We start from the raw sequence: 56,024 nt of genomic DNA, 5'->3' as shown, positions 1-56,024 counted from the left end.
GCGATCAGTGAACCGAGCAGGGGCAGACGGCAGGCGAAGACCACCCGATCCTCCACGAGCGTCCCGCCCGGGACCGCTCGCAGCAGCCGCTTGTGCCGCCAGTTGCGCATGATCAGGGAGCTTGAGCGTTCGTAGAAGCCCGCCTCCCCCGTGGCTTCCAGGCGAAAGTGGTGGAGGTCAAGCGGCAGCACACCGAGAAACAGGATGACACTCCGGAACAGCGGCCGGCCTACCGGCCAGGCGGGCAGGGGCCGCCCGGCCCAGGCTCCCGGCATCGTCATGCGCAGCCACGGCCCCAGTTCGGCGTTCACCGCCGGAGGGCGGAGCAGCCTCGACGACGCTTCCGCGGCCGGCAGCGCCAGGGTCGACGACAACACGAAACCGGGCACGGCGTCAGCGCGGCGTGCGCAGCACGGCGGGCAACAGCCGGCGCAGGAAGGCGAGCTGGCTGCGCAGGTAGCCATCGTAGCGCGGCAACCCGTCCTCAACGGCCTCGTCGGCGGCGCAGAACAGGTGCAAGGCGGGACTCGGCAACACCATCGACCGCTCCAGCAGTGCCGCCGGCACGAAGGCGAGCCGCGGTGCGAGCGGCAGGTCGAAAAACTCGACCACCGGCTCGCGACAGCGCGCGCAGCGCCCGCGGTCGACCGCCGGCGGCGGTCGAAGCCGCTCGAAGGTCAGGTCACTGCCGGGCAGCACGGACACCTCCCGGCGGCGGTACACGACCACATCCGCGCGGGGGGCTCCGTTGAACTGCCGGCAGAGGGAGCAATGACAGTAGAAGCGCAGCAGGGGTGCCGCACCCAGCTCGAGGCCCGACACCCCGCAGCCGCAGTGAAAACGGCGCTCAGTGTCCATCAGCGCAGGGCCCGGGGCGGCTCACGGCTGGCCGGCAGCCCGCGTCGTGCCGTGCGCCAGCGCCGTCGCCTCGATCTCGATCTCCAGCTCCGGGAGCGCCAGCGCCTTTACCTCGACGATCGTGTCCGCCGGGTATGGTGGCGTGAAATAGCGCTCACGAAGGGCGACGACGTCGGGAAAGCGCCCCATGTCCGTCAGGTAGATGGTGACCTTGACGACCTGCGCGAGGCTGGAGCCACCGGCTTCCAGTACCTCCGCCAGGTTCGCGAAGACCTGCTCCGCCTGCGCGGCGAAGTCGCCAACGCCGACCAGGTTGCCACCCCTGTCGATCGCCGCCTGGCCCGAGGTGATCAGCAGGTCGCCGACGCGGAAGGCCTGGGATATCCGGTAGGGGGCCAGCGGGTCGGGCTCGGTGCTTACTTGCAGCGCATCCATTGTGGGTGAGTCTCCTTGGCGGGGGGCGGGTTGGAACTACAGCGAATCGATCCGGGCAGACACCGCCGCCGGGTCGGCGCCCTCGAGTTCGACGATTTTTCGGGAAGCGGCGCCGCCGGCGACGATCCGCACCGCGGCCGGCTCCAGGTCGAAGAACGCGGCGAGCAGGGACGCCACGGCCCGGTTCGCCCTCCCCTTCTCCGGCGGCGCGCTCACCCGGACCTTGATCGCATCACCCAGGCGCCCCACAACCTGGTCGCGGGAGCTGCCCGGCACGACCTTGAGGGTGAGCCTCACCGGCGCAGCCGCTGCCACAGCGAACGCAGAAGCCAGGACAGGGGCGATACGATGACGCTGAGGGCAACCAGGAGGGCAGGCAGTACCAGCAGCAACCACAGGCCCTGCAGCGGACCCAGGTCCAGCGTCAGGTCGATGTCGCCCGCGAGCCCGCCACCCCAGGCGAGCAGCAGCGCCAGCAGAAGACCGAGCGCGAGGCCGGTCCAGAGAGCGGCGCCGCTGCTGCCGGCGAGGTGGTCGCGGAACTCGGCCACGCGGCGGTCACCGCTCGGCGGGCGTCAACCGGAGCAGGCGCCCCTGGCTGCTGCCGCGCTCGTCCTCGAGCACCCAGAGCTCGCCCTCCGGCCCCTCGACGACGCTGCGGATACGCGCACCCATCGGGTAGCGTGCCACCTCTTCCGCGCTGTCTTCGCCGAGACGGATACGGACGATCGCCTGGGACGACAGGCCGGCGGCCAGCGCATCGCCGCGCCAGCCCGGAAAGAGGTCGCCGCGGTAGATCATGAGGTCACCGGGGGAAATGACCGGCGTCCACCAGGCCTTCGGCGCTTCGAACCCCGGACGGGTATCGTGGTCGGGCATGGGGCGCCCGTCGTAATGGTCCCCGTTGGAGACCACCGGGTAGCCGTAGTTGGCGCCGCGCTTCACGAGGTTGAGCTCGTCGCCCCCGGCCGGGCCCATCTCGATCTCCCAGAGCCGGCCCTCGGCATCGAGGGCGACACCCAGCGGGTTGCGGTGCCCCAGGGACCAGATCTCGCCGTAAACGGCGACGTCATCGACCAGCGGCTCCTCGCTCCGGTAATCCACGAACGGATTGTCGGCGGGCACGGAACCGTCGTCGTGCAGACGGAGCATCTTGCCGAGGTTGGCCTGCATGTCCTGCGCCGGCGTGAACTTCTGCCGGTCGCCGGAGCTGATCCACAGGTAGCCCTCGTCATCGAAGAGCAGCCGGTGGCCGTAGTGGCCGTAGCCAAAGACCTTCGGATACTGGCGCCAGACCACCTCGACATCGCGCAGCGCCGGGCGCCGGCCTTCCGTAGCCAGCACACCGCGGACGACCGCGGCGCCGCGCGTGTCGCCGGTGCCGCTCTCGACATAGCTCAGGTAGACCAGGCCGTTCTCCGCGAAGTCCGGATGCAGCGCAATATCCCCCAGGCCGCCCTGGCCGCCGTAGGCCACATCCGGCAGCCCCGTCACCGGACCGGCCCTGGCGCCGTCCCGGGAAACGACGAACAGGCTGCCCTTCTTCTCTGTCACGAGCATGCGGCCGTCCGGAAGGAAGGCGAGCGCCCAGGGCTCGTCGAAATCGGCAATCACCTCGCGCTCGAAGGTCGCGCCGGCATCGGCGCAGGCGAGCACCGGCAGCAACGCAAAGGCGCACAGGAGGCAGCGGAACGTGACCATGGTAAAGCTCCTCGTGATCAGGTGGCGGGTTGCTGATGCCCCTGACTCTAGCGGAACGCCATCTGTGCCGCCAGCCGGGGCACGGCGGCGAAGGAACCTGCTATCGTTCGCCTGTCATCCCGATCCTGGCAGCAGCACCCGGCATGTTCGCTCGCTTTAACTACCGCTGCCGTCGCGCACGCCGCGCGCGGCGCCTCCGGCAGACCCGCCTCCGCTACGGTGCCTGGCGCGCCGCCTGCCGCCGCCTGCCGGCTCTCGACTACCTGGACAGGGACCAGCGCGCACGGCTGCGCATGCTCGCCGGCCAGTTCCTCGCCGGGAAAACGATCGCCGGCGCCGGCGGCCTCACCGTGGACGCGCCCATGAGCACCGCCATCGCGGCGCAGGCCTGCCTGCCCGTGCTCGAGCTCGGCCTCGAGGCCTACCGGGGCTGGCAGACCGTCATCGTCTACCCCGACACCTTCCTGGTCGACCGCCAGGAGTTCGACGAGGCCGGCGTGCTCCACGAGCGCCGGCAGGAGCTGGCCGGCGAGTCCTGGGAGCAGGGGCCGGTCATCCTCTCCTGGGGCGACATCGCCGGGGATGGACCCGACGGCGACCTCGACGGCGCGATCATCATCCACGAGTTCGCGCACAAGCTGGACATGCTGAGCGGGGGCCCCAACGGCATGCCGCCGCTGCACCGCGGCATGGATCCCGCGGCCTGGACCGAGGCGTTCAGTGCGGCCTATGCGGCCCTCTGCGAGGCGGTAGACGCCGGGGCGGAAACGGCGGTCGACCCCTACGCGGCCGAGTCACCGGGCGAGTTCTTCGCCGTGTTGTCGGAGGAATTCTTCGAAGCACCGGCGCGGCTCGAGGCCGCCTTTCCCGCCGTCTACCGGCAGCTGTCGAGCTTCTACCGCCAGGACCCCGCAGCCGCTGCGCACCGCGCCCGTGCCCCCGGCTAGCGAGGCTCGAGCCTTTCGTCACCGGCAGCGACGAGCACCGCTTCCACCGGCCGCCGGGGCGAGGCCTCGCCGGGGTCGTCACAGTAGCCCAGGCGCAGGAGCACCTGCGGAAAGCCGTCGTGCCCGAGGCAGTGCTGCAGCCGGTGCCGCAGCGCCGGTAGCTGCAGCGGCTGGTTGAGGTAGCCCGCCTGGAGCCCGTGGCCGCAGGCCACCAGCAGCAGCCGCTCCAGCGCCTGGCCGGCGCGGAGCCAGGCTTCGCTGCTGTCACCCGCGGTCCCGATGGCAAGGAGCAGCGGCGAGTTCTCTGCCAGCGCGTGATCCTTCGCGCCGACGCCGGTGCCCATGTCCACCGTGCGCACGACCACCTGCGCCAGGGGGGCCACGATGCCGGCGAGCGCCAGCCCGTCGCCGCGGCGTCGCGGGTGCATCCACTGCGCCAGCTCGCGGCGCCAGTGCGGGCTGGCCCACTGCATCGCATCGCCCTCGGATACCAGCGCCGCGACGGCCTGTCGCTGCGCCTCGTCGTCGACGACAACCGCCCAGGCACCCTCGTCCTCCGCCGTGCGCAGCAGGTCCCGAAGCACGGCCGGGGGCACCGCCCGGTCGTCGAAGCGCTTGCGCAGCGTACGACGGCGACCGATCTCCTCAGCCAGCGGCGCATCGCTCCCGGGGCCGGTGGCGACGGCAAGGTGCACCGTCGCGAGCAGGTCCTCGTCATCAGCGTCCGGCAGCAGGCGGCAATCGGCCCGCAGTCCAGCGGCAGCGGCGGCCACGCGAAGGTTCAGGAGCGCGCAGCCACAGCTGATGGTGAGCTCCCGGTCATCGGGGTCATTCACCGGCAGTGCCCGCGTGCGGTCTGCGAGCAGATGTACAACGTCATCCTCGAGCCGGAACAGCCAGGGCTGGGTGTTGTGGCTGGAGGGCGCCTGCACCGCCGCCTCCAGCAACCCCCGATGTTCCGCGTTCAGTCGAGTCTCCCGTCGTTGCACCATGGCGCGGCCTCCCTGTCGTCCGGTTGCCATACCCTCAAGGTAGCAGGACTCCTGCCCCGGGGTGAGGCCTGCTGCAGCTCAACGGAACCATGCTATCGTGCCCGATAGTACGACAACGACAAGAGAGCATCATGGCCGCTCCCCTGGAAATCGACGTCTTCTGGTCCTTCCGCAGCCCCTGGTCCTACCTGGCGACGCCGCGCCTGCGCGACTGGCAGACCCGCTACGCGTTGACGGTGAACTTCCGGCCGGTCTACCCGCTGGCGATCCGCACGCCGGAGTTTTTCCACAACCAGCCCCCCCAGTGGCTCGGCTACTTCCTCACGGACCTCATGCGCTGCGCCGGATACCTTGCCCTGCCAATCAGCTGGCCCGAGCCTGACCCGGTCAACCAGTACGTGGATGACAACGGCGTGCGCCAGACCGGGGAAGAGCAGCCCTACATCCACCGCCTGACCCGCCTCGGCGCCCTCGCCGCGGAACAGGGCGACGGCATCGCCTTTGCCGACGAGATCGCGCGCGTGATCTGGGGCGGCACGAAGAACTGGCACGAGGGCGACCACCTGGCCGTGGCCGCGGCCCGCGCCGGCTTCGACCTCGCGGCCCTGGACCGGCAGATCGAGGCGGACGCGGACCGGCTGGAAGCCGTGATCGAGGAAAACCAGGCTGCCCATGAAGCCGCCGGGCATTGGGGCGTGCCGACCTGCACCTTCCGCGGCGAGCCCTTCTTCGGCCAGGACCGGCTCGACGTGCTCCTCTGGCGCCTGCGGCAGGCGGGGCTGTCGGAGCGCTAGCTGTCGGCAGTTGTTTCGGCCGGCAGGCCGCGCAGCGGGAGCCACAGGGCCAGCAGCAGCTGGCTGCCGGCTCGCGACCGATGCCCCTCCTCAGCCTTCGAACGCGACCCGGATCAGCCACATGAGCGCCAGGCCCGCGGCGAAGGCCATGAGATGAACGCCGCTTGCGCCGCGTTCCTGGTGCCGCTTGACCTCCGGCACCAGGTCGGAGGCGCCGATGTAGATAAAGTTGCCCGCGGCGAAGGGGACCAGGAAAGCCACATCGATGCGCGCCGCGGCGAAGTAGGCAACGAGGCCGCCGAGCAGGAACGTGAGCGCCGACAGCACGTTGAACAGCAGCGCGGACCGCTTCGACCAGCCGCCCTGTACGAGGACCGCGAAATCCCCCAGCTCCTGTGGTACCTCGTGGGCCGCGGCCGCGAGCCAGGCCATGATGCCGAGCCGGATATCGATGAGAAAGGTGCCGCCGATCGCAAGACCGCCGATGAAGTTGTGCAGGCCATCGCCGAGCAGGATGAGGTAGGTCATCGGCTGCCGGCCGGTCTCCCTCGCCCGGTGGGAGTGGTGCCAGTGCAGGAACTGCTCGAGCACAAAGAACGTGAAGAAGCCGAGCAGAACCCACAGGAAAAAGCTGTCGCCGCCCGCGAACTGTGCCAGGCCCACCGGAATCATGTGCAGGAAGGCACCGCCGATCAGCGAACCTGCGGCAAAGGCCACCAGTGGCATCAGCAGCCGCTCGAGCGCTCGCTCGCTCAGCACCAGCGTGAGCGACCCCACGAGGGCGAGCGCGCTCATGAGCAGACCACTGGCGACAATCCAGGTCAGCGTCGACACAGTGTTTTCAGGCATCGCTTCCCGGCACCCGGTAGAACGCGCGCGCATTGTCGCACAGCACCGCCCGGGCGCCCGCGTCGCCCAGCGCTTCTCCCACCCGGTCGATGTCCGACGCCGCGAAGGGCCGTGGCGCCCGGGTCGAGGGAAGATCCGAGCCGAACATGAGCGCCTCCGGGTTTACCGCATGGATCTCGCGCAGCGCAGCTTCGACCGGGAAGTCCACGCGGCCGAAACCCGTGGCCTTTACGTGCACGCCACGCTCCACGAGTGCCAGGAGGAGGGGAAACCCGGCCCGGCTGAGGCCGAGGTGGTCGATGCACACGGCGGGAAGCTCGAGCAGCGTGTGGCGCATGGGGCCGAGCTCCGCGGCATCGACGTAGAGCTCCACGTGCCACCCGGCGAGTTCATGGAAGCGCGCTGCCATGGACTGGAGGTCCGCCACGGCCGCCGAGCCGCCGCGTCGAAGATTGAAGCGCACGCCCCGGACTCCCGCCGCCGCCAGCGCCAGTACTTCGTCGTCGGTCACCGCCGCCGGCAGCTGTGTGACGCCCACGAACCCTTCGCCCAGCTCGCGCAGCGCCGCGACCAGGTAGGACTGGTCGAAGGCCTGGAAGGAGCCGGACACCACGGCCCCACCGACCAGCGGCCAGGCCGCCGTGCGCGCGAGATAGTCAGGAACCGTGAAGGACGGGGGCAGGTAGCCCGCGTTTTCGACCACCGGAAAGCGCGGGTCGATGATGTGCAGGTGACTGTCGAACAGTGGCAGCAATTTCAAGCCGGCACGGCATCCTCGTCGCCGAGGATGGCATAGACAATGAACTCGTTCCCGCTGGGTTCAAGAAAGTGGAAGCGGCGCCCGCCGGGGAAGGCGTAGACCGGCTTCAGGATCGTGCCCCCGGCCGCCTCGACCCGCGCCTGGCTGCCGGCGAGGTCATCGCTGTAGAAGCCGACGACCGCCCCGCCGTTTTCCTGCCGCGTGGCCCCCTCGGCCCGGTAGAAACCCACCATGGGCCCGCCCGAAGGGCTGTCGACATAATCGGGGCCGTAATCCGTGAAGGTCCAGCCGAAGGCGTCGGCGAAGAACGCCTTGGTCGCCTCGAGGTCCGCGGACGCGAACTCGAGATAATCGATCTGTTCTGTCTGCGTCATCGCGCTCCCCCACCCGGCTTCCACAGCCCTGTAAACCGCCATCAATGACCGAAGTGTAGGCCACGATGAACGCTCCCGCGGCCGACGAATGGCGGCGGGCAGGCCCAACCCCAGGCATGCGTGGCAGGGCGCCGGTGCGCGCCGCAGCAGGCCTCAGTGGGCCTCATCGGTGCTCCGATAAGGGCCAAACCACCCGGCCAGCCTGGCCGCCGCCTTCTCCTTGACCGCGTCGTCAATGAACAGCGCCACCGTAGCCACCGCGGCGGTCAGGGTCGCCAGGTCATCGCTGAAGCCGATCGCCGGCAGGGCGTCCGGGATGGCGTCTGCCGGAAGCACCAGGTAGGCGAGCGCACCATAAATGACGGAGCGGGCCCAGGCGGGCGTCTGCGGCGCGCGTGCGGCATAGTAGAGCCACAGCGCTTTCTCGACGACCTCGCGCCCCGCGGCCGTGGCATGGTTTCCAAGCTTCGCCCAGAAGCCGGTTTCAACGAGAGCCCGGTCGGTTACCGCCATCCTGTTCACTCCCTGTGGCCAGCAAAGCTGTCCGTCAAAAGCCGTTCATTAAAAATTGAACGTCACCGGAACAGCGTATCGCAAGCGCGCGCCGGCGGCGACGCACTGATCTGTCCCGGCCGGCTGTTCACTCGTCGAGCCCGCCCACCGCCACCACCTGCAGCGGCTCACCAGCCTCGTCCTGCAGCTGCTGGTCGTAAGCCGCCTGGAGGCCGGTCAAATCGGCGCCCTCCTCAACGGGACCGTACTCGATGAGGCGCGGATACATGGGCGACAGAAGTGCAGCGAGAATGCCGATGGCCGAGAACAGGGAGAAGGTATCCGTGTAGCCGAGCTCCCTGGCCAGCACGCCCACCAGGGGTGACCCGGCAGCCTGCCCGAGGGCAACCGCCATGAACGGCAGCACCGGCCCGAGAGACAGGCGTCCCGGCAGGAGGCGTATGCCCGTCATCAGGTACAGGCCTGTCAGGCTCATGTACGCCAGGCCGAAGACCATGGCGGAGAACACCGCGAGCGTGAGCTGGCCGGGGCTCGCGGCAAGGAGAGACAGGCTTGCTGCCAGCATCATCAGCATCAGCGACTGCGTGATCGGCGGGTTGTTCCGGTCCGCGAGATCTGCGACGACCGCGCCGCCGAGGCCGGCCAGGCCCACGGCCAGCCAGAGCCCCCCGGTCGCGGCTGCCGGCAGCCCGCCGGTCGTCACCATGAGATCCGGCGCAAAGACCCAGTAGGCGGAAGCGACAAAGCCCATGATGAAAGCAAACACGGAAAGGCGGAGGAGCCGCCACCATTGCAGCGCCGTGACGGCTGGCGGGGGGGCCGCGTCGGCGGGCGTGATGCGTGATACAGCGGGGATGACCGCGACCGCCGCAAGGACACCGAGCGCCGCCAGCACCGCGAACACCGCATAGGCGAAGCGCCAGTCGCCGGCGAGAAAGAACACCGCGGGCACGGACAGCACCACACCGATGCTGGTGCCCGCATTCATCACCGAGCTCACGCGCCCGTGCAGTGAGCGGTCGACCAGCGCCTGCATGGCCGCCGTGAGCGCCGGCATCATGAGCCCGGTGCAGAGTCCGCAGGCGAACACGCCTGCCCCGAGCATGAACGCATCGTCGCTCGCGCTGATCAGCGCGAGGCCCGCCGTACCGAAAACGCCGGAGAGCACGGCGGCATTGCGGGCGCCCAGCCGGTCAGCCGCCAGGGGCGCGACCAGGGTCGCCAGCACGAAGCTCACCAGCGGCAGCGCGCCGATGACGCCCACGAGCGCAGGCCGCAGCGCGAGGTCGTCGCGGATCGGCGGTACGAACAGGCCGAAGGCGAAGCGCGCGATCCCGTAGCTGATGGCGACCAGCGCGGCGCCGAACAGCGAAAAACTGGTGCTGGAAAGCTCCCTGATAGCGGCCTCCGCGCGCCCGGCGGTCTCGGGCGCAAGCTGCGGCTTCGACGGTGCCACAACCCCTACCGTCGCTGTCAACGAGGACCGGTTGCCCGGGGGTCACTCTTCCTCGAGCGCTTCGCGCTCCTGCTCGTAGGCCTCGTAGGGCTTGTCGAGTTGCTGCATGCACTCTTCATAGCGCGAGTCCGGATACCGCTGGCAGTCCACCCGCTGGCTTTCCTGGATGGCGTCGTAGAGCTGCTGGTTGCTGCAGCCGACGGCGCAGAAACAGAGCCCAAGCAGTAATGCAGAACCGGGTCTCATGACGGCACGAACCCCGCACTCTCCCTGATACTGATGGGGTTACCGTCAGGGTCTGTACAGCGAACGATCGTACCCCAGTCATTCCTGATCAGCCTGGCCTTGCTGTCCTGCTTGCGGATCGCGTCGAAGGCTTCCTGAATATCCGCCACGTTGAAGCGCAGTATGGTCGGGCTCTGCGCGCTGGTCTTTTCCTCTGCAGACGCCACGCCGCCGGTCTCGATCATGAGATAGGCGGAGCCGAACTCCAGGCAGGTCAGGCGGAAGTCGCCATTCACCTTCGAAAACAATTCGTTCAGACCGAACACCGTTCTGTAGAACGAGACACATGCGTCGAAGTTGGCGACATTCAGGATGAGACCGCACCGCTCAACGTCCATGGCGAATCCTCTATGGCAGTCGCGCCGTAAGGACGCTCACTTTGGCTCACGCACCCCGGGAGAAGCGCGCCCGAATCCGGCTCGATCTTAGCAGGTAGGCGGACAGCGCGATGTACAGCAGGTACTCCCCGGTCATCACGTAGTAACGCGCCACTCCACCACCGAACGCCCGAAAATCCACCGTCTCGACGAAACACAGGGTGGCGAGTGTCGCGTACATCGTGATCGTGGCATCGGCTCATGGCAAACCCCGTCGCTTTCCGCTTCGGCCACCCCGCCCGGGATGCCCTGCTGCGTCAGCCGCCGGCGCGGCGTCCTTCGAGGTCGTCGATGAAGCCGCGCTTGTCCTCGGGGGAAATGAGCACTGACTTGCCGGAGCCATAGGCGATGCACAGGCGGTCCAGGGACAGCGCCGGGCTGGACAGGGGGTTGGACGTGGGCGTGACGCCGGTGATCTGCCCGAGGGGGATGCGCCAGCGGAAGGGCCCGCAGGTGACCCTCAACACCTCATCGGTCAAGGTGTAGCGGGTGCTGGCGACGAGCCAGAGCGGCAGCCCGATACCGACCAGCAGCGCCACGAGGGGCCCGGCCAGCCCGAGACCACTCGCTGCGCGAAACGACGCCAGCGCAGCACCGAGGCAGACGATGGCCGAAGCGACCAGGACCACCACCAGCCAGCGATCCACCCTGGAACGATACACCCTGCTCATGAATCCCCTCCGGGAAAACGGTAGGCCCTTATGATCATGGCAAGGAGCGCAAAGCGCTTGCCATACCCTGTCATGCGTCTTGCCGGGCAGTTCGCTTGTTCATCAACTTGTAGAGCACATCAATACGTTTGTGAGTTCGACGATTGATCTCGGTAACGGCAATCTGGTTGACAAGAACGAAACCCAGGAGCAAGACCGCCACGTTCTCGGGCGAACTACTGAAACTGGAAACTTTTTGTACCCAAACAAAGATAGCGACCGTGAGAGCATAGCCAAGAATCGTGCCGGCAGGATTGTCAGAAGGACGAAGCGACTCCATCTCTTTGACAAGATCATCGGTGCCCTTCATTGCTCTATAGATCAACTCGGCTTCAGTCCTGTTCACTTCGATGTCCTCCGGAAGATACACAACGGTGCCTCAACGGGCTGAGAAACCGGGCTGCGGCTTGGAAGCCCGAGCGCTGCAAGGCGGCGCGGTAGCACACGGCCCTGTCAGGTCGCGGTACCACGCCGCCTCCACAAGATAAGCAAGACTAGCGCAAAAACCACTCCCGTCGGCCCCAGCCAAAGGTAGCCCTGTTCAAAGCGAAACGTGCTGCCCCGCGGCACCCAGAATGGCGCGGAGGCTGCAACGCAGAAATACATTGCTACTGACGACGTCCTGGGTGCACCGGCAAACGCGCAACAGATGGCCAAGGGGACAGCGACCATACCAGCGAGGATGGCCCCGCCGGCAAATACCGGCATAGTCCACCAGGCTGCAAAGGAAAGAAAGAGCGCTATCGACGCAAGAAGCGCTGCTATCCTTTTTCTGCTACTCACCACGACAGCTAACGCTTCAAGCAGGGGCCCGCGTTAGCGGGTCCCGGCGCGAAGCGCCCTTGCTGCCTTGGCTTGTTATGGGGCCGCCAAGATTGCATGACACTCCTGAACGGCTCCTCTGCACTCGACCCTGTTGTAGAAGCCCAGGTTTTTCCAGTGGCTGTACTCTGAATTGATTTCGGCGGAGAACCAAAAGACTTCAACCACACCAGTTACTCTATAGCTCGAGGACTGATACCTGAACCTGGATAGTGCTTCAATCGATGGTTTTTCAAAATATCCTTCCGGACAGCACGCCAGAACCTGTGGATTCTCTACATCGCCGTTCTCCGCGACATCGAACTGCAAGGTGCAAAATCCGTTTATCTCTTTCCGCGCCGCTTCCATTGGGTACATTGCTGAAAATCGGAGAATCGGAAAGTACATTTTCGTGTGCAGAGAAAAATCCGATTTAGCCCAGGCGCTATTTGCTGTGACCGCCACTAGAAACACCAGCTTAGGAGTAAGGCTCATCCGAGTAACGATGCCCCATAACGCTGCCAGCAGCGGGCGACCAAGCCGCGTAGCGGTTTGGACATCCCGCGGCGGAAGGGAGCGAACTGCCTGGCCTGGTTAGATGGCGGGATCGCACTCATTGAAATAACCAAGGTCTATTGCAATGGACAGCGCTTGTTTGTCGAGAAACCACGCATCAGCAGCAAGGATACCGCGTTCGTATCGCATCGCATTCCATAGTTCATGGAGCCCGTTTGCCCATAGACCCAAGAAAACTAGAACGAAAGCACCAGTTGCCCAGTAGTAGGCTGAGCCTTTCAGAATCCCTTTCATGAGTTGGTGCATGGCTAAAGCAGCCAAACCGGAAACAATCGAAACGATGTACAAATAGGGATTTTGCCATCAAGTAGCGTTCGGAGCCCAGAACGAATACATGCACGCATTTGCTTCGATAGAGACACTCAGAATAAAAATGATCTGAAAGAGAATCCACGAGACTACGACAGTCACAGAAAGTAGTAGTGGCTGGATGTCCAGAACGCTGCGGTGCTCTTTGGTTGGTACCTTGGTAGCCATCTAACGCCCTTATTCACGCGCCAGCGTAACAGGTCGCGTGCAATTGATTGTTAGCTGTCCAACTCAGACTCTAAAAGCAATCTGCGAAGCTGCCTTTCTTCTCTCATGACATGCAAAATAAGAACAACGTCATCTTCGCTGCGATAGAAAATCCGGCAAGGCCTTACATACAGTTCACGGTAGATTGAATCAGGCAGCTCTGGTGGAGCATGGCCAGACTGCGGAAATTGCTCGAGCCGCTCAATCGTAGAGAAGATCGCCTTCACAAGATTAGATGCCGCGCTGGGCTTATCAAGCGCAATGTATTCCGCAATCTCCTCTAACTGGTCCAACGCCGGGTCTGTCCATATTATTTCAGCCACTTCTGCATCCGCTCCTTGGCTTTGCTATGGGAGGTAGTCTTGCCCTCCAGAATTGCCCGCTCTCCCTTGGACAATCCTTCCAGCAGTGCCAGTCTGCGCTGCATAAACTCGTAGTCCTGAACATCAACCAGGTAGGCCGATGGTTGACCATGTTCTGTAATCAAGACGGCCTCTTTGCTTTCATGCAAATCCGCTAGGATCTTCGTTGCTTGACGCTTGAGGTTGGTGACTAGTTCAACTTTCATGGGCTAACCTCTTCTGAAGTATCACTATAGTATCACTTCGATAGGGCTCCGGCTACAGCGTACTTGCTGAGAACTTGACAGCTAACAGCTAAGTAACCGGACCGGCCCGTCTATCACCATTCCGGCTACCTCCCGTCGCATTGAACTACTCATTACGTATCACCGCTATAAATCAACAACTTACGCGTTATCAAAGGTAGCACCAGTGGATCACCGCTGCCCGTCGCGTTTAACGGTTCATCAAAAACGCTCAGGACATTCTGATGCAAATTCTCTCTCCATCAGTGGCTTACGGCGGCTAGTTGCAGCGCACTGGCACGCGTCCGTTGAAAAACGGCATTGGCAGAACCTTACAGAGAGCTATACTGTATGTCCATACAGTACTTCTTGGTGCTCGATGGACGATATCCGACCCAACGTGCCGGCGGCACCGGTCCGCCTGTTCGACCAGTTGCGCCGCCACAGGCGCGATCACGGCTATGCATGGAAAACGGAAAAGACCTACCTGCACTGGGTCCGGCGGTTCATCCTTTTCCATGGGAAGCAGCATCCGGCCAGGCTCTCCGCGAGGCATGTGGATGAGTTCCTCAGCAACCTGGCGAACGAAGGACACTGCTCACCCGCCACGCAGCGTATTGCACTTCACGTGCTCATCCTTCGCACCCGGGCCTGAACAGCGGATAACCGCTCCTTCATGCCCTACGCCGAGCTCCACTGCCTCACCTGCTACAGCTTCCTCCGCGGCGCCTCGCACCCGCAGGAGTTGGTGGAGCGTGCGGCGGCCCTGGGCTATGGCGGCCTGGCAATCACCGATGAATGCTCGCTGGCAGGCGTAGTAAAGGCTCACGTCGCGGCCAGGGAATGCGGCCTGCCGCTGCTCATCGGCAGCGAGTTCCGGCTGGTGGAGGGGGTGCGGCTGGTGGCGCTGGCACCGTCCCGGGCGGCCTACGGCGAGCTGTCGGGGCTCATCAGCCTGGCGCGGCGGCGCAGTCCCAAGGGGCAGTACCGGGCGACGCTGCGCGACGTGATCTTCCACCTCAAGCGCTGCCTGCTGATCTGGCTGCCGGAGGATTCGGGCGAGGAGACGCGCGGCTACGGCCGGCAGCTCGCCCGCCTGTGCCAGGGGCGCGTGTGGCTGGGGGTGCACTACCTGCTCGGCAACGGCGAGGTGGCGCGCTACCTTGCGCTGAACCGCCTCGGGGCGGAGCTGGGGCTGCCGCTGGTGGCCTGCGGTGATGTGCGCATGCACACGGCGCAGCGCAAGCCGCTGCACGACGTGATGACGGCGCTCCGTCACAACACCTCGGTGGAGCGCCTGGGGCGCCGGCGCCTGCCCAACGCCCAGCAGCACCTGCGCAGCCTCGAGCAACTGCGCACGCTCTACCCCGACGAGCTGCTGGCCGAGACGGCGCGCATCGCCGCGCGCTGCGCCTTCAGCCTCGACGAGCTGCGCTACGAGTACCCGGAGGAGCTGGTGCCCCCGGGCCACACGGCGGCGAGCTACCTGCGCGAACTGGTCGCCAGCGGCGAACGGTCGCGCTGGCCCCGGGGCACGCCGGTGGCGATCCGCGAGCGCATCGACGGCGAGCTCGCGCTCATCCACGAGCTCGAATACGAGTACTACTTCCTCACCGTGCACGACGTGGTGCGCTTCGCCCGGGAGCGGGGCATCCTCTGCCAGGGGCGCGGCTCGGCGGCCAACTCCGTGGTCTGCTACTGCCTGCATATCACCGAGGTGTCGCCGGAGCAGGTGTCCCTGCTCTTCGAGCGCTTCATCTCCCGGGAGCGCGACGAGCCGCCGGACATCGACGTGGACTTCGAGCACGAGCGCCGCGAGGAGGTCCTCCAGTACATCTACGACAAGTACGGCCGGCGCCGGGCTGCGCTCGCGGCCACGGTCATCACCTACCGCGCGCGCAGCGCCGTGCGCGACGTCGGCAAGGCCCTGGGGCTCGACCCGGTGTTCGTCGACGACCTGGCCAAATCCCTGGCCTGGTGGGACAAGACACGGGACCTGGAAAAGCGCTTCGAGGAGCAGGGCGTGGCAGGGCACGGCCGGACGGCGCAGCTGTTCTACACGCTGGTACAGGAGCTGCTCGGCTTTCCCCGGCACCTGTCGCAGCACGTGGGCGGCTTCGTCATCTCCCGCGGGCCGCTGTCGAACCTGGTGCCCGTGGAGAACGCGAGCATGCCCGAGCGCACCGTGATCCAGTGGGACAAGGAGGACATCGAGGCCCTGGGCCTCCTGAAGGTCGACATCCTCGCCCTCGGCATGCTCTCGGCGGTGCGCAAGAGCCTCGAGCTGGTGAACGGCTACGAGCCGCGCCTGCGCAGCATCGCCGATGTGCCGCGGGAGGATGCCGCCACCTACCGCATGCTGCAGCAGGCGGACGCCATCGGCGTGTTCCAGATCGAGTCCCGGGCGCAGATGACCATGCTGCCGCGCCTGAAGCCCGCCTGCTTCTACGACCTGGTGATCGAGATCGCCATCGTCCGCCCGGGGCCGATCCAGGGCGACATGGTGCACCCCTACCTGCGCCGCCGGCAGGGGCTGGAGCCGGTCACCTACCCGGACGAAGCCATCCGCGGCGTCCTCGAGAGCACCCTCGGCGTGCCCATCTTCCAGGAGCAGGTCATCCGCCTGGCCATGGTCGCCGCGGGCTTTTCCGGCGGCGAGGCGGACGCCCTGCGCCGGGCCATCACCAACTGGGGGAAGAACAGCAAGCTGCTCACCTTCGAGCAGCAGCTCACGGAGGGCATGATCAAGCGCGGCTACGATGAAGACTTCGCCCGGCGGCTGTTCGACCAGATCAAGGGCTTTGGCGGCTACGGTTTCCCGGAGTCGCACTCGGCGAGCTTCGCGCTGCTGGCCTACGTGTCCGCCTGGCTCAAGCGGCACCACCCGGCGGCCTTCTACCTGGGGCTGCTGAACAGCCAGCCCATGGGCTTCTACACCCCTTCGCAGCTGCTGCAGGACGCGCGCCGCCACGGCGTGCTGGTACTGCCGGTGGACGTGAACGCGAGCGGCTGGGACCACGAGCTGGCGCTGGATCCGGAAGACCTACAGCCGGCCCGCGGCCCCATCCGCCTCGGCCTGCGCCTAGTGAAGGGCCTCTCGCGCGAGGCTGCCACACGGCTTACGGAAGCGCGCAGGAGCGGCCCCTTCACCCAGGTGGCGGACCTGCGCCGGCGCGCGCGCCTCGACAAGGGCGACCTGCAGGCGCTGGTGGCCGCCGATGCGCTGGCCAACATCAGCGGCCACCGGCGCCAGTCGCACTGGCAGGTGCTGGCCATGGAAAGCGCGAAGCCGCTGCTGGCCTACGAGGCCGCCGAGCCGGTCGCGGCCCTGGACGACGCCGTGGCCCTCCCCGCCCCCGGGGTCGCCGAGGAGGTGCTGGCCGACTACCGCGCCCTGTCGCTGACGCTGCGCGCCCACCCCCTTTCCCTGCTCCGCGACCGCGCCCCCTTCGACCGCTGCAAACGCCAGGCAGACCTCGCCGGCCTCGGCAGCGGCCGCTTCGTGCGCATCGCCGGCCTGGTCACCTGCCGGCAGCGGCCGGGCACCGCATCGGGGGTGGTCTTCCTCACCCTCGAGGACGAAACCGGCAACGCCAACGTGGTGATCTGGCCGCGGGTGCAGGAGCGCTTCCGCGCCGCCCTGATGAACGCGCGGCTATTGCTGGTCAAGGGCACGGTGGAGGCGCGAGATGGCGTCATCCACGTGATGGCCGGGGCCCTCGAGGACCTGACGGGCGAGCTGGAAGGGCTCGGCGTGAAGTCGCGGGACTTTCACTAGGGCGGTGCTCCCCGGGCGACCCAGCGCAGGCGGAACTGCTTCTCGATCTCCGTGATGACGAAGACGGCCACTCCCGCAAGCACGACAAACACACCCTCCAGAAGCGGCACCGCCTCCGTGCCGAATACCGGCTGCAGCGGCGGCAGGTAGGTAATGGCGCACTGCGCCAGCGTGACCGTGATCACCGTGGCCCAGACGATGGGCGTGCCGCGAACGCCCTGGAGGGTCAGCGATGTGCCGTGGAGGTTGCGGATGAAGAACAGGTAGAAGATCTCCATCACCACCAGCGTGTTCATGGCCAGGGTACGCGCCAGCTCGAGGCTGTAGCCCTGGGCGACGCCCCAGCGGTACATCCCGAACACGCCCACGGCAAACAGGCCCGAGACGAACACCACCTGCCAGGCGAGTTCCCCGCTGAGCAGCGGCTCGTCGCGGGCCCGGGGCGGCCGCCGCATCGTGTTGCGCTCCGTGGGCTCGAAGGCCAGGGCAATGCCCAGGGTCACGGCGGTAATCAGGTTGACCCAGAGAATCTGCACCGGGGTGATCGGCAGCGACATGCCCAGCAACAGGGCCACGATGATGGTGATGGCCTCGCCGCCGTTGGTCGGCAGGGTCCAGCGCAGGACCTTGCGCAGGTTGTCGTAGACCGTCCGCCCCTCCTGCACGCCGGCGACGATGGAGGCGAAGTTGTCGTCGGCGAGGACCAGCTCCGCGGCCTCCTTCGCCGCCTCGGAGCCGCCGCGTCCCATGGCGATTCCCGCATCGGCCCGCTTCAGCGCCGGCGCATCGTTGACGCCGTCCCCGGTCATGGCAACCACGAGACCGCGGCTCTGCAGGGCCACGACCAGGCGCAGCTTGTGCTCCGGGCTGGTGCGGGCGAAGACATCGCAGGCCAGGGCGGCCTCCGCCAGCGCGTCGTCGTCCAGGTGCTCGATATCCGCACCCGTCAGCACGCGCTCCGGCCGCGCCAGCCCGAGGTCGCGGGCGATGGCCGCGGCAGTCCCGGCGTGGTCGCCGGTGATCATCTTCACCGCGATGCCGGCCTCGGTGCAGCGGGCCACGGCCTCGATGGCCTCGGCGCGCGGTGGGTCGATCAGGCCGACCAGGCCCAGCAGTTCCAGCCCGCCCGCCACGTCCTCCTCCTCGAGGACGGTTTTCTCCGCCGGCACCGGGCGCCGCGCCAGGGCCAGCACCCGCTGGCCGCTCGCGGCGATCTGCTCCGCCTGCTCCCGCCAGTGTTCCAGGTCGAACCCGGCTCCCGCCGCCGCGCCGGCGCTGTCACAGCGTTCAAGGACCGCCTCCGGCGCCCCCTTGAGGAAAATGGCCCCCTGCCCCTCGTGGTCGTGATGCAGGGTGGCCATGAAGCGGTGCCGCGCATCGAAGGGAATCTCGTCGGTGCGCCGCCACTGGCGCCGAAGCTCCCGGTCCGGCCGGCCCGCCCGGGCCACCAGCGTGAGCAGCGCGCCTTCCATGGGATCGCCCTGGACGGTCCAGCTACCATCCTCGCCGCGGCGCAACGCCGCGTCGTTGCACAGGGCACTGGCGGTGGCCAGCATCGCGAGGGGCCGCGCCGCGTCCCCGCTGCCGGCGCAGGCCTCGATGTGGCCTTCCGGCGCATAGCCCTCACCGCTCACCCGGTAGCGGTCGCCGGCGGCGGTGAGCACGGTGACCACCATCATCTCGTTGCGCGTCATGGTGCCGGTCTTGTCGCTGCAGATGACGGAAACGGCGCCCACGGCCTCGATCGCGGGCAGCCGGCGCACGATGGCGCAGCGCCTCGCCATGGCCTGCACGCCCACGGCCAGGGTGATGGTCAGCACCGCCGGCAGCCCCTCGGGAATGGCGGCCACCGAGAGCCCCACCACGGCCATGAACAGTTCAGCAAAGGGCTGCCCGGCCAGGAAGTAGCCGAAACCGAGGAGCACGAGGGCGAGGGCGAGGATGACCAGCGTCAGCACCCGGGCGAAATGGTCCATCTGCCGCAGCAGGGGCGTTTCCAGGCCCTCAACCGCCGAGAGCAGGCCGCTGATCCGGCCGATCTCCGTGGCGGCACCGGTCGCCGTGACCACGCCGCGGCAGCTTCCGCCGGCGAGCAGGGTGCCCGAGAACAGCATGCTGGACCGGTCGCCGAGCGGCGCGTCGTCGGCTACCGGCTCGACGACCTTTTCCACGGCCATCGATTCACCGGTGAGGATCGCCTCCTGCACCGTCGCCCCGCGGCAGGCCAGCAGCCGGAGATCCGCCGGCACCCTGTCGCCGGCCTCGAGAAGCACCACGTCGCCGGGAACGAGCTCCTCGCTCGGGAGCTGCACGCGTTCGCCATCGCGGAGCAGGGAAGCGCGCGGGGCGAGCATGGCCCGGATGGCACCCATGGCCTTCTCCGCCTTGCCCTCCTGCACGAAACCGATGACCGCGTTCACCAGCACCACGGCAAGGATGACACCGGTGTCCACCCAGTGACCGAGCAGCGTGGTCACCAGTGCCGCGACGAGCAGCACGTAGATGAGTACATTGTGGAAGTGGCGCAGGAAGCGCAGGAGCGCCGGTGTCGGCGCCGGTCCCGGCAGGCTGTTGGGGCCATGGCGTTCGAGGCGCGCGGCCGCCTCCGCGGCGCTGAGGCCCTGCTCGTTGCTGTCGAGTTCCGACAGGACCTCGCGCACACCCATGGCGTGGAAAGCTGTCATGGCCAACTCCGATGACCTGTCCGGGAGCCCCGCGCCGTCGCCAGGCCCGGGGCCGCGTGATCTGCACGACCCGCTAGAGCTTAACCGCTCCGTAAAGCTTACGGTGAGCGGGGCGGCGGGCACGACCGACACCGGCGGGGCGGGCAGCGGCCTGTGCTGCCGGCAACGGCAGGCGCAGACCCGCCGTTGCGGCCCGGTGCGCGTTTGCTAGACTCGGGCGCCTGTGGGCAGCCGCGGCCGCGGCTGCCGCCAGGACCGGCGGAGAGCGAGACTATCGCGGACCTCGACATCCACATCGCGGGCATCGACCTCGGCGTCATCGTCATCTATTTTGCCGCCATCGCAGTCATCGGCATCGTCGTGGCGCGCCGCACGCGCAGCGGTGAGGACCTTTTCCTGGCGGGGCGCAGCCTGGCCTGGGGCGCTGTCGGCCTGTCGCTATTCGCCTCGAACATCTCCAGCTCTACCCTGGTCGGCCTGACCGGTGATGCCTACCGCACCGGGCTCGCGCCATCGGCCTACGAGTGGATGGCGGGCCTGCTGCTCATCTTCGGTGCGTTCACCTTCTTTCCTTTTTTCCTGCGCAGCGGCATCTCCACGATCCCCGAGTTCCTGGAGCGTCGCTTCAACGTAGCCCTGCGCAAGTACTTCTCCGCGATCACGATCTTCCTGTCGGTGATCGTCGATACGGCGGCCGGCCTCTACGCGGGCTCGCTCGTGGCACAGGTCTTCATCCCCGGTCTCAACCTGTCGGTATTCATCGTCGCCCTGGCGCTCATCGGCGGCATCTATACCGCCGCCGGGGGGCTGGCGGCGGTGGTGTACACGGACGTGCTGCAGGCGCTGATCCTGATCACCGGCACGACCGCGCTCGCCGTCATTACCTTCGCCCAGTTCGACTTCTCCTGGACGGCGGCCACCCAGGCCCTCCCGGCCAACCACCTGTCCATCGTGCAGCCCGTGAGCGACGACGTGCTGCCCTGGCCGGGGCTGATCCTCGGGGTGCCGGTACTCGGCTTCTATTACTGGATCCTGAACCAGTACATCGTGCAGCGCGTGCTCGGCGCCCGGGATATCACGCACGCCCGCCGCGGCGCCGTACTGGCCGGCCTGCTCAAGCTCACACCGCTGTTCATCATGATGCTGCCCGGCGCCTTCGCGGTCACCCTGCTGCCGGACATCGAGTCACCGGACAAGGTGTTCCCGGCGCTGGTGCAGGAATACCTGCCGGTCGGCCTCACCGGGCTGGTGCTCGCCGGCCTGCTCTCCGCGATCCTCTCGAGCGTGGACTCCGCGCTCAACTCCGCCTCGACGCTGCTGGTACTCGATTTTATCGAGCCGGCCCGCGGCGCGACGCTGACGCCCGGGGAGGGAAGGCGTTACGGCACCATCGCCACCCTGGGTTTCATGCTGCTGGCCGCCGTCTGGGCGCCGGCGATCCAGAACTTCCCCGGCCTCTTTTCCTACATCCAGTCGATGTTTGCCTACATCGTCTCGCCGGTCGTGGCCATTTTTCTCTTCGGTTTCTTCTGGCCCCGGGGCAACGGCAGCGGCGCGCTCGCGGCGCTGGTGACGGGCCATCTCATCGCCGGCGCCACCTTCGGGCTGATCCAGTTCGAGGTGTTCAACCTGCACTTTCTCTACGTGGCCAGCGCCCTGTTCCTGCTCACCGGCGCGCTGTTCTGGGGCTTCAGCCTCGCCCTCGGCCCCGCGCCGGCCCATGCGCAGGTCGATGACCTCACCTTCTCACACCGGGATGCCACGCCCGAGCAGGCACACCCGCCCTGGTACGCGGACTTCCGCTACCAGGCCGGCGCGGTCGTCGCGCTTACGGCTGTCACGGTGATCACGTTCTGGTAAAGGATGGGCCCCGGTGGAAGCGGACGGGCCGCCCGCGGTCAGGGTGCAGCGTGGCGACCGAGATGTTCCAGCACCAGCTGCCACACGGTGGGGTCGATGCCCATGGAGAGGTGCGTGGACTGCACTTCGAAGTGAATCACGGCCGGTCTGTCGCGATCGATGCAGGCCGGCCAGGAGACGATACTGTCCCGGCGCGTGAAGATCGCCGCGATCGGCGCCTGCACCGGGCGCTGCGCCGCGCGCCGACGGGTCTCCTCGGCGATCCGCTCGCACTCCGCTTCGCCGTAGGCCCGGGCGGCCGCTGAGTAGGAGGGCCCGCCCAGCACCGGCGTGCCGAAAGTCGCCACGCAACTCACGGCGCCCGGACACGCCCGGCTCAGTGCCGGCGCAAGGGCGTTAGCGCTGGGTGCCGCGAGCGGTCGGTGCTAGGGTAGCGCCCTGGCCACCGTTGCAAGGATTTTTTCGTGAAAGACTTTACTGACACCACCGGCTTCATCACCGGCGGCGCCTCCGGTATCGGCCTCGCCATGGCGCGGGCACTGGGGCAGCGCGGCATGCGCGTCATGCTGGCGGACATCGAGGCCGACGCCCTTGCCAGGGCCGAGGAAACGCTGCGCGCCGAGGGCATCGCGGCTCACAGCGCCGTGCTTGATGTCGGCGATGCCGAGGCCTATGCCGGCGTGGCGGAGCACACGCTGGCGACGCTCGGCAAGGTGAACTTCCTGTTCAATAACGCCGGGGTCGGCACCCTCTCGCCGGCAGGGCAGACGCCCGTGCGGGACTGGCAGTGGGTCGTCAACGTGAACCTGCTCGGCGTCGCCTACGGCGTGGAGCACTTCCTGCCTTCGATGCAGGCCCTGGACGAGCCGTGCCACATCATGAACACCGCCTCCCTCGCGGGCCATGTCGCCAATGCCGGCTTCGGACCCTACAACGCGACCAAGTTCGCCGTGGAGGGCTATTCCGAGTGCCTGCGCCAGGAACTCGCGGGCAGCCACATCGGTGTGTCGGTGCTCTGCCCTGCCTGGATCAGGACCCGCATCGCCCAGAGCGGGCGCAATCATCCGGACGCGGAGCGCGCCGCCGATGCCCAGTCCGGCATGAACCCGATCGCGGAGCTAATCGAGGCCGAGGGCCTGCCGGTTGACACCCTCATCCAGCGCGCCATCGACGCCATGGCCGACGGCACCTTCCACGTCTTCACCCACCCGGACTTCTGGCCCATGGTGGAGGAGCGGCTGGAGCGCGTGCGCGCCGACTACGGCAAGGTGCTCTGAAGGCGCTTCCGCCGGCGCCTCAATACCCCGGGCGGTCCTGCCGCGGTATGAGCCACAGGGCGCGCTGGCGGCCGTCGATGTAGCGCACGGTCTCGCCGTCGAAGAACGCGTCCTCCTCGAGCTTGATGCGCACCGGCCGGCCCCAGCCCGGGACGTCCGATTCCGCGTACAGCTCGATGGAGAAGGCAGTATCCGGGTACAGGGGATAGTCCCCCGCGCCGGGCACACCGCCCTGCTGGTCCCAGAGACCGATGGTAGGGCCAGCGCCGTGGCCGTGATAGCCGATGGGGTGGGTATAGATCGAGGCGGTAATGCCGGCGGCCTCCGCCTTCGAAAGTGCCGCGGCGAGGATCTCGTTGCCACTGCGCCCGGCGACGAACTCTCCCGCCAGGATGTCCTGCAGTCGGTTGCCGGTGGCAAGGGCGGCCTGCAGGCCCTCCGGCGCGGCGGTCTCCCCGGGGCGCAGCACGTAGGCGTGCTGCTGCGTATCCGTGTTCAGGCGCAGGTAGCTGATGCCGAAATCCACGTGCAGGAGATCCCCGGGACGAATCACCGCCTCGTCGTCGTGGGAGGCGATCTCCGCCTTCATGTCCCGCGCCGGCGTGTCCGCCCGCTGCACGGAGACGGACGGGTGGAACCAGGCGGTCAGCCCGAGCTCCCGTACCCGGTCCCGGTACCACCAGGCGACCTCCTGCGTGGTGGTCACGCCGGGCTGGATGACCGCCTCGGAAAAGCCCTCCGCGATGATCTCGTGGGCGATGCGGCAGACCTGCGGGTAGACCACCATTTCCGCCGCGCTGCGGGTCTCCAGCCAGCCGATGGCCAGCGCCTCGGCCGAAACGAGGCGCTCGCGCAGGGCGGGGGTCAGCGCTTCCTCGAGCAGCCGGTACTCCGTGTGCGCCATGCCGTCGGCCAGGGCGAAGGTGTCGGAGACATTGACGCCGATAGCCTTCGGGTCACGTTCCGCGATCAGCTCGGCGAGGCGGGCCCACTGGTCACCGTCGCGTTCCCTGTCCCAGGCCTTGCGGAAGGTCTCGCCGACGTCATAGCGTGCGATGGCGAGGGTCTCGAGGGGCTCGCCGTCACCGCGGTCGTGAATGAGCAGCATGGTCCGGCGCCGGGCCGACTGCCAGGTGGCCGGCAGGAACGTGCGCAGCACCGGGTCCTCGTTGTACTCGCGGCTGATCAGCACCCACAGGTCGATCCCGGCGCGGCGCATGAGGCCCGGCAGCACGGTCTGCACCCGCTCCGCCAGCCACTGGTCGATCACCGCGGCGCGCTCGCGCATGGGCAGGATACGGGCATCGGCCTGTGCGGTCGCGGCAACGGAGGCCAGGAGCAGCGCGCAGGCCGCTGCAACAGTTCGCTTCATGGGTGATCGTCCTCTTCTTCGTGGCGCCGCAGGAGGCGCAAAAGCCGGCGCTCGCGGCCGAAGACCGCAAACAGCAGCACAAGGAACACGGCGACGGTGATGAGCAGGGCCAGGAAGACCACCGGCAGCATCGTCGCCAGCACCAGGATCGTTGCCTCGGGCAGCTCGCCGCCCTCGACGGCCAGCGCAAGGGCCCGGGGGTTCACCAGGTACGGTACTTCCAGCCAGAGCCACAGCAGCAGGCAGCCCAGCAGCCAGAGCAGGCCGCCGCCGGCCCAGGGCCAATAGCGCAGCAGGCGCTCCCGGCGCCGCAGGAAGGCCGCTTCCGAAGGCGTCAGCCGGCTCACCGGCGCCCGCCGGCCAGCGCGCGCCCGAACGCCGGCGCGGCGGCCATGCCTGTCACCATGGCGGCGAGGAACAGCAGCCCGCCGGTGCCGCCGTAGCTCAGGGACGCAATGGACGGACCGGGGCAGAGCCCGGCCAGGCCCCAGCCGGCACCGAAGAGCAGGGAGCCGACGATGAGCTGCCGGTCGAAAACCGGGTCGGGCAGCGCCGGAAAGCTGCCGCCCGCGAGCGGCGCGCCGCGCCGGGTGAAGCGCCACGCCACGGCCATCGGCAGGATGGCGCCGCCCATGACGAAGGCCAGGGTCGGGTCCCAGGCGCCGAACACGTCGAGCCAGCCCTGGACCTTGCGGGTATCGGTCATGCCGGAGATGAACAGGCCGCCGCCGAACAGCCCGCCGGCGATGAAAGCGAGGAACAAGCGCATCAGATCACCCCCAGCCAGTGGCGCAGGGCGAGCAGCGTGGCGCCGCCGGCGAGGATGTAGAACACCGTCGCCACGATGCCCCGGGGCGACAGCCGGGAGATGCCGCAGACACCGTGCCCCGAGGTACAGCCATTGGCAATGCGTGTGCCGATGCCGACCAGCAGGCCGGCGGCGATGACCACGGCAACGTTGCCCGTGAGGTGGGTGGCGGCCTCCCGGTCGAGCAGCGGCACCAGCAGCACCGGCAGCAGGAACACGCCGGCGAGAAAGGCGACCCGCTCGGCCCAGCTGGGCCAGCCGCTGCGATCCACGAGCCCGCCGATGATGCCGGAGGCGCCCATGATGCGCCCGTTACCGAGAAGATACACCGCCCCGCCGAGGCCGATGAGAAGGCCGCCGGCGAGGCCCATGAGCCAGTCCTGTTCCATGTCATACCTGACGCTGCTTGAGAGAGGGACGCGAAGCATAGCAAAGATGCGCGCCGGGGCGACCGGTGGCCTGCGGACTCAGCCGAGCAGCATCCGGTAGTAGAGCGGTGCCTTGTCGATGGCAAGGGCGATGGAGACCACCAGCCCCAGGGCGAGGAAAAGATTGCGCCACCACTCGGCGCGGAACTCGCCCATGACCGCCCGACTGTTGGCCAGGGCCAGGACGATCACGTAGACCAGCGGAATCGCCACCACGTTGACGCCCATGAGCAGGATGACCTTGAGCAGCGCCGGGAAGTCCCAGAACGGGGCGAGGGCCGCTGCCCCGAGAACAAACACCGTCAGCAGGCGGTGGTAGAGGCGGTTGTCGGCGGTGAAGCGCCAGGGTTTTCCGGCCATGTCGAGCATGAAGTAGATCGTCACCTGCGCCGCCACGACCAGGGTGGTCATGGCGGCGGTGAACAGGCCGAGGGAGAAGATCGCCGGCCCCAGGAAGGCGAGCCCCTCCGGGAGCGCGGCCCGCAGCACGACCGAGGCCTGGCCGACGTCCGCAAAGCTGGCGTGATCCGGCAGTGGATAGAGCGCGAAGGCGCCGGCGACGAGCACGAAGAAGGCGTAGGCGCCGAAGACGAAGCCGAGGTTCAGCACGGCCTGCCAGAAGGCCCGGGTGAGCTCGGCACGGCCGCTGCCCGCATCGGCACACAGATAGGGCAGGCCGAGCAGCGCCGCGGGGGCAATGGCGGCGCCGACCATGGCGATCAGGGAACTGGTAGCGACGCGGGGGGCCGCCTCGCCGGGCACCGGCAGGTCCGGCGGCAGGGCGGGGACGAAGCCGGCGAGGATCGCCCGCCACTCCGAGAGGCCGCGCAGCGCCACGATGAGAAAGCAGAGGAACATCAGTACCATCAGGAAGGACATGACGGTCTGCATGCGCTCGTAGCCGCGGGAGAACACCAGCCAGAGCACCCCGGCCGCCAGCGCGACGGACAGGACGACTTCGGCGGCCACGGGCAGGTGCGTGGCCTCCCCCACCGGCGCGAACCCGACCAGGGAACTGAACGCCGAGACCATCACCGAGACCTGACCCATCGTCACCAGGAAGTGCACCGGCACGATCAGGGCGAGGATGACCCAGGCGAGGGCCGGGGCCAGGCGTCCGCGGACCAGGGTGAGGATGCCGGTGGACGGGTTCAGAGCGCCGATACGCGAGGCGCTGTCCGCCGAGACCACGAACAGGGGCAGCAGGGGCAGCAGCACCCAGAGCAGGTCGTAGCGGAACCAGGCACCGGCGAGGAGGAAGGAGGCGATCGCGCCGGCGCCCATGGTGCCCGCCGCCATGACGGCCGCGGGACCGACGAAGCCGCCGAGCGCACGCAGCAGTCCGTTCACCGGCTGCCGCTCACGCCCCGGCGCCGATGAGCGCCTGTCCCACCTCAGCTGGCGTCATCATCGCGATAGACTGTGCCACCTTTCATGACGAAGTCGATCGTGCGCAGCGCGCCGATATCGGCCAGCGGATCCGCGCTGACGGCGACGATATCGGCATACTTGCCGGCCTCGAGGGAACCGACCTCGCCGTCGGCACCGAGCATGCGCGCCGGTTCGATGGTCGCCGCGCGCAGGGCCTCCAGCGGCGACATGCCTGCCTCCACGTAATACTCGGCCTCGCGCACCGTGGCGGTGGTGCCGTCGTTGGGCTCGTGCGGGAGCTGGTCCGTGCCGAGGGCGATATTCACGTCCTCGGCAATGGCCGTCTTCAGCGCCTCCCAGTGCAGCTTGCCCACGGAGTCGCGGCGGTCCAGGTACCACTGCGGCGAGCCGATGCGCTCGAAGAACGGCGCCGTGGCGGGCTGGCTGACGACGATAGTCGGCACCAGCCAGGTCCCGGCCTTGTGCATCTTGCGAAGGACCTGGCGGTCGAGCGTGTAGCCGTGCTCGATGCTGTCGATCCCCGCCTCCACCGCGACGCTGGTGGCAGCGGAGGAGCCCGAGTGCGCCGCGACCTTCACGCCGAAGCGGTGCGCCGCGTCGACCACGGCATTGATCTCTTGCGGCGTCATGAGCGCCTCGGCGATGGCGCCGCCGTCGGTAGCAATGCCGCCGGAGATGAGGATCTTGACCCAGCTCGCGCCGAGGCTGATCTGGTGCCGCGCCGCCTTGACCAGCTCATCGGGCCCGTCGGCATAGAGCACGCCCGGCTCCGAACCGTGGCCCGCGGTGATCACAAGGGCTTCACCGGCCGAATGAATGCGCGGGCCGTGGGATTCGCCCTTGCGGATGGAGCGGTCCAGGGCGAGGTCTGCATGGCGCGTGTCGCCGGGCGTGCGGATCGTCGTCACCCCGGCCTGGAGAATCTCCCGCGCGGCCGCCGCCATGCGCAGCGCGAGCGCCGCGTCGGTCTCGCCGGCAAGTTCCGCCGCCATCTTCCCGGGCAGCACCAGCCCCAGGTGCACGTGCATGTTCATGAGGCCGGGAACCAGCCACTTGCCGCTGGTATCGATACGCGCGGCGTCGTCGGGGATGGCCACACTGCCGCGGGGGCCGATGGCGCTGATGCGCTCGCCGTCGACAAGGACGACCGCATCCTCGAGGGCCGGTCCGCCGTCGAGGTCGACGACGGTGCCGCCGACGAGGGCGGTCACCGCCGCGCCGGCGGCGCTGGCGAGTACACCCTGGGTGACCAGGAGCAGCGCGGAGAGAAGGTGCCTGGTGGTCATGGTTCGATCCTCGTTACGGTGTGACCTCGGCGGCCGGAAGGGCGGCCGGGAGCAAAGAGAGCGGCAGCGGGCCGGCGCGCAGCACGGCGTCCACCCAGGGCCGCAGGGGCGCGTCCGGTGCCGCCGCGCGATAGGCGGCAAACAGTTCCCGGAAAGCCAGGTAGCCGGTCATGTAGTCGGTGATCTGCAGCGGCGAGTTGACCACGCGCTGCCAGAGATTGAGCGCGAACTGGGGCGCCAGCAGTCCTTCCTCGCGGGCGAAGGTGAGCACGTCTTCGCGGCCCCAGCCGGCGGTGTTCACCTGCACGCTCACGTAGGCGCGGGTGGCGTTCTCCAGGCGCTTGCGCAGGTGGGCCAGCCGCGTGAGCGGAGCGTTGTCCGCCCAGCCGGCATCGAGCATGAGTTCCTCGGCAAAGGAGCCCCAGCCCTCGAGGTAGGACCCGTTCGGGAACAGCGTCCGCACCCGCGGCGCCGCCTGCACCGCCACCTTGTACTGCAGGTAGTGCCCGGGGAACATCTCGTGGGAGATGATCATGGTATTGAAGTGCGTGTTGAAGGATCGGTAGAAGCCGTTGCGGGCCTGCTCGGGCGCATCCCCGGGGATCGATGGCACGTAGAAGAGCGTCGGGGCATCCGGCGCAAACGGCCCGCTCGGGTAGACACCGCCGACCGCTGCGCCGCTGAAATGCGCCGGCGACAGGTCGATGACCAGGGTAGTCGGTTGCGGCACGGTGGCGATGGCGCGGTCAACCACGAAGCGCTCGGCGGCTGCCGTGAGCCGGCGGAAGGTGACCAGCAGGTCCGCGCCGCTGTCGTCGCGGTCTGCCTCCATGGCGGCCAGCGCCGCGGTTAGAACCGCCCCGTCGTCGATCCCTGCCGCCTCCCCGGCGGGGAGCGACGCGCGCCAGCGCCGGGCCTCGACGTCCATGAGGGCGCGCGCGGTGCGCACTTCCTCCCGGGCCACGCTGCGCAGGCGCTCCGCCGTGTACAGGCCGCCGGTGCGTCGTCCCAGCTTCGCTTCGTAGACGTCGGACCCCAGCGCGGGGCTCTCTGACGCGGCAGGCAGGATCCGCTCCTCCAGGTGTGTTTCGAGGGCCGCGAGCGCCGCGGCGGCGACGCCGGCGGCCGCGGCGACGGTGGTCCCGTCACGGGCCGCGGGCCAATCGGCGGTGAGCGCGAGCAGGTCGCCCTCGTAGAAGGCCCGGGTAGCACGGAGGGTGCCCAGGGCGGTCTGCGTGCGCTGGCGGTTGCCGCGCACGAGGCTCCCGCGCCCGCGCTCGGCGAGCTCGGCGACGCCGCGCAGACGTGCAACGGTGGCGTCGCTGCGGGCACGGCCCGGCGCTGCCCGCACCAGCAGGTAGGTCAGCGCCTGCGAGGCCTGCTCGGCGTACCACTGCGGTTGCGCGGTGAGCGGCTCGTCTTCCCGCCAGCGCGCCAGCTCATCCTCGGCGGCGCGCTGCAACACGGTGAGGTCGAGCCGCAGGGCGTCGTCATCCACGCCGGACGCCAGCACGCCAGCGGCCGCCCGGGCCACCTCGCGGTTCTTCGCCAGCCAGGGCTCGACGCGCGTGGGGGCATAATCTTCGAAGCGCGCGGCGCTGGCCTCGTCACCGAAGGCATAGGCCTCGCTGGGATAGAACGCCACCCAGGCCGCCTGGTAGTGCGCCAGCAGCGCTTCCGGCGAGCGGATGTAGACAACGTCGCCGGCCGGGGCGGCACGGGCCGCCGGCAGCGCCAGGAGACAGGAAAAAACGAGGCCGAGCACCCCGGCGGGGGCCCGGCCATGGCGGGCGGAAGGCACGGTCCTCAGAAGTTGTAGCGCACCCGCACACCATAGCGCTGCACGCCGGGTTCGATGTGCAGCCCCCCGCTGAACGCCTTCTGGTAGGCGTTGGTGAAATAGGTGTCATCGAAGAGGTTCTCGACGTAGGCGGTCAGGCTGTAGTTTTCGTGCTGCAGGCCGAGGCGCAGGTTGACGATATCGTAGCTCGGCACCTCCCAGGGGAAACCCTCCTGGATCAGCGCCGCGACCGTCGAGCGCAGGCTGTCGCGGTAGATGTACTCGCCGCGCACGAAGGCGTCCAGCCCGTTACTGAGCGGGAAGGTATACTCGGCGTCCGCCGAGACCGTCCACTCCGGGGAATTCGGGATCGTCCGCCCGTCCAGCACGCGGTCCGCGCCGTCGATGAGGGCGGTGAACTCCTCGAACTCGGCTTTCAGGTAGCCGACGTTGAGGTTCATGACCAGCCCGGCGACCGGCGCCGAGGTGATGGACAGCTCGGCGCCGTAGGACTCGGCGGAGTCGGCGTTGTCAATGCCGCCGAAGATGAAGAACTCGCCCTCGTCATCCACGCCCGATTCCTGGAACGCGGCCTGCAGGTCGGTCCAGTCCATGTAGAAAACCGCGGCGTTGATGCGCAGGGTCCGGTCGAGGAGGTCGGCCTTGTAGCCGATCTCGTAGTTCCACAGCTCTTCCGGGTCGTAGGTTTCCAGGTCGGAGACCGGCGCCACCTGCACGCCGCCGGACTTGAAGCCCTTGGCGACGGTGGCATACAGCGACGCCTCGTCGTCGATGTCATAGCGCAGGGACACCTTCGGCGAGAAATCCTCGAAGGTGTCCTTCACCTGCAGTTCCTGGGCAACCCCGCCGCCGAAGCCGGAGATGTCCGTGTCGATGGTCTCCTCGCTGTAGCGGCCGCCGACGGTGAGCACCAGCCGGTCCGTGAGCGCGTAGTCCGCCTGGCCGAAGAAGGCAATGACCTCGGAGGTACCGGCCGACTCCTCGCTGTCGATAAGGAAGCCCTCGGGCAGGCCGAAGGGCTGCGCGGCGCCGACGAAGGTCTTGTTGTCGATGAAGCCCTCGTCGTCCGAGTAGAAGAAGCCGACGTTCCAGTTCAGCTTGCTCTCCCCGGTGCTCTGCAGCCGGAACTCCTGGGTGGTGCTCTCGCGGGGGATGGTGCGGAACTCCCGGAAATAGTCGCCGCTGCCGCCGTCGATGTCGCCCTGCAGGAAGAAGTCGGACTCCATGTAGCCGGTGATGCTGGTGGCGCGCATGTTGGCGAAGTCGTAGTCGATGCGAGCGATGTAGTACTCGAAGTCCGTGCCCACGCTCTGCGGCGCGTTGAAGTTGACCTTGTCCTGGTTGTCGGGGAAGAAGCCGACGCCGTCCGGGTCCGGATCCGCCAGACCGTCGCCGTCGCGGTCCGGGAAGTTCGCGTACAGCGTGCCGCCGGCAAAGGTCGAGAAGACACCGGAGGGGACGCCCTCGCGCATGCCCACATCCTCGCTGGCATCGCTCGCGGTCAGGGTCACGGAGAGGTTGTCGGTCGGGGTCCACAGCAGCGAGGCGCGCCAGTACGTGTAATCGAAGTCGTTGCCGCCGCCCTGCGGATTGATGTTGCGGATGTTGCCGTCGGAGCTCCAGTCCTTGTAGTTGATGCGAGCGCCGAGGACGTCCTTGACCAGCGGGATGTTCAGCGTGCCCTCGACGTCCAGGGTGTCGAAGCGGCCGTAGTCCGCCATGATCGACCCCTCGAACTCGTCGGACTTCGGCGCCACGGAGGTGACGTTGATACCGCCGCCGAGGGCGTTGGCCCCGAAATAGGTGGACTGCGGACCGCGCAGCACCTCGATGCGCTCGATATCCATGATCGGCGGGTTGATGCTCGAGGTCGCGAGGTTGAAGCCGTCGAGATAGAAGCCGAAGGTCGCCGTGCGCCGCGCCTGGTTCGAGTTCACGAAGTTGGTGATCCCGCGCATGCTGATCGCGCGCCGCGAGCGGGCCCCGTTGCTGATGAAACTGGCGTTGGGCACGCGGCCGACGAAGTCGGTAACGTCCCGGAACATGTTCTTCTGGATGTCCTCGGTGTTGAAGGCCGAGATGGCGATGGGCACGTCCTGCAGGCTCTGCTCGCGCTGCTGGGCCGTCACCACGATTTCCTCCAGCGGCGCAGCGGTCTGGGCCAGCGCCGGCCCCGCCATCGTGCCCAGGACGGCCAGTGCCAGCGCGCGACGCGCCCCAGCGAAATACCCATGCTTGTTCATGCCCCGATCTCCCCTCGATGAATCCAAGCCCTGCAAACCGCGCCGCCGGACTCCCCTCGAGCCCGGTGCGCCCAGCGCTGATGATAGGCCGATGCCGCCGTCAAGAACACCCACCCGGCTCAGGGGCGGCACAATTCCCGCGGAGGAGCGTGATAAGCTCCCGCCTATCTGACAGTGACTGAAGCGAGGACTTCCCCATGACCAGAAGGCGCTCTCGCCGCCAGGCCATTGCCCTGCCGGCCCTCTGCCTGGTGCTTCTTGCCGTCGCGCTGCAGCCCTCGGCACGGGCCGCGGACAACGGCTCGGACAACGTCATGCAGGCCGTCGAGGGACTCTGGGCCTACACGGGGCTGGTGACCGGCGACGGGCAGTCGCTGCCGCTCACCGGCATCTTCCTGTTCAAGGACGGCACCTTCCTGCAGCAGAGCATCTTCAACGGCGAGCCCTTCGAGGCCCAGGGCGCCATGGCCCATGCCGGCCCCTACTGGCCCGGCGGCGCCGGGCTGCGCATGACCTCGGACCCGACGCTCAGCCTGGACCCCGGCAGCGAAACGCCGCTGACCTCCCTCGGCGTTCTCGAGCACGATATCGCGGTGCGCCGTGACGACGAGGAACTGGTAATCCAGTTCGGCGGCGGCACCAGCACCGTGCAGCGCTTCCGCCGTATCGGCGATGCCCACGGAGGGACCCTCTTCCCGCTGGAGAACGGCGCCTTCGCCCTCGTCGACGGGCATTTCATCCTCGTCAGCGGCAACGCGGAGCGCGCGGTGACCGGCTATGGCACCTACGAGCGTGAGGGCGACAGGCTGACCCTGGCCGTCACGCGCTGGGCCGAGAGCGACGGCGAAACAGTGACAAACCGCAAGGACGTCTCCCTGGCGGCCACCTTCGACGGCGCCACCCTCGCCCTCCCCGACGGCCGCCGCCTGGCCGTTGTCCCGGCAGAGGCAAAACAGCGATGAGCGAGCAGACCTTCCCCCTCTACGACCTGCGCGTCGAGACCATCGAGGGAGACCGTCCCTTCGTCTGCAGCCACGAGGTCGGCAGCGGCTTCGAGGTGCGCGGCGAGAATATCCACATGGATACCGGCAAGCCCTTCTCGCTCTATGCCCTCGCCGCCCTGCTGCCGCTGCTGCCGGCAAAGCAGCGACCGCTCAACGAGTTCGACTGGATGGCCACGGACCATGTCATCGCCTGCCCGGACCCCCACTGCGGCGCCCGCTTCCGCATCAGCCGTATCGGCCGCCAGGTCGTACACCGCGACGACACGACCATCGAACCCCTGCCGGAGGACAACCCGTGGAAGGAGTGATCGACCGCTTCAACCTGGGCGGAACTTACACGATATCCCGCGTCATCAAGGGCGGTTGGCAGCTGTCCGACGGGCACAGTGACAGCCTCTCCGCCGACCCGGTCACCGACATGTTCGCCTTCGTGGAGCGCGGCATCGATACCTTCGACTGCGCGGATATCTACACGGGCGTCGAGACACTCATCGGCGAATTCATCGCCGCGAACCGCCGGCGCGCCCACCCCTGGCCTGTCCGCGTCCATACCAAGTACGTGCCGGACTACGACGCCCTCGGCTCGCTCACCCGCGCCGACGTGGAGTCGATCATCGATCGCTCCCTCCGCCGCCTGGGCCAGGAGCGCCTCGACATGGTGCAGTTTCACTGGTGGAACTACGCGGTGCCCGGCTGGGTCGAGGCGGCGCAGTGGCTCGGCGAGCTGCAGCAGGCGGGCAAGATCGACCGTCTCTCGCTGACCAATTTCAACACAGAAAAAACCCGGGAACTGGCCGACGCCGGCATCGAGCTGACCAGCACCCAGGTCCAGTACTCGCTCCTCGATCCGCGCCCGGAAAAAGCCCTGGTCGGGCTCTGTGCCGAGCGCGGCATGCACCTGCTCTGCTACGGCACGCTCGCCGGCGGCTTCCTGAGCGACCGCTGGCTCGGGGAGGCGGAACCGACGAGCCTGGCCAACCGCTCGCTCATCAAGTACAAGCTGATGATCGACGAGGCCGGCGGCTGGGAACTGTTCCAGGAACTGCTTCGGACGCTCGCGGCGATCGCCCGGCGCCACGGTACCACCATCGCCACGGTCGCCTCGCGCTGGGTGCTCGAGCAGCCCCGCGTGGCCGCGGTGATCATCGGCGCGCGCAACGCCAACCACGTGGACCGCTACGCCGAGCTGTTCCGCTTCACCCTGGACCGCCAGGACCGCGACGCCATCGCCACTGTGCGCGCGCAGCTGCAGGTCCCCGCCGGGGATGTCTTCGACCTCGAGCGGGACAAGGACGGCCGCCATGGCAGCATCATGAAGTACAACCTGAACGCCGACTGAGCGCTGGAACGGTGCCGGGCCTGTAACGGCCCCGGAAGGGTTTGAAAGAAAGGCGCTGCAGGTCGACGCCCCGAGCGGACGCCGCCCTGCCCCGCCGGGTCAGCCCGGGTAGCCGTAGACCGAGCGGGCGTGCTCCTCCGAGATGAACCCGTCGAGGAGATCCTCGCGGACTGCGTCCGGGTCGCGCTCGGCGGCATCACCGTAGCCCCCGCCACCGCCGGTCAGCGAATGGATGATGGTGCCGACCGGGAGCGAGAAGTCGTTGATCTTGAGGCACTCCAGCTGGCCCCGGCGACCACAGGCTATTTCCTCGACCAGGTGCATCGCGGCCGGCTCGTCGGCGGCAGTATCTTCCGCGTGCTCTCCAGCGAGCTGAATGCCGCCGACCCCGGCGTAAAGATCGATGCCGTGCAGTTCGGTACCGCGCGGGGCCTCAACGAGGAGCGGCAGCGCATCACCCATGAGAACACCTCGGTCACCGGCCTCTGCCACGAGCCCTGGACCGTGTCCGCCGCGCGTTTCGCGCCGGGGGAGCTCTACGGCAGTTTCTTCGTCTGCCTCCAGGAAGAGCCGTCACTGAACTACGGGGGAGCCCGGCATCCCGACGGCGAGGGCTTCGCGCCCTTCGGCCGGGTCGTGGAAGGCCGGGGGGTGATCCTGCGTGCCCATGACCTCGCCGAGGCCGGGGGACTGCTGAGCCGGCCTGTACCCCTGCTCGCCGTGTCCGTCGTCGACCCGGCGGCGGCCGCGGGCCCGGGCTAGCGGTTCCTCTGCCGCTCTTCCAGCGCCCCGTCGCCCGCGGCGGTCAGGCTGCCGAGGATCTCGAGTTCCGCCCGGATGCGGTTGCGCACCTGGTCCCAGAGGTCCTCCTGCTCGGCGCGCTCGGCGCCGCTGCGGCGCTGGAGCTCGCGGTAGCAGGCGATGGCGGCCGCCGCGGAGCGCGCCATTGAGAAGGCCTCGGCCGTTTCCCGCGCCGCGGCTACAAGGCTGTCATCATCCCCCGCCATGCTGTGCTCGTGAACCCAGTTCAGAGCGCCGGTGAAGGCGTCCAGCGAGGGCTCGGCCACCAGGCGGCCGTTCTCGCGGTCGCGCACCACCTCGCGCACGCCGGGGGCATCGAGGCCCACGACCGGCAGGCCGGCGGCCATCGCTTCCGTGAGCACCATGCCCTGCGTTTCGCTCATCGACGCGAAGGCAAACAGGTCCATGGCGTTCATGGCATCGGCGAGTGCCTGTCCCTCGAGGACCCCGCAGCACACCAGCCGGTCCGCGAGGCCGGCGGCGCGGAAACGCTCGACCAGGTCGGCTTCGGCGTAGCCGCTGCCCACCACCAGGAAGTAGCGTTCCTCTCCGCCGGCGAGGAATGCCGCGACGGCGTCCGCCAGGAAGCCGATATTTTTTTCTTCCGCCAGGCGGCCCATGTGACCCACCACGAACGCCTTCGCCGGCAGCGCCCAGCGCCGGCGGGCAGCGGCGCGGTCGCCGGCAGCGAAGCGCTCGACGTAGACGCCGGTGGGAATCACTTCCACCGGGGTGGTCACGCCGCGCTGCAGCAGCAGGTCGCGGATGCTTTCGCTGGGCGCAATGACGCGGTCGGTGAGATTGGCGTAGCGGGTCGCCAGTTCGATGACGAAGGACCTCAGGGCCGGTGAATCGACGGGCACGTAGTGGGTGTACTCCTCGTACCGGGTGTGGTGCGTGAACACCAGCGGCACGGCGAGGGTACGCGCCGCGCGCACCGCGGTCATGCCGAGCAGGAACGGATGCTGCGAGTGGATTACGTCCGGCTCGAACGCTTCCAGCGTGGCGTTCAACCCCGAGGGCAGGGGGAGCGCGACGGAGAAGTCGCTCGCATTGAAATTCTGCAGCGCGGGCACGCGCACCACGTCCTCCTCCGGCGGCATGTCGGGAAAGGTCGGCGCAACCACCAGCACCCGGTGCCCGGCCTTGCGGTACTCGTCGCGGAACGCGGCCACCGAGCGGGCGACGCCGCCCACGTGGGGTGTGTAGGTGTTGGTAAACAGGACAATATTCATGACGCGCCCTTGTCGGGTTCGAGAAGTACACTCTCACGGTCGCCCCCGCAGGCGCGGTAGCCGGGCAGTGCAACGCGCAGTTCCGGCGCCTCCCGGTGCCAGTGCGCCTCCCAGCTCACGCGCACCCTGCCAGCCTCTTCCGGCTCCACGCGCACGCTCACGGTGCCGAAGGTCGTCGGCGCCGGCCCGAAGGCCGCGGGTTCACCGCTTGCCAGCCAGCGCCGGGGAACTCCCGCCGCAAGCACGAGCGTATCGCCTTCCTCGCGGAGGAAACAGTTGCGCAGCATCAGCACCCACTCGGCCGCCGCCCAGACGTGGTGACCATCGCCCATGCAGCCGCCGCCGGTCTGCGGATGGATCGCCTCCGGCCACTGGCCCGTGGGGCTGGCGAGACCCGCGACGGCGTCCATGAGCTCCAGGTAGCGCGGATCGCCGGCGCGCAGGAGCACCTGCGCGACCTGCAGGGTCAGGTAGGCGTTCTGACCGGAGTGGATCATGTCCTGGAAGAAGGCGCCGTCCACGAAACACTCGTCGAGAAGATAGCGCACGCAATCCAGCAGCCGCTCGTCGTCGGCTTCGAACAGCTGCAGCGGGTAGCCCGCGGCCACCGAGCCGATGGCGCCGGCGTCCAGGCGCCGGTAGGGCGCCGCGGGCATGGCCGGGCGCTTCAGCCGCTCCCGGGCACTGGCCAGGCTCCGGTCCACCGCCGCCGCCAGCCGGTCCGCGGCAGCGCGCGCGCGGCGCGCCGCGTCCGGGTCGTCGGCAAGCATGTCCGCCGCGCAACGCAGACCGGCGATGCTCCAGAAGTCGTCCCAGTAGTAGTAGTCGTTCGGTCCCAGGTGCTCGGCACTGAACCCCGCCGGTAACAGCCCGGCGTGCGGCGACAGGGGGCTCTCGGGCAGGCACTTGCGGCTGATCCAGCGGGCCGCGCGATCCACCGGCTCGCGCCAGTGCGCGGGCACAGGCCCGCCCTGCAGGCGGCGGTAGCGGTCGAGCAGCCAGAGCACCTCCCCGTTCGAATCCCACTCACCCTCCTGGGAGCGGAAGTAGCCGAAGCGCGTCTGCCGGGGGAAGAAACACTCGATGGCGCGCCGGGCCCGGTTCTCCAGCCCCAGCGCGAGCAGCGCATGGATAATGAAGGCGGCATCGCGGAACCAGAAACGCTTGTAGGTGTAGGGTCCGGGGTAGGCATCCTCGGGCGTATGCAGTACCAGGGAGGTTACCGCCGCGTCGAAGAGGAACTGGTAATGCCGTTCCGGGCACTCGAGCCGGCAGGCGCGATCGCGCTCCCGGGCCCAGGCATCGGGCAGCAGCGGCCGCGCCGGATCGGGCTTCCCGAGCGGGATGCTGGCATGGACTTCCGCCGCTCCCTCGAAGGGATAGGTCGCCGCGGCGCTGGCCAGGCCCACCGGGCACTCGACGGCGGCCGCGCTGGCGCCGCCACCGTCGAGCTTGAACAACACATCGCCTTCCCCGTAGGTCGATGTGTGGTGCTCCGACGGCGCCGGGTCGAGGGTCACGGCGGGCTCACCGTCAACGAGCCACTCCCGCCCGTCGAGCCCGACCTGGCCCACGAAACTCACGCCCTCCGCATTCTGCGGCCGCAGGGCCAGCACCAGCCGCGCACCGCCGGCGTTGTCGTTCCCGGCCCGGGCGCGCAGGCGGCAGACCGGCCGCCCCGCCTCGAGAACGACCTCTGCGCGCAGGGCGAGTGCCAGGCCATCGCTTTCGCAGCGCGTTTCCACCGCCGCACCTTCGGCCAGCTCATAGCGCTGGTCCACGTCATGGCAACGGGCCGGCAGGAGTCTTCGGCCGTCGTCGCCCAGGACCCACACGTCGAGAGACCAGCCGTCGAGGAACGGCGTCAGCAGGCCGCGGGGATCCACCACCGGCAGCGCATCGCAATCGGGATAGCCCACCGCCGTCCAGTTGCGGTGGGTCAGGTTCACGTGGGTCACGGAGAACGCCCGCGGCAGGAAGGAGCGGTCCCGGGGGTCGTACTGCCGCTCAGCCCAGTAGGGCCAGGCCCAGTCCAGGTTGTGCTGGATGACCTTGCTGTTGATGAGCCCGCGGGCGTGAAACACCACGCCGGCGCGCAGCAGCTCGATCGGCTCACCGACTTCGGACGGCTGCGCGAGCCCCCGGAGCCGGCCGAGGAGCTCGATCGGATCGAGGAAACCCTGGCTCGTCGCGGCCTTGCGGATGATGTAGCGCAGCGGTAACCAGCGCCAGCCGTTCATTGCTCTGCCTCCTCCGGCGCCAGGGCCTGGTAGCGGGCCAGGGCGCGCCGGGCAATGCGGTTGAGGATGAACACCGCCGCCACGGTGCCGAGAAAGCCGATGCCGTAGATGGCCCACTCCACCGGCGTACGGCCCACGGCCCGGTCATTGAGGGCGACCAGGCGGGCGGCGAGAGAACCGAGATAGACATTGTGCAGGGAAAAGGGCACGAGGCCGATGAGCGTCCCCAGGCTGTAGCTGCGGAAGGAAAAGCCGGTCAGACCGAAAAAATAGTTCGACAGCTTGCCCGGAAAGAACGGGATGAGCCGGGTGAGCAGCACCACCTCGAAGTCGTGTGCCTCCATTTCCCGGGTGACCGCGTGCAGGCCCGCATGGCGGCGGATGAGACGGCGGGCCCGCTCACCGGCGCCGTAGCGCGCGATGAGGAAGGCAAGGCAGGCGCCGAGCGTGGTACCGAGGACGACATAGCTCGTTCCCTCCACCACGCCGAAGACGAAACCGGCGCCGGTGGTGAACAGCACCCCGGGAAGCAGGCAGACCACGACGAGCGCCATGATCACCACGAACCAGAGCGCGGACCACAGGCCCTGGCCGTCGATCCAGCGCAGCAGGTCGAGGAGTTGCTCGTCGACATCGAGCCAGACCAGCACTCCCACGAGCGCGGCGACCGCGAGGGCGGACGCCGCGATGGCGGCGAGCGGAGATCGCATGAACCGTTCAGGGTAACACCCGCAGGGGGCGCCCTTGCAAATAGGCGGACGCGCGGCTCCGCGTCAGGCCGGCGCGATGCCGGCGAAGGCCAGGGTGCGCGCCACCAGCAGGTCCGTGGAGGCATAGAGGGGCAGCGGCGCGTCTTCTGGCGAGAGCACCAGCGGGATCTCCGTGCAGGCGGCAATCAGGGCCTCGGCGCCCCGCGCCGCCAGGGCGCCCGCCAGCGCTGCCATGGCAGACGCAGCCTCGGGGCCCCGCGCCCCGGCCTTGATGCGGTAGACCAGGGCCATGAAAGCCGCCTGCTCCGACGGTTCCCAGAGCACGGGCTCGCAGCCCCGGGCGTCGAGAGCCCGCTGGTAGAGACCGGCCTCCCGGCAGCCATCCGCGGCCATCACCCCGATCCGGCGGGGCCCGCGATCGTCGAGCGCATCGACGGTCGCGTCAATGATCGACAGGAAGGGAATCGTCACCGCGGCGCGGATGTCGTCTTCCCAGGCATGCGCCGTATTGCACACCATCACCAGCACGTCGGCCCCGGCGCGCTCAAGGCCCCGGGCCATGGCGGCGAGTGCCGGGCCGACGCTGGCCGAGCGGCCGGCGATGGCGTCGTGGCGGTCGGGTACGGCCGGGTTGTGGTCCACGAGGAGGCGCAGGTGGTCCTGGTCCGACGCCGCCGGTGTCGCCGCGATGAGCCGCGCCATGAAATCGACCGTCGCCGCCGGGCCGAGGCCACCGAGCACGCCGACGGTGGGACGGGCGTTCAGGACGCAGCCTCCGCGGGGCGCGGCCCGCCGAAGCGGAAGCAGGGCCGGTAGGTGGACGGGTCGATACGCATGCGCCCCTGGCTCACGAAGGCCTCGAGGAGGCGGCCGAGCCCTGCGACCACGTCGCCCTCGCCGTAGAGGCAAAAGGGCCCGTGCCGCTCCACGGCGCGCACGCCGAAATCCTTCACGTTGCCGGCAACGATGCCGGAGAAAGCCCGGCGCAGCTCGGCGATGAGCAGGTGCCGCGGCTGGTCCCGGTGCAGGGCCAGGGCCGCCATGTTCTCGTGGCTGGGCACGAAGGGCTGCTGGAGTTCCGGCGGGATGTGCAGCTTCCAATGGAAGCTGAAGGACTCGCTGCGCTCGATGCGCTGACGGCGCACAGCCTTCACGGCGCGCTTCATGGCGCGCGCCACCGCCGGCGCGTCGCCGGTGATGATCTCGTAGTGCTCGGCGACCTCGTCGCCCAGCGCGCTGCGGAGGAACCGGTCGATATCGCGGAAGTAACCCGCACTCTCCGCCGGCCCGGTGAAGATGAGCGGCAGTTGAACGCCGGCGTTGTCCGGGTGCAGCTTGATGCCGAGGAGGAAGAGGATTTCCTCCGCCGTGCCCACGCCGCCGGGGAAGATCACGAGGCCGTGGGCGATGCGCACGAAGGCCTCGAGGCGCTTCTCGATGTCCGGCAGGATGACCAGCTCGTTGACGATGGCATTGGGCGATTCGGCAGCGATGATCCCCGGCTCCGATACGCCGAGGAAGCGGCCGTCGCGATTGAGCTGCTTGGCGTGGGCGATGGCGGCCCCTTTCATGGGACCCTTCATGGCGCCGGCACCACAGCCGGTGCAGATGTCGAAGCCGCGGAGCCCGAGGGAATAGCCGACGTTCTTCGAGTAATCGTATTCCCCCCGGGGGATCGAGTGCCCGCCCCAGCAGACCACCAGCCGCGGCTGCAGGTTACTGCGCACCGCGTTGGCGTTGCGCAGGATGCGGAAAACGGCGTCGGTGATGCCCGCCGGCGTGCTGAGATCGAAGGCCTGCTGCTCGGCGAGCTTGTGCTCGGTGAAGATGATGTCGCGCAGCGCCGCGAACAGGTGGCTGCGGATACCCGCGATCATGCGGCCATCGACAAAGGCCTGGGCGGGCGCATTGCTCAGCACCAGCTGCAGGCCGCGCGGCTCCGGCACCACCTCGATGGCGAAATCGCGGTAGGCATCGTAGACGGTGCGGGCATCGTCCGTGCCTCCATCGGTGTTGAGGATCGCCAGGGCGCAGCGCCGGAACAGCTCGTGGCTCGAGGCGTCGGCGTTGGCGAGGCTGGCCATCTCGCGCCGGGAGAGCAGGTCGAGGGACTGCAAGGGGCGCACGGAAGCGCGCGCGATGCGCGGGGCGGTGCCGGGCGCGGGGCTGAGCTCGTCTTCGTTCATGGTGTGGAGTATAGCGTTGCAGGGTGACAGGACGCTTGCAGGTCCCTGGACGGCCCCTGGAGGGCCGCTGGCTCGCCCCTAGAACGCCAGGAGCACACTGAAGGCGCCGAAGCTGGCGTTGTCGCGCTGCCCCTCGAATTCGTCACTGCGAAAAACGTGCGTGTAGGCCAGCTGGAACCCGCGCACACTGAGGACGGCACCGACCTGCAGGTCGCCGACCAGCGGCAGCCGATCGACACTCGCGCTGTCCCGGAACGTGTTGCCATCGAGGAAGATGTTCTGCGCCACCGCGCGCGCCTCGACGCTGGCATACAGATACCAGCCCCGGTCGCTCGCCTCCACCAGGCCGGCGCCGGGTACCGACGGCTGTATCCGCGGCGGGCCGAACTGGTCGGCGATATCGTCCCCGAACAGCAGGCTGGCGCCGAAGTTCGCGTAGGTGAACACGTTGCCGAGGGCAAAACCGCCGTGCGGCGACAGCGTGACCTCGAAGGGCCCCAGGGGCCGCGGCCTCAGGTTCCAGCGCCGCTGATAGGTCGCCATCAGCGCCGGCTCGTTCTGAAGCTGGTGTTCCCAGCCCCGGGGGTCTTCAGAGCCGATGAGCTGGTGGAACCGGTCCTGCGTCGGTCCGGCCAGGGACGCCGGCCCGATGACCCCCATCGACAGTTCGAGGCTGTTCAGCTGCTGCCCCTTGCGCCCGCTGATACCGGCTGTCGCGTAGAGCCAGCCCGCGTAGGGCCGGTCTGCCGGATCCGGTGGGTCGATGGTGATGTCGCGCGGCGTGTACATGTTCTGGCCGATGCTGAGCACCGTGCGGTAAGCGGCGTGCTCCGGGAAGAGGCCGGTGCGGTCCGACGCCTTCCTCAACCAGTCCGGGGTGACATTGTGCGGCAGGATATGCCCCAGGCGGATGCCGTTGGTGTAGTGGCGGTCCGTGTCGCTGAAGACATCGTTCTCGATCACGAGCCCCCAGGCGCCCTCGTCATCGGCAGCACGAACGCCACCGCCAGCCGCGGCGATGAAAAGCCCCGCGACGAGGAGCGGCCACCGCGCCGCCGGCGGCGCACTGGCGCTCACGGCAGCGCCGCTTCGACCGCCAGAGCGAGTCCCCGGCCCGGCGCATCGAGGCCCGAGCCGTGCTCCCGGTAACGGGTATCGAAGACATTGTCGAGGCCGACGGTCACGGTCCAGCGTTCGCCGAGGTCGCGCTCCGCGCGCACGTGCCAGGCGGCCCACCCGTCGGTGCCGTTGGGGTCGATCCGCGGGTCGCGCACGTCACGGGGGCTGAGCCGGTCCTGTTCCGCCGCGAACTGCAGTACCGCACGGCCGCGCCAGGGGCCCGCCGGATCCCAGGCCAGGGCGAGGCGGCCATTGAAGGGGGGAATACGGTCGCCCGGAACCGTGGTGCCGTCACCGGGCCGGTCCTCGCCGCGGGTCCAGTTCGCCGTGGCGTCGAGAGCAAGGCGCGGCGCCAGCTGTGCCCGAAGCCCCAGCTCGGCACCGTGAAGCCGGGAGCGGCCGATGTTCTCGCTGGTAACCACAAGGCGGCCCGTCGGCGTCTGCGCGCCGGTCTCGACACTGGTGATGCGGTCCTCGTAGTCGAGGTGGAAAAAGACCAGCTCCGCGCGGGCGCCCTCCCCCTCCCAGCGCAGCCCGATATCCGAGCTCAGCACCGTTTCCGGCCCGAGGTTGCTGTTCGCGACGTTGAACCGGTTGCCCGGCCGTGGCCCCAGGGTGCCGAGGTCGAAGATGTTGGGCACGCGAAAGCCCTCGGCGACGTTCGCCAGCAGGGCGAAGCCGCCGCCCAGGTCCTGGCGCAGGCCCAGCTGCAGGCTCAGGTCGTCGGGCTCGAGTTGCGCACCGGGGTCGAGAGCCGTCGCGGCGAGCTCCACACGGAAGCGGCTGTAACGGCCGCCGAGCTCGATACTGGTCCCCGGCAGGGGCGACCAGGCATGGGTGAGAAACAGCGCGGCACTCGAGAGCTGCGAGCCGTCCGGGAAGCGCGCGCCGACCACCGCCGGCTCGGCGTTGCCCGCCCTGACCTGGCGCGCACTCTGTACCTCGTCGCTGGCCAGGTCCATCCCGTAGCGGGTGCGGTGCGCCGGCGACCAGCGCTTCGCCAGCACCAGGGAGGCACTGTAGAGATCGCTCCGGTTCTGTTCCGTGAACAGCAGCGGACTGCCGAAGTCGCGGGTCTTGCGGTCATCATCAATGCGCTGCCAGCCGACCTGCAGCCGCGCCCGGTCCGCCCAGGGCCGGTCCACAGCGGGCTCGGCCACCAGCCCCAGGAAGGAACGCTCGTTCGGGGAGAACTCGAAGAGCGAGGACGAAGGCTCGACCTGCGCGTAGCCCGGCACCAGCTCATCGACGCGCGGTGTCGAGGGCTGCTCCAGGTGCTGCGCGAGCAAGCGCCACTCGCCGCCCCCGGGGAGCCGGTGGCGGGTCATGAGATTGATGCCCCGGCTCTCGTAGCCGCTGGGCACGACCGTTTCGCCGCCCCCGGTCTCACGGTCGCCGATGACCACCCGCTGCACCGCCAGTTCCACCGCGTTGTCTTCGTCGCCCCAGGCGACCCCCCCGGTGCCCTGGCGGCCGTTGTCGCTCGACACCCAGGCGGCACGGCCGAAGGCGGCGAGGGGCCGGTCGAAGGCCGGTGGACGGGTCACGACCTGCACCGCGCCGCCCATGGCGTCACTGCCGTAGAGTGTCGCCACCGCGCCGCGGGCCACCTCGACGCTGGCGATGCCCGCCGTGGGCACCAGGCCGAGGTACTGGTTGGGGGAACTGCGGTAGAACGCGTTATTGAGGCGGAAGCCGTCCACCAGGTGCAACACCTGGCTACCCTTCAGGCCACGGACGATGGGAATGCCCTGGCCGGGCGTGGTCTGCTGGACAAACGTGCCGGGCATGCCGCGGAACAGGTCCGACGGCAGCACCGGTGCGGTTTCGCTGGCGGCGGCCGGGAGCCGGCGGCTGACGGCAACGCTCGCGCTACGGGCCGGGGAGGCGAGGCGCCGGGCGGTCACTTCCACGACCTCGAGCACCGGTTCCGCCCGCGCACTCACCGCGGCAGCGGGCGCCGCGGCCGCAACGCAGAGGCCGGCAAGCACCAGCCGGCGCGCCGGCCCGGCGCGTCGACGGCGGTGGCTTGCGGTCACTCTCCGGCCGGGACGACCTGGCCGGGGCTCCAGGGAGCGCCGGCCTCGAGGAGCGCCGCACGCAGGGCGGGGAGCTCCGTCTGGAGGATGCCGTTCAGCTTCTCGCGCAGCGGCGCGAGCGCCTCGCGGGCGTAGCCGAGGGACTGGCGGTGCGCCGGCGTCGGCCCGTAGCTGGAATTGCTCACGCCCATCTTCGCGTGGGACAGCCAGGTGCCGACCCGGTGTACCTCATCGGCGCCGATGGCCTGCTTCGAGCGATGGCCATTGAGCCCCTGGTCGAGGTCGTACAGGCGCTGGCGCAGGGCGTGCAGCTCCGCGTCGAGCTCACCGGGGGCCGCGGGCGTTTTCGCCAGCGCCGTCTGCATGGCCTCGACGGTCTCGACCGCATCCTCGAGCGCGTAGCGCGCGGCGCTCAGCTGACCTTCCACGGCGGCGACGGCCTGCCAGAAGGCCTGCACTTCCGCCATGGGAGCACCCTCGAGCGCACCCTCGTAGAGCCGCTCCACGGCAAAGCTGACCGGCCCGGCCAGCGCGCGGGTCTCCCCGTTCTCCTCGAGGACCAGCTCGGCGCTGTACTCGCCGGGTTCCACCAGGAAGCCCTTCGGGGGCAGCCCCTGCCAGTTGTCCGGCGTCTCGATGGAACCCCGGTAGGGGTGGCGGAGATCCCAGGCCACCCGGTGGAACCCTTTCTCCGCGGGGGCCGGCACGCGGCGGATCACCGTGCCGTCGGCGTCGCGGATGAGCAGCTCGAGCGCGGGGGCGGCTTCCCGCCGCTCGGCCTCCAGGGCCTCCCAGGCGGGGAAGCTGACCGCCTTGCCAGCTTCCCGGCGGGCCTTCTCGTCGGCCTGGCGCTTCGCCTCGCGGCTCTCGAAACCCTCGGCGAGGTGGTAGGTCAGCACCGCGCCGAAGGGCGGGTTGTCAGCGACGTAGAGCGCATCGCCCTGGCTGCCCCGGCGGGTGGAACCGAGCACGCCGCGCTCGTGGTACCAGTCCGCGTCGCGCGGCGTGAACAGGGTCGCCTCGGCCTCGAGTATCTCCGGGGTCAGCTCGCGCAGCGGCGTGTAGTCGTCGAGGACGAAGAAGCCGCGGCCGAAGCTCGCGGCCACCAGGTCATTCTCCCGGCGCTGGATCTGGATGTCCCGCAGCGGGATCGTCGGCATGTTGCCGTCCAGCTCGTGCCAGTGCTCACCGGCATCGATGGTGAAGAAAACACCGAACTCCGTTGCCGCGAAGAGCAGCTCCGGGCGCACATGGTCCTGCACCAGGCGCCAGACCAGGTGCTTTTCGGGCAGGTCGCCGGCGATGCTCTTCCAGCTCTTGCCGCGGTCCCGGCTGACCAGCAGGTAGGGCGAGAAGTCGCCGTACTTGTGGTTGTCGAGGGCGACGTAAACCGTGTCCGGGTCGTGAAGGTCAGCGCGGATATCGTTGACGAAGGCGCGCTCCGGCACCCCCGGCAGCTTGCCGACCTCCAGCCGCCGCCAGTTCTCACCGCCGTCCTCGGAGACGGCGATCAGGCCGTCGTCGGTACCGGCGTAGAGCAGCCCCTCGACCAGCGGCGACTCGGCCAGGGAGGTGATGGTGTTGTACATGGACATGGCAAACAGGTCCCAGGGCGCGTCCCAGCCCCAGTTCCGGTCCATGAGCGGCAGGTCCACCCGCTTCTGGTCGCGGGTGAGGTCGCCGGAAATCGCCGTCCAGCTGTCGCCGCGGTCCTCAGAACGCCAGATGCGCTGCGACGCATAGTAGAGGCGGGTCGGCTGGTGCGGGCTGACGAGGATCGGCGCGTCCCAGTTGAAACGCTCCGGCGGGTCGCCGGGCGCGGGCTGCGGCTGGATGTAGACGGTCTCGCCGGTGGTCAGGTCGATACGGTTCAGGTTCCCCTGCTGCCACTCGGCGTAGAGGATGTCCGGGTTGCCGGGCTCCGTGGCGGGCTGGTGGCCGTCGGCGCCCAGCACCACTTTCCAGTCCGCGTTGCGGATACCGTGCACGTTGTCCGTGCGCGACGGCCCGCCCTGCGTGTTGTTGTCCTGGGTGCCACCGTAGATGTTGTAGAAGGGCTCACTGTCATCGAGCGCCAGCTTGTAGAACTGCGTGACGGGCAGGTTGGCGACGAAGCGCCAGGTCTCACCCCGGTCCCAGCTTTCATAGAGACCGCCGTCCGACCCCATCATCAGGTAGTCCGGGTCCTCCGGGTGGAAGTTGATGGCGTGGATATCACTGTGCTGCGTTTGCGTCGCCATGGTCTCGAAGGTCTTGCCGCCGTCCGTGGACTTCTGCACGCGTACGCCGACGAGGTAGAGCTCGTCGAAGCGGTGCGGGCTGGCATAGAGCTCCTGGTAATAGTGCGGGCCGGTCCCGCCGGCAACCGCATCGGCGCCCTTCTCCCAGGAGGCGCCGCGGTCGGAAGAGCGCCAGACGCCGCCGGTGCGGCGGTCGAGCTCGATGGCCGCGTAGACCACGTCCGGGTCCTGGGGTGAAATGGCGAGGCCGATCTTGCCCATGTTGCCTTCCGGCAGGCCCTTCTTGAGGCGCGTCCAGCTGCGGCCGCCATCTTCGGAGCGATGCAGGCCGCTCTCCGGGCCGCCGCCCATGTAGGCAGCGACGGTGCGGTGGTGCTGCCAGGTGGCCGCGTAGAGCACGTCCGGGTTCCGCGGGTCGATGACCACATCGGTCACCCCGGTCCACTTGCCGCCACCCAGGGTCTTCTCCCAGCTCTCGCCGCCGTCCGTGGTCATGTACAGCCCGCGCTCGCCACCGGGGGACCAGAGCGGCCCCTGCACGGCGACCCAGACCGTATCCGGATCCTCGGGATGCACGACGATCGTCGAGATGTGCTCGGACTCGGCCAGCCCCATGTTCTGCCAGCTCTTGCCGCCGTCGTCGGAGCGGTAGATGCCGTCACCGAAACCGACATGGCGGCCGCCGACGTTCTCGCCGGTGCCGACCCAGACCCGGCTCGGGTTGCCCGAGTCGACCGCGACGGAGCCGATGGAATAAACGGGCTGGTCGTCGAACACGGGGCTCCAGGTAGTCCCGGCATTGGTCGTCTTCCAAACGCCCCCGGAGCCGACGCCCACGTACCAGGTGCTGGGGTCCGTCGGGTCCCAGGCGACATCGGCAATGCGGCCGGACATGAAGGCCGGTCCGATGTTGCGCCAGGCGAGGCCGGCGAAGGGGCTTTTCTCGGCCGCCTCTCCGGTCGCTTCAGCCGCGCCGGCCATCGGCGCGGCCGCGACCAGCCAGGTGAGGGAAAGGGCGGTGGCAAAACGTCGAATCATGCTGCTGCTCCGGATCCGGTAAAGGGGCGAATGGTAGCATCCTCACGCTCGAGGAAAAGCGCCTCCCGGGGGGAGAGGCCATACGCGGAAGGCTGTGGCTGGACCGCCAGGGGCTCATCGCAGCATGCCGGTGTGAGCGCGGAATACTGCTCTCAGTCGCTCCCCGATACACGCTTTGTGAGAGAAGTATTCCGCACTAACCCCTAACGTATTGCATAGTCCCAAGGCGGCAGGAGTGGATCCAGGGCGGTAGGGGCGGGTGCCGGGGGGTGCCCCCACCAAGCGTGTATCGGGGAGCGACTGGGGGCACCCCCCGGCAGCCGTCCCGGCAAACTAGGATAAACCGGGAACGAGATAAACCGGGAACAACGAGTGAACACGGGAAAAGTCCTGTCTTCGTCCGGGAAACCGGCGAAGCACAAAAAACCCCGGGGCGCCAACGCGCCCCGGGGCCCAAAGGACCTTTCAGGGGTTTGCGGGGTCGTCTCAGCCGACGAAGGCCTTGCGCGGCTCGCTGACGCCTTCGGACTCGGTGCCCTTGAGGTAGGCGAGCATGGTATCGGCGTCGGAAACCTCGAAGGGGTCCGTCGGGCAGTTGTCGCCGAAGTCCGGCTCGACGAACATCTTCTCGATCACACCGTCATTGACCAGCATGGAATAGCGCCAGGAGCGCATGCCGAAGCCCAGGTTGGACTTGTCGACCAGCATGCCCATCTTCCGGGAAAATTCGCCGTTACCGTCCGGCAGCAGGAAGATGTTCTTGTTGCCCTGCTCCTTGCCCCACTTGAACATGACGAAGGCGTCGTTCACGGACAGGCACACCACTTCGTCCACGCCCTGCGCCTTGAACTCGTCGTAGAGTTCGTCGTAGCGGGGCAGATGGTTCGAGGAGCAGGTCGGCGTGAAGGCGCCCGGAAGGGAGAAGAGTACGACCTTCTTGCCGCCGAAAATGTCGGCGGTGGTCTTGTCTTCCCAGCGATAGGGGTTGTCGCCGCCGATGGACTCGTCGCGGACGCGACACTTGAACGTGACTTCCGGGACGCGCGATTGCGTGCTCATGGATGAATCCTCCTTGAAGTTGGGTGTTTAAGGACTTGCCAGGTCCAGATGGGGACTGCTGTCCTGAACATCAAGAGGGTACGGTCGCTGGATGCATCGGTGAAACGGTAAATTCTGATAAGATTGATCGGTCGGATCGATCAGGGGCGGGTATTGCTCTTGACGACGTCTTTGGTTGGGATAAAATTCCCAGAATGCCCGACGAACTCACCAGCGCCCTTCGCCACGCCGTCTACCGGCTGCTCAAGCCCCTGGTCCGCATCCTGCTGCGGCACGGCATGGCCTATGGCACCTTTGCCGAACTGGCGCGCAAGGCCTACACGGACGAGGGGCTGCGCCACCTGCAGGCGCTGGGCAAGCGCCCCAGCATTTCCGCCGTGTCCGCCCTCACGGGCCTCACGCGCAAGGAGGCCAAGCGGGTCCACGAGCTCGACCTCGAGGCCGGCAGCGACCGTGCCCGCCGCTACAACCGGGCGATCCGGGTGGTCAGCGGCTGGCTGGTGGACCCGCGCTTCCGGGATGAGCGCGGCGAACCGGCAGCCCTGCCCCTGGAGGGGGCCCACAGCTTCGCCGAGCTGGTGAAGGACTACAGCGGCGATATCCCGCCAAGCGCCATGCTGACGATCCTCGAGGCCAGCAATACCGCCGTCGTCGAGGAGGGCCGGGTGCTGCTCCGGGAGCGCGCCTACCTGCCGACGCAGACGCCGGTGGAGCACCTCGAGATCCTCGGCCGGGACGCCGGCGAGCTGGTGGCCACCATCGGCCACAACATCAGCACTGAAAAGGCCCGGCGGGTCTTCCAGCGCAAGGTCTCCAACCACAGCGTCCGCGCGAGCGCCCTGCCCGCCTTCCGCTCGCTATCCACCGAGCAATCCCAGGCGCTGCTGGAGACCTACCACCGGTGGCTTTCCGAGCACCAGGTGGACCCGGAAGCCGGTGAGGACGAGCGCGCCCGCTACGTCGCCGTCGGCATCTACTACTACGACGACGAGATCGACGAGGATCCGGAACCATGAACGCCGTCCCCCTTCGCCTGGCCAGCTGCGCCGTCCTTCTTGTCTGCCTCAACGCCTGCGGCGGAGGAGGCGGAGGCGGCGACATCGCCGCGGCCGCACCCCTGCCCCCGGGGGGCGATACGGGGGGCGGCATCGGCGGCACCGGCCTCACCAGCAGCGGTACAATCAACGGCACGGGCAGCATCTTCGTCAACGGCGTGCGCTTCGACGTCGATGAGGCCGAGATCACCGTCAACGGCGAGAGTGCCAGCGAGGCCGACCTCGGCCTTGGCATGGTGGTGACCGTCACGGGGACCGTGGCTGACGATGGCGCCAACGGCACGGCCGAGCGCGTCGTCTTCGACGCCGAACTGAAGGGCCCGGTAGACAGCCTAGAAGCCAATGCCGACGCCACCACGCTGCAGCTGACGATCCTCGGGCGCCGGGTCATCGCGGAGCGAACGGGTACGGTCTTCGAGGACGTCTCCTTCGACACGCTCGCCGTCGGCGACGTGGTCGAGGTCTCTGGCTACGAGGAAGCGGACGGTCGCCTTCGCGCCACGCGCATCGACCGCGACGAGGACTTCCTCCCGGGCCAGGGTACGGTCTCGCTGAAGGGGGTGGTAGCCGGCCTCTCCGGCGCCACCTTCTTCCTCGGCGATCGCGTCGTGGAGGCGGGCAACGCGACCCTCGAGGACCTGCCCGGCGGCGCGCTGGCCAACGGCCAACGGGTCGAGGTGCGCGGCACACTGCAGGGCACCACGCTGGTCGCGCAGCGCGTCAGCGGCGACGACGACCCCGCCGCACGTTTCACCGCCGGCGAGGCCGCACGCGTGGAAGGCGCCGTCGTCGCCTATGTCGACGATGGCAGCTTCCGCGTCGGCGGGGTGCCCGTGGATGCGGCGATGGCTGACCGCGAACCGGCGGGCCTGACCCTGCGCAACGGCGCCGTCGTCGAGATCGACGGCACCTGGGACGGCAGCGTCCTGGTCGCCGGCCGCGTCCAGGCCCGGCGCGGCCGCATCAAGCTGGAGGCGCCGGCAACGGGAGTCGATGCGGCAGCGGGCACCGTGACCCTAGGCTTCGCAGGCGGCACCGTCGAACTCGGCACGGACAGCCGCACGCTGTTCGATGACGACCGGGACGCCCTGCCCTTCCTCACGCTCGACGACCTGCGCAGCGGCGACTACGTCGAGGCCGAAGCGGTGCAGGACGGCAACCGTCTCCTGGCCACCCGCATCGATCGCGACGAGGACAACGACGAGCGCCTGCTGCAGGCCCCGGTCGAGGCCTTCGTCGAGGGCAGCAGCCTGACCCTCCTCGGCGTGACCTTCACCACGGCCGGCGCGGCTTTCGAGAATGCCGTGGATGACGATATCGAGCCGGCCGCGTTCTACGGCAACCTCGACATCGGCGCACTGGTAAAGGTCGAAGACGAGGACAACGATGGAAACGCCGAGGAGGTCGAGTTCGAGTTCGAGGCGGTGCTCGACGGAGAACGCGACTTCCGTGATGACGACGAGGAGCCGGTCGCCGGCCCGGACCTGCCCCGGGCCATTATCGAATTCGTCGATGCGAACTACCCCGGCAAGGATATCGCTATTGCCTTCCGGGACGAGGACGAGTACGAGGTCGTGCTGGTCAACGGCATCGAGCTCACCTTCGACCTCGACGGCAACTTCCTCGAGGCAGACGATGACGCCGGCAACGACACCGCCGACGAGGAAGACGGAGACGACGGAGACGACAGGGAAGACGGAGACGACAGGGAAGACGGAGACGACAGGGAAGACGGGGAAGACGCGGAAGATGATGGCATCGATGACGAGAGTGACCGGGATGATGACGACGATGACACCGACGATGATGAAGCGGACGACGATGACCCCGAGGGCTCCTGAGGCCCCCGGGGCAGCGGCCGACACGGACCCGCGCCGCCGCTGGCGGCGGCAGGTCAGGCGGCCCGGCTGCTCCCCTTCTCCGCGCCGCTGAACACCAGCGCACCGTCATCGATGGGCTCCTCGAGGAACAGCTTCCGGTCCGCGCGATAATCCTGCGGATTAACCCACGGCTCCCGGTCACCCTGCCTCGGGAAGCGGTGCATTACCCGGCGCAGGTAGCCCGGCGAGAAGTCGTCGATCCAGTCCCGCTCCGGCATGGCGGCCAGCTCCGCCGGCAGCGTCGGCGTGGCCGCCGCGAGGCGGTGCTCACCCAGGTAGTTGAGCAGCCGGCAGGTCCATTCCGCGGTGAGATCGGCGCGCAGCGTCCAGGAGGCGTTGATGTAGCCGAACACGGAAACCAGGTTGGGCACGCCGCTGCACATGATCCCCTTGTAGGTCCAGGTGCGGGCGAAGTCCACCGGCTCGCCGTCGACGCTGAAGGACACACCGCCGAGCACTTCCACCTCGAGACCGGTAGCACTGACGATGATGTCCGCCTGCAGCTCTTCGCCGGACGAGAGGCGGATGCCGCTTTCCGTGAAACGCTCGATGGTGTCCGTCACCACCCGGGCGCTTCCCTCCTTCAGCGTATCGAACAGGTCTCCGTCCGGCACCAGGCAGAGACGCTGGTCCCACGGGTCGTAGCGCGGCGTGAAGTGACGCTCCACGTCGTAGTCCGGGCCCAGGGCGCGGCGGAGCCGGCGCAAGAGCGCGCGGCGGACCTTCCCGGGCGCGACGCGGGTGCGCCGGTAAAACCACTGCTGCAGGGCGGTGTTCTTCCAGCGCGTAAGAGCGTAAGCCCAGGTATCCGGCAGCAGGGCGCGCAACGCGTTGGCAAGGCGGTCCCGCGCGGGGCGGGAGATCACCCAGGTCGGTGAGCGCTGCAGCATCACCACCTCCTGCGCCCGCTCCGCGAGCGCGGGCACGAGCGTCATCGCCGTGGCCCCCGAGCCGATGACCACCACGCGCCTGCCGGCGTAGTCGAGCTCCTCGGGCCAGAACTGCGGGTGAATGAAGACCCCCCGGTAGTCTCCACGGCCCGGGTAGTCGGGCGTGTAGCCGCGGTCGTAGCGATAGTAGCCGGCGCACATGAGCAGGAACCCGGTGCGCAGTTCCCGCACCGCGCCCGTCGCACCGTCCTCGATGACCAGCCGCCACTCGGCGGTGGCGCTGTCCCAATGGGCTTCCGTCAGCCGCTGGCGGAACCGGATGCGGCGGTCGATGCCACCCTCCCGGGCCGTGTCGCGCACATAGGCGCGGATCGCCGGACCGTCGGCAATGGCCTTGCCGTCGCGCCAGGGCCTGAATTTGTAGCCCAGGGTGTGCATGTCGCTATCCGAGCGGATACCCGGGTAGCGGAAAAGATCCCAGGTGCCGCCGATGGCATCCCGGGCTTCGAGGATCAGGTAATCGCGATCGGGGCAGTGCTGCTGCAAATGCCAGGCGGCACCGATGCCGGACAGGCCGGCACCGACGATGACGACATCCGTGCGCTCCGTGGCGGCGTCCATCGCCTCAGCGCCCGCCGAGCCCGCGCCCCTTGCCGGCGGCGATGCGCAGGCGCAGGGCGTTGAGCTTGATGAAGCCCTCGGCGTCACCCTGGTCGTAGGCACCGGCGTCCTCCTCGAAGGTGGCGATATGCTCGTCGAAGAGGCTGTCGTTCGCCGACTGGCGGCCGACGACGATGACGTTGCCCTTGTAGAGTTTCAGGCGCACCACGCCGTTGACGTGGGCCTGCGACTGGTCGATCGCCGCCTGCAGCATCTCCCGCTCCGGCGACCACCAGTAGCCGTTGTAGATCAGCTCGGCGTAGCGCGGCATCAGCTCGTCCTTGAGATGCGCCACCTCCCGGTCCAGGGTCAGCGACTCCATGGCCCGGTGCGCGCGCAGCATGATCGTGCCCCCGGGCGTCTCGTAGCAGCCGCGGGACTTCATGCCCACGTAGCGGTTCTCCACGATATCGAGGCGACCGATGCCATTGGCACCGCCCACCGCATTGAGGCGCTCGATGACCGCCGCCGGGGTCAGCTCCTCGCCGTCGATGGCGACGATGTCACCGCCGCGGTAGCTGAGCTCGAGGTAGGTGGGCTGGTCCGGCGCCGCCTCGGGGCTCACGCTCCAGCGCCACATGTCCTCCTCGCACTCGGTCCACGGGTCTTCCAGCACCCCGCCCTCGTAGGAAATGTGCAGGAGGTTGGCGTCCATGGAGTACGGCGATTTCTTTTTCTGGCTGGCGAAATCGACGGGGATGTCGTGCTGCTGGCAGTAGGCCATGAGCGACTCACGGGAACCCAGATCCCATTCCCGCCAGGGGGCGATGACGCGGATACCGGGCTTGAGCGCGTAGGCACCCAGTTCGAAGCGCACCTGGTCGTTGCCCTTGCCGGTGGCCCCGTGGGAGATCGCGTCGGCACCGGTCTCGTTGGCGATCTCGATGAGGCGCCTGGCGATGAGCGGCCGGGCGATGGACGTGCCCAGCAGATACTCACCCTCGTAGACCGTGTTGGCGCGGAACATGGGAAAGACGAAGTCGCGGGCGAACTCCTCCCGCAGGTCTTCGATGTAGATCTCCCTGACCCCCAGCGCCTCCGCCTTGGCCCGGGCCGGCGAGACCTCCTCGCCCTGGCCGATATCGGCGGTGAAGGTCACCACCTCGCAGCCATAGTGTTCCTGCAGCCAGCGCACGATCACGGACGTGTCCAGGCCGCCGGAATAGGCGAGCACTACCTTGTTGCTGTCTGTCATGCGCCCTTTCCTCCCTCGAAAAACCGCGCGCAGTGTACCGCCGCGGGGGGTTGATGCCCAGCAACCGCGGGGGCCAGGGGCTTCCCGCAACGGGTGTCCCCTGCGGGTACTTCGCTGCCTGTCACCCGCCGGGCCCGGCCTCCCGGCCTGATGCGTCCCGCGACCCGGCACCGCGGGAGCGGACAGGGGGCCACCATTTACGGTAGCATCACGCTGTGTCCAAAGCCCGCGAAGCTCCTGCCGTGACCACCCTGACTCTCCGCCGCCCGGACGACTGGCATGTCCATCTCCGCGACGGCGACGCCCTGGCGCAGACCTGCCGGGACATGGCCCGCTACATGGGCCGCGCCATCGTCATGCCCAACCTGACGCCGCCGGTGACGACCGTGGCCCTTGCCAAGGCCTACCGCGCGCGCATCGACGCGGCCATGGCGGACCTGCCGCGGCGCTTCGAACCGCTCATGACCCTTTACCTGACCGACGGCACCGGCAGCGACGAGATCCACCGCGCCGCCGAAAGCCCCGTCGTCCACGCGGTAAAGCTCTATCCCGCCGGCGCCACCACGAACTCCGACGCCGGCGTTGCCGCCCTCGATGCGCTCTACCCGGTGCTCGAGGCCATGGAGGCCGCGGACCTGCCGCTGCTGGTGCACGGGGAGGTCACCGACGCGGACATCGATATCTTCGACCGGGAACGGGTCTTCATCGACCGGCACCTGGCGCCGATCGTCGAGCGCTTCCCGGGCCTGCGGGTGGTCCTCGAACACATCACCACCGCCGACGCGGTGGCCTTCGTCAGCGAGGCCCGCGACGGCGTGGCGGCCACCATCACGGCACACCACCTGCTCCTCAACCGCAACGACATGCTGGCCGGC

General features: G+C 68.5%; 56 protein-coding genes (3 of these 56 running past the window's edge). 14 read left to right on the top strand and 42 right to left on the bottom strand.

All coding sequences use genetic code 11. The features are described 5' to 3' along the window. Positions 1–11, top strand: partial view of a DUF418 domain-containing protein gene (locus tag ACX93N_RS01050; RefSeq protein ID WP_459426524.1) — the 3' end only. 1,312 nt of this gene lie to the left of the window's left edge; only the last 11 of its 1,323 coding nucleotides appear in the window; its start codon lies beyond the left edge, outside the window; its stop codon occupies positions 9–11. Here ACX93N_RS01050 and ACX93N_RS01045 read toward each other — a convergent pair. The 6 genes in view from ACX93N_RS01045 to ACX93N_RS01020 are tightly spaced (at most 36 nt apart) and all read right to left on the bottom strand, a layout consistent with a single transcriptional unit that may run on beyond the window. Next, positions 1–389, bottom strand: the 5' portion of a protein-coding gene (locus tag ACX93N_RS01045) for a hypothetical protein (protein ID WP_459426523.1). The gene continues 82 nt to the left of window position 1, outside the view; only the first 389 of its 471 coding nucleotides appear in the window; the start codon lies at positions 387–389; its stop codon lies off the left edge, out of view. The genes ACX93N_RS01050 and ACX93N_RS01045 overlap by 93 nt on opposite strands. 4 nt (positions 390–393) lie before the next feature. Continuing rightward, positions 394–858, bottom strand: coding sequence for a GFA family protein (locus ACX93N_RS01040; protein WP_459426522.1), 465 nt, complete (start codon positions 856–858; stop codon positions 394–396). A 21-nt stretch (positions 859–879) separates the two neighbouring features. Beyond that, positions 880–1,293 (bottom strand): RidA family protein, encoded by a 414-nt coding sequence (locus ACX93N_RS01035; protein ID WP_459426521.1) that lies wholly within the window; start codon positions 1,291–1,293, stop codon positions 880–882. Positions 1,294–1,329: 36 nt separating this feature from the next. Then, positions 1,330–1,590, bottom strand: a complete 261-nt coding sequence (locus ACX93N_RS01030; RefSeq protein WP_459426520.1) for a DUF167 domain-containing protein — start codon at positions 1,588–1,590, stop codon at positions 1,330–1,332. Continuing rightward, positions 1,587–1,844: a hypothetical protein gene (locus ACX93N_RS01025; protein ID WP_459426519.1), complete on the bottom strand. Its 258-nt coding sequence runs from the start codon at positions 1,842–1,844 to the stop codon at positions 1,587–1,589. Before ACX93N_RS01025 ends, ACX93N_RS01030 begins: the two co-directional genes overlap by 4 nt. Before the next feature lie 7 nt (positions 1,845–1,851). Beyond that, entirely contained in the window at positions 1,852–2,994 is a 1,143-nt protein-coding gene (locus ACX93N_RS01020) for a PQQ-dependent sugar dehydrogenase (RefSeq protein ID WP_459426518.1), read from the bottom strand. Positions 2,995–3,137: 143 nt separating this feature from the next. On the opposite strand from ACX93N_RS01020, the gene ACX93N_RS01015 reads away from it, so the two are divergent. Next, positions 3,138–3,941, top strand: coding sequence for a M90 family metallopeptidase (locus tag ACX93N_RS01015; RefSeq protein WP_459426517.1), 804 nt, complete (start codon positions 3,138–3,140; stop codon positions 3,939–3,941). Here the strand turns inward: ACX93N_RS01015 and ACX93N_RS01010 are convergent. Next, a complete protein-coding gene (locus ACX93N_RS01010) occupies positions 3,938–4,933 on the bottom strand; it encodes an Acg family FMN-binding oxidoreductase (protein WP_459426516.1) in 996 nt (331 codons plus the stop codon). The two genes, ACX93N_RS01015 and ACX93N_RS01010, sit on opposite strands and share 4 nt — an antisense overlap. Before the next feature lie 131 nt (positions 4,934–5,064). Between ACX93N_RS01010 and ACX93N_RS01005 the strand changes: the two genes are divergently transcribed. Then, a complete protein-coding gene (locus ACX93N_RS01005) occupies positions 5,065–5,727 on the top strand; it encodes a DsbA family protein (protein WP_459426515.1) in 663 nt (220 codons plus the stop codon). A gap of 90 nt (positions 5,728–5,817) precedes the next feature. Here the strand turns inward: ACX93N_RS01005 and ACX93N_RS01000 are convergent, their stop codons facing one another. The 13 genes from ACX93N_RS01000 to ACX93N_RS00940 form a co-directional block, all read right to left on the bottom strand. Further along, a complete protein-coding gene (locus ACX93N_RS01000; protein ID WP_459426514.1) occupies positions 5,818–6,576 on the bottom strand; it encodes a ZIP family metal transporter in 759 nt (252 codons plus the stop codon). Next, on the bottom strand, positions 6,569–7,336 hold the full coding sequence (locus tag ACX93N_RS00995; protein ID WP_459426513.1) for an amidohydrolase family protein: 768 nt from the start codon (positions 7,334–7,336) through the stop codon (positions 6,569–6,571). Before ACX93N_RS00995 ends, ACX93N_RS01000 begins: the two co-directional genes overlap by 8 nt. After that, on the bottom strand, positions 7,333–7,710 hold the full coding sequence (locus ACX93N_RS00990; protein WP_459426512.1) for a VOC family protein: 378 nt from the start codon (positions 7,708–7,710) through the stop codon (positions 7,333–7,335). Before ACX93N_RS00990 ends, ACX93N_RS00995 begins: the two co-directional genes overlap by 4 nt. A gap of 153 nt (positions 7,711–7,863) precedes the next feature. Continuing rightward, positions 7,864–8,223, bottom strand: a complete 360-nt coding sequence (locus ACX93N_RS00985) for a YkvA family protein (protein ID WP_459426511.1) — start codon at positions 8,221–8,223, stop codon at positions 7,864–7,866. 127 nt (positions 8,224–8,350) lie between these two features. After that, the gene (locus tag ACX93N_RS00980; RefSeq protein WP_459426510.1) at positions 8,351–9,679 is read right to left on the bottom strand and encodes an MFS transporter; all 1,329 of its coding nucleotides are present in this window, start codon (positions 9,677–9,679) and stop codon (positions 8,351–8,353) included. Positions 9,680–9,721: 42 nt separating this feature from the next. Beyond that, positions 9,722–9,925 (bottom strand): hypothetical protein, encoded by a 204-nt coding sequence (locus ACX93N_RS00975; protein ID WP_459426509.1) that lies wholly within the window; start codon positions 9,923–9,925, stop codon positions 9,722–9,724. Next, entirely contained in the window at positions 9,922–10,302 is a 381-nt protein-coding gene (locus ACX93N_RS00970; protein ID WP_459426508.1) for a VOC family protein, read from the bottom strand. Before ACX93N_RS00970 ends, ACX93N_RS00975 begins: the two co-directional genes overlap by 4 nt. A 46-nt stretch (positions 10,303–10,348) precedes the next feature. Continuing rightward, positions 10,349–10,522, bottom strand: a complete 174-nt coding sequence (locus tag ACX93N_RS00965; protein ID WP_459426507.1) for a hypothetical protein — start codon at positions 10,520–10,522, stop codon at positions 10,349–10,351. A 76-nt stretch (positions 10,523–10,598) separates the two neighbouring features. After that, complete coding sequence (locus ACX93N_RS00960; protein WP_459426506.1) at positions 10,599–11,012, bottom strand: PH domain-containing protein; 414 nt, start codon at positions 11,010–11,012, stop codon at positions 10,599–10,601. Between the two features lie 70 nt (positions 11,013–11,082). Continuing rightward, positions 11,083–11,397 (bottom strand): hypothetical protein, encoded by a 315-nt coding sequence (locus ACX93N_RS00955; RefSeq protein ID WP_459426505.1) that lies wholly within the window; start codon positions 11,395–11,397, stop codon positions 11,083–11,085. 512 nt (positions 11,398–11,909) lie between these two features. Continuing rightward, positions 11,910–12,221, bottom strand: coding sequence for an energy transducer TonB (locus tag ACX93N_RS00950; protein ID WP_459426568.1), 312 nt, complete (start codon positions 12,219–12,221; stop codon positions 11,910–11,912). A 734-nt stretch (positions 12,222–12,955) separates the two neighbouring features. Further along, on the bottom strand, positions 12,956–13,267 hold the full coding sequence (locus ACX93N_RS00945) for a type II toxin-antitoxin system RelE/ParE family toxin (protein ID WP_459426504.1): 312 nt from the start codon (positions 13,265–13,267) through the stop codon (positions 12,956–12,958). Further along, positions 13,255–13,512 carry a type II toxin-antitoxin system Phd/YefM family antitoxin gene (locus tag ACX93N_RS00940; RefSeq protein ID WP_058020451.1) on the bottom strand — a complete coding sequence of 86 codons (258 nt, stop codon included), beginning with the start codon at positions 13,510–13,512 and terminating at the stop codon, positions 13,255–13,257. Before ACX93N_RS00940 ends, ACX93N_RS00945 begins: the two co-directional genes overlap by 13 nt. Positions 13,513–13,909: 397 nt before the next feature. On the opposite strand from ACX93N_RS00940, the gene ACX93N_RS00935 reads away from it, so the two are divergent. Continuing rightward, the gene (locus ACX93N_RS00935) at positions 13,910–14,185 is read left to right on the top strand and encodes a site-specific integrase (RefSeq protein WP_459426503.1); all 276 of its coding nucleotides are present in this window, start codon (positions 13,910–13,912) and stop codon (positions 14,183–14,185) included. A 21-nt stretch (positions 14,186–14,206) separates the two neighbouring features. Continuing rightward, positions 14,207–17,308, top strand: a complete 3,102-nt coding sequence (locus ACX93N_RS00930; protein WP_459426502.1) for an error-prone DNA polymerase — start codon at positions 14,207–14,209, stop codon at positions 17,306–17,308. On the opposite strand, the gene ACX93N_RS00925 is transcribed toward ACX93N_RS00930, so the two are convergent. Next, complete coding sequence (locus ACX93N_RS00925; RefSeq protein ID WP_459426501.1) at positions 17,305–19,992, bottom strand: HAD-IC family P-type ATPase; 2,688 nt, start codon at positions 19,990–19,992, stop codon at positions 17,305–17,307. The genes ACX93N_RS00930 and ACX93N_RS00925 overlap by 4 nt on opposite strands. A gap of 204 nt (positions 19,993–20,196) precedes the next feature. Here ACX93N_RS00925 and ACX93N_RS00920 point away from each other — a divergent pair, with 204 nt between their 5' ends. Further along, a complete protein-coding gene (locus ACX93N_RS00920; RefSeq protein WP_459426500.1) occupies positions 20,197–21,852 on the top strand; it encodes a sodium:solute symporter in 1,656 nt (551 codons plus the stop codon). 38 nt (positions 21,853–21,890) lie between these two features. Here ACX93N_RS00920 and ACX93N_RS00915 read toward each other — a convergent pair whose 3' ends face one another. Further along, positions 21,891–22,199, bottom strand: coding sequence for a hypothetical protein (locus tag ACX93N_RS00915; RefSeq protein ID WP_459426499.1), 309 nt, complete (start codon positions 22,197–22,199; stop codon positions 21,891–21,893). 117 nt (positions 22,200–22,316) lie between these two features. Here ACX93N_RS00915 and ACX93N_RS00910 point away from each other — a divergent pair, with 117 nt between their 5' ends. Beyond that, entirely contained in the window at positions 22,317–23,129 is an 813-nt protein-coding gene (locus tag ACX93N_RS00910; RefSeq protein ID WP_459426498.1) for an SDR family NAD(P)-dependent oxidoreductase, read from the top strand. A 19-nt stretch (positions 23,130–23,148) separates the two neighbouring features. Here the strand turns inward: ACX93N_RS00910 and ACX93N_RS00905 are convergent, their stop codons facing one another. The 8 genes from ACX93N_RS00905 to ACX93N_RS00870 all read right to left on the bottom strand — a co-directional run bounded on the left by ACX93N_RS00905 (position 23,149) and on the right by ACX93N_RS00870 (position 32,459). After that, positions 23,149–24,501, bottom strand: coding sequence for a M24 family metallopeptidase (locus tag ACX93N_RS00905; RefSeq protein ID WP_459426497.1), 1,353 nt, complete (start codon positions 24,499–24,501; stop codon positions 23,149–23,151). After that, entirely contained in the window at positions 24,498–24,848 is a 351-nt protein-coding gene (locus ACX93N_RS00900; protein WP_459426496.1) for a hypothetical protein, read from the bottom strand. The genes ACX93N_RS00905 and ACX93N_RS00900 overlap by 4 nt, the downstream gene beginning before the upstream one ends. Continuing rightward, positions 24,845–25,270: a DUF6691 family protein gene (locus ACX93N_RS00895; RefSeq protein WP_459426495.1), complete on the bottom strand. Its 426-nt coding sequence runs from the start codon at positions 25,268–25,270 to the stop codon at positions 24,845–24,847. Before ACX93N_RS00895 ends, ACX93N_RS00900 begins: the two co-directional genes overlap by 4 nt. Then, complete coding sequence (locus tag ACX93N_RS00890) at positions 25,270–25,698, bottom strand: YeeE/YedE family protein (protein ID WP_459426494.1); 429 nt, start codon at positions 25,696–25,698, stop codon at positions 25,270–25,272. The genes ACX93N_RS00895 and ACX93N_RS00890 overlap by 1 nt, the downstream gene beginning before the upstream one ends. Before the next feature lie 78 nt (positions 25,699–25,776). Beyond that, positions 25,777–27,087, bottom strand: coding sequence for a divalent metal cation transporter (locus tag ACX93N_RS00885; RefSeq protein WP_459426493.1), 1,311 nt, complete (start codon positions 27,085–27,087; stop codon positions 25,777–25,779). Between the two features lie 44 nt (positions 27,088–27,131). Beyond that, complete coding sequence (locus tag ACX93N_RS00880; RefSeq protein ID WP_459426492.1) at positions 27,132–28,415, bottom strand: amidohydrolase family protein; 1,284 nt, start codon at positions 28,413–28,415, stop codon at positions 27,132–27,134. A 13-nt stretch (positions 28,416–28,428) separates the two neighbouring features. Continuing rightward, complete coding sequence (locus ACX93N_RS00875) at positions 28,429–30,216, bottom strand: DUF885 family protein (RefSeq protein ID WP_459426491.1); 1,788 nt, start codon at positions 30,214–30,216, stop codon at positions 28,429–28,431. 5 nt (positions 30,217–30,221) lie between these two features. Beyond that, positions 30,222–32,459, bottom strand: coding sequence for a TonB-dependent receptor (locus ACX93N_RS00870; RefSeq protein ID WP_459426490.1), 2,238 nt, complete (start codon positions 32,457–32,459; stop codon positions 30,222–30,224). A gap of 197 nt (positions 32,460–32,656) precedes the next feature. On the opposite strand from ACX93N_RS00870, the gene ACX93N_RS00865 reads away from it, so the two are divergent. Genes ACX93N_RS00865 through ACX93N_RS00855 form a run of 3 tightly spaced genes read left to right on the top strand, consistent with a single transcriptional unit; the run spans position 32,657 to position 34,802 of the window. Continuing rightward, on the top strand, positions 32,657–33,421 hold the full coding sequence (locus ACX93N_RS00865; protein ID WP_459426489.1) for a hypothetical protein: 765 nt from the start codon (positions 32,657–32,659) through the stop codon (positions 33,419–33,421). Next, positions 33,418–33,771, top strand: a complete 354-nt coding sequence (locus ACX93N_RS00860) for a TIGR04076 family protein (RefSeq protein WP_459426488.1) — start codon at positions 33,418–33,420, stop codon at positions 33,769–33,771. The genes ACX93N_RS00865 and ACX93N_RS00860 overlap by 4 nt, the downstream gene beginning before the upstream one ends. Then, entirely contained in the window at positions 33,759–34,802 is a 1,044-nt protein-coding gene (locus ACX93N_RS00855) for an aldo/keto reductase (protein ID WP_459426487.1), read from the top strand. The genes ACX93N_RS00860 and ACX93N_RS00855 overlap by 13 nt, the downstream gene beginning before the upstream one ends. 99 nt (positions 34,803–34,901) lie before the next feature. Here ACX93N_RS00855 and ACX93N_RS00850 read toward each other — a convergent pair whose 3' ends face one another. Further along, the gene (locus ACX93N_RS00850; protein ID WP_459426486.1) at positions 34,902–35,126 is read right to left on the bottom strand and encodes a hypothetical protein; all 225 of its coding nucleotides are present in this window, start codon (positions 35,124–35,126) and stop codon (positions 34,902–34,904) included. Between ACX93N_RS00850 and ACX93N_RS00845 the strand changes: the two genes are divergently transcribed. After that, the gene (locus ACX93N_RS00845; RefSeq protein ID WP_459426485.1) at positions 35,121–35,564 is read left to right on the top strand and encodes a hypothetical protein; all 444 of its coding nucleotides are present in this window, start codon (positions 35,121–35,123) and stop codon (positions 35,562–35,564) included. The genes ACX93N_RS00850 and ACX93N_RS00845 overlap by 6 nt on opposite strands. Here the strand turns inward: ACX93N_RS00845 and ACX93N_RS00840 are convergent. The 9 genes from ACX93N_RS00840 to ACX93N_RS00800 all read right to left on the bottom strand — a co-directional run bounded on the left by ACX93N_RS00840 (position 35,561) and on the right by ACX93N_RS00800 (position 49,469). Beyond that, positions 35,561–36,838 carry a glycosyltransferase gene (locus ACX93N_RS00840; RefSeq protein ID WP_459426484.1) on the bottom strand — a complete coding sequence of 426 codons (1,278 nt, stop codon included), beginning with the start codon at positions 36,836–36,838 and terminating at the stop codon, positions 35,561–35,563. The two genes, ACX93N_RS00845 and ACX93N_RS00840, sit on opposite strands and share 4 nt — an antisense overlap. Beyond that, positions 36,835–39,078: a hypothetical protein gene (locus tag ACX93N_RS00835; protein ID WP_459426483.1), complete on the bottom strand. Its 2,244-nt coding sequence runs from the start codon at positions 39,076–39,078 to the stop codon at positions 36,835–36,837. Before ACX93N_RS00835 ends, ACX93N_RS00840 begins: the two co-directional genes overlap by 4 nt. Beyond that, positions 39,075–39,788, bottom strand: a complete 714-nt coding sequence (locus tag ACX93N_RS00830) for a TVP38/TMEM64 family protein (protein WP_459426482.1) — start codon at positions 39,786–39,788, stop codon at positions 39,075–39,077. Before ACX93N_RS00830 ends, ACX93N_RS00835 begins: the two co-directional genes overlap by 4 nt. A 63-nt stretch (positions 39,789–39,851) precedes the next feature. Further along, on the bottom strand, positions 39,852–40,529 hold the full coding sequence (gene cuyB, locus ACX93N_RS00825; RefSeq protein WP_459426481.1) for a cysteate racemase: 678 nt from the start codon (positions 40,527–40,529) through the stop codon (positions 39,852–39,854). Positions 40,530–40,549: 20 nt separating this feature from the next. Further along, on the bottom strand, positions 40,550–41,974 hold the full coding sequence (gene ppnN / locus ACX93N_RS00820; protein WP_459426480.1) for a nucleotide 5'-monophosphate nucleosidase PpnN: 1,425 nt from the start codon (positions 41,972–41,974) through the stop codon (positions 40,550–40,552). A gap of 78 nt (positions 41,975–42,052) precedes the next feature. Next, entirely contained in the window at positions 42,053–43,051 is a 999-nt protein-coding gene (locus ACX93N_RS00815) for a lipid A deacylase LpxR family protein (RefSeq protein WP_459426479.1), read from the bottom strand. After that, positions 43,048–45,132 carry a TonB-dependent receptor gene (locus ACX93N_RS00810; RefSeq protein ID WP_459426478.1) on the bottom strand — a complete coding sequence of 695 codons (2,085 nt, stop codon included), beginning with the start codon at positions 45,130–45,132 and terminating at the stop codon, positions 43,048–43,050. The genes ACX93N_RS00815 and ACX93N_RS00810 overlap by 4 nt, the downstream gene beginning before the upstream one ends. Next, on the bottom strand, positions 45,129–48,410 hold the full coding sequence (locus tag ACX93N_RS00805) for a VPS10 domain-containing protein (RefSeq protein WP_459426477.1): 3,282 nt from the start codon (positions 48,408–48,410) through the stop codon (positions 45,129–45,131). The genes ACX93N_RS00810 and ACX93N_RS00805 overlap by 4 nt, the downstream gene beginning before the upstream one ends. 486 nt (positions 48,411–48,896) lie before the next feature. Continuing rightward, positions 48,897–49,469: a redoxin family protein gene (locus ACX93N_RS00800; protein ID WP_459426476.1), complete on the bottom strand. Its 573-nt coding sequence runs from the start codon at positions 49,467–49,469 to the stop codon at positions 48,897–48,899. A 194-nt stretch (positions 49,470–49,663) separates the two neighbouring features. Between ACX93N_RS00800 and ACX93N_RS00795 the strand changes: the two genes are divergently transcribed. After that, positions 49,664–50,485 (top strand): DUF6502 family protein, encoded by an 822-nt coding sequence (locus ACX93N_RS00795; RefSeq protein WP_459426475.1) that lies wholly within the window; start codon positions 49,664–49,666, stop codon positions 50,483–50,485. Next, on the top strand, positions 50,482–52,365 hold the full coding sequence (locus ACX93N_RS00790) for a DUF5666 domain-containing protein (protein WP_459426474.1): 1,884 nt from the start codon (positions 50,482–50,484) through the stop codon (positions 52,363–52,365). Before ACX93N_RS00795 ends, ACX93N_RS00790 begins: the two co-directional genes overlap by 4 nt. A gap of 53 nt (positions 52,366–52,418) precedes the next feature. Here the strand turns inward: ACX93N_RS00790 and ACX93N_RS00785 are convergent, their stop codons facing one another. Further along, a complete protein-coding gene (locus tag ACX93N_RS00785; RefSeq protein WP_459426473.1) occupies positions 52,419–53,915 on the bottom strand; it encodes a flavin-containing monooxygenase in 1,497 nt (498 codons plus the stop codon). A gap of 4 nt (positions 53,916–53,919) precedes the next feature. Then, a complete protein-coding gene (locus tag ACX93N_RS00780; protein WP_459426472.1) occupies positions 53,920–55,149 on the bottom strand; it encodes an argininosuccinate synthase in 1,230 nt (409 codons plus the stop codon). 242 nt (positions 55,150–55,391) lie between these two features. Between ACX93N_RS00780 and pyrC the strand changes: the two genes are divergently transcribed. Beyond that, positions 55,392–56,024 carry the 5' portion of a dihydroorotase gene (gene pyrC, locus ACX93N_RS00775; protein ID WP_459426471.1) on the top strand. Its footprint extends 402 nt past the window's final position, so the window shows 633 of its 1,035 coding nt (coding positions 1–633); the start codon lies at positions 55,392–55,394; its stop codon lies beyond the right edge, outside the window.

It is taken from the genome of Pseudohaliea sp., from assembly GCF_054552115.1.
Note: the sequence above shows the minus strand (reverse complement) of the source record. Positions and strands in the feature narration are given on the sequence as shown.

What these genes read in the sequence shown, in the direction of transcription:
- ACX93N_RS01000 (WP_459426514.1), bottom strand. Translation starts at nt 6,576, where the DNA reads ATGCCTGAAAACACTGTGTCGACGCTGACCTGGATTGTCGCCAGTGGT.
- ACX93N_RS00870 (WP_459426490.1), bottom strand. Translation starts at nt 32,459, where the DNA reads ATGAACAAGCATGGGTATTTCGCTGGGGCGCGTCGCGCGCTGGCACTG.
- ACX93N_RS00925 (WP_459426501.1), bottom strand. Translation starts at nt 19,992, where the DNA reads ATGACAGCTTTCCACGCCATGGGTGTGCGCGAGGTCCTGTCGGAACTC.
- ACX93N_RS00990 (WP_459426512.1), bottom strand. Translation starts at nt 7,710, where the DNA reads ATGACGCAGACAGAACAGATCGATTATCTCGAGTTCGCGTCCGCGGAC.
- ACX93N_RS00970 (WP_459426508.1), bottom strand. Translation starts at nt 10,302, where the DNA reads ATGGACGTTGAGCGGTGCGGTCTCATCCTGAATGTCGCCAACTTCGAC.
- ACX93N_RS00790 (WP_459426474.1), top strand. Translation starts at nt 50,482, where the DNA reads ATGAACGCCGTCCCCCTTCGCCTGGCCAGCTGCGCCGTCCTTCTTGTC.
- ACX93N_RS00860 (WP_459426488.1), top strand. Translation starts at nt 33,418, where the DNA reads ATGAGCGAGCAGACCTTCCCCCTCTACGACCTGCGCGTCGAGACCATC.
- ACX93N_RS01040 (WP_459426522.1), bottom strand. Translation starts at nt 858, where the DNA reads ATGGACACTGAGCGCCGTTTTCACTGCGGCTGCGGGGTGTCGGGCCTC.
- ACX93N_RS01035 (WP_459426521.1), bottom strand. Translation starts at nt 1,293, where the DNA reads ATGGATGCGCTGCAAGTAAGCACCGAGCCCGACCCGCTGGCCCCCTAC.
- ACX93N_RS00950 (WP_459426568.1), bottom strand. Translation starts at nt 12,221, where the DNA reads ATGGAAGCGGCGCGGAAAGAGATAAACGGATTTTGCACCTTGCAGTTC.
- ACX93N_RS00960 (WP_459426506.1), bottom strand. Translation starts at nt 11,012, where the DNA reads ATGAGCAGGGTGTATCGTTCCAGGGTGGATCGCTGGCTGGTGGTGGTC.
- ACX93N_RS00830 (WP_459426482.1), bottom strand. Translation starts at nt 39,788, where the DNA reads ATGCGATCTCCGCTCGCCGCCATCGCGGCGTCCGCCCTCGCGGTCGCC.
- ACX93N_RS00985 (WP_459426511.1), bottom strand. Translation starts at nt 8,223, where the DNA reads ATGGCGGTAACCGACCGGGCTCTCGTTGAAACCGGCTTCTGGGCGAAG.
- ACX93N_RS01005 (WP_459426515.1), top strand. Translation starts at nt 5,065, where the DNA reads ATGGCCGCTCCCCTGGAAATCGACGTCTTCTGGTCCTTCCGCAGCCCC.
- ACX93N_RS01015 (WP_459426517.1), top strand. Translation starts at nt 3,138, where the DNA reads ATGTTCGCTCGCTTTAACTACCGCTGCCGTCGCGCACGCCGCGCGCGG.
- ACX93N_RS01010 (WP_459426516.1), bottom strand. Translation starts at nt 4,933, where the DNA reads ATGGTGCAACGACGGGAGACTCGACTGAACGCGGAACATCGGGGGTTG.
- ACX93N_RS00800 (WP_459426476.1), bottom strand. Translation starts at nt 49,469, where the DNA reads ATGAGCACGCAATCGCGCGTCCCGGAAGTCACGTTCAAGTGTCGCGTC.
- ACX93N_RS00785 (WP_459426473.1), bottom strand. Translation starts at nt 53,915, where the DNA reads ATGGACGCCGCCACGGAGCGCACGGATGTCGTCATCGTCGGTGCCGGC.
- ACX93N_RS00930 (WP_459426502.1), top strand. Translation starts at nt 14,207, where the DNA reads ATGCCCTACGCCGAGCTCCACTGCCTCACCTGCTACAGCTTCCTCCGC.
- ACX93N_RS00935 (WP_459426503.1), top strand. Translation starts at nt 13,910, where the DNA reads ATGGACGATATCCGACCCAACGTGCCGGCGGCACCGGTCCGCCTGTTC.
- ACX93N_RS00890 (WP_459426494.1), bottom strand. Translation starts at nt 25,698, where the DNA reads ATGGAACAGGACTGGCTCATGGGCCTCGCCGGCGGCCTTCTCATCGGC.
- ACX93N_RS00805 (WP_459426477.1), bottom strand. Translation starts at nt 48,410, where the DNA reads ATGATTCGACGTTTTGCCACCGCCCTTTCCCTCACCTGGCTGGTCGCG.
- ACX93N_RS00840 (WP_459426484.1), bottom strand. Translation starts at nt 36,838, where the DNA reads ATGAATATTGTCCTGTTTACCAACACCTACACACCCCACGTGGGCGGC.
- ACX93N_RS00965 (WP_459426507.1), bottom strand. Translation starts at nt 10,522, where the DNA reads ATGTACGCGACACTCGCCACCCTGTGTTTCGTCGAGACGGTGGATTTT.
- ACX93N_RS01020 (WP_459426518.1), bottom strand. Translation starts at nt 2,994, where the DNA reads ATGGTCACGTTCCGCTGCCTCCTGTGCGCCTTTGCGTTGCTGCCGGTG.
- ACX93N_RS00975 (WP_459426509.1), bottom strand. Translation starts at nt 9,925, where the DNA reads ATGAGACCCGGTTCTGCATTACTGCTTGGGCTCTGTTTCTGCGCCGTC.
- ACX93N_RS00940 (WP_058020451.1), bottom strand. Translation starts at nt 13,512, where the DNA reads ATGAAAGTTGAACTAGTCACCAACCTCAAGCGTCAAGCAACGAAGATC.
- ACX93N_RS00905 (WP_459426497.1), bottom strand. Translation starts at nt 24,501, where the DNA reads ATGAAGCGAACTGTTGCAGCGGCCTGCGCGCTGCTCCTGGCCTCCGTT.
- ACX93N_RS00835 (WP_459426483.1), bottom strand. Translation starts at nt 39,078, where the DNA reads ATGAACGGCTGGCGCTGGTTACCGCTGCGCTACATCATCCGCAAGGCC.
- ACX93N_RS00895 (WP_459426495.1), bottom strand. Translation starts at nt 25,270, where the DNA reads ATGCGCTTGTTCCTCGCTTTCATCGCCGGCGGGCTGTTCGGCGGCGGC.
- ppnN (WP_459426480.1), bottom strand. Translation starts at nt 41,974, where the DNA reads ATGAACGAAGACGAGCTCAGCCCCGCGCCCGGCACCGCCCCGCGCATC.
- ACX93N_RS00780 (WP_459426472.1), bottom strand. Translation starts at nt 55,149, where the DNA reads ATGACAGACAGCAACAAGGTAGTGCTCGCCTATTCCGGCGGCCTGGAC.
- ACX93N_RS00880 (WP_459426492.1), bottom strand. Translation starts at nt 28,415, where the DNA reads ATGACCACCAGGCACCTTCTCTCCGCGCTGCTCCTGGTCACCCAGGGT.
- ACX93N_RS00865 (WP_459426489.1), top strand. Translation starts at nt 32,657, where the DNA reads ATGACCAGAAGGCGCTCTCGCCGCCAGGCCATTGCCCTGCCGGCCCTC.
- ACX93N_RS00850 (WP_459426486.1), bottom strand. Translation starts at nt 35,126, where the DNA reads ATGCACCTGGTCGAGGAAATAGCCTGTGGTCGCCGGGGCCAGCTGGAG.
- ACX93N_RS00795 (WP_459426475.1), top strand. Translation starts at nt 49,664, where the DNA reads ATGCCCGACGAACTCACCAGCGCCCTTCGCCACGCCGTCTACCGGCTG.